Here is a 57,671-nt window from a genome sequence, read left to right on the forward strand (position 1 = left end):
GGATATTCTCTGGCGATGTCGAATCAGTCAGTGACAGCGGGAGTCGCTCTCGCCGGTGTGATGGCGCACTGCGGCGGAAGCCCGGTCGGCGCCGTGGAGTTCCTGGTGGGGGCGATAGCCTCCGCGCCGGCGGCCCCGGAGCCCTATGCGGCCCTCGCCGAGTTGTGGCGGGACCGTCGCTCGGAGCTTGAGGAGGGCCTCGAAGGGGACGGGTCCTTGAGCGCTGTGCTGGCACAGGCGTACTTCCTGTTCCTCGACGGGGACATGGACGACGCGGTGATGACCCTCGGTTCGGTCACGGGGGCGCGGCCCGACGTGGCGTGGGGCACCGCCCCCTGGTTCGGCGATGCGCGGTTCCTCAGCGTGGTGAGTGCCGAGGCGTTGGCGGAGGCGTGTCTGCGGACGTTGGACTACGGCCGCAACCTGGACACCGACGAGATGCGCGAGCGGTTCACGCCCTGGTTCCATGCCATCGACGTGGTGTCCGAACGGAGTCCCGTGCCGGAGTCGCTGGCCGCCATGGCCCGGTTGCCCCGGGCCTGCGGCCGCTACGAGCTGGCTTTCGCCCTGTGCGACCGTGGCGATGCCGTCGATCGGGTCATGTGGACTGCGGTCGCACGCGCGAGCACCTGGCGTGCGATGGGCGACCTGGACCAGGCTGCGGCGTCCTTCGAAGGCGCCCTGACCCTGGACCCTGCCAACTGGTCCCTCTATCTGGACCTTGCCGACGTGCGCGCCGAGCAGGGTGATTTCGCCGCCGCCGTGGGTCTCGTCGAACAGGGCCTGCAACACGAACCGCAGGAAGTCTCCCTGCGCGCGGCGGGTGCCGCCTATCGCACGCGCCTATCCGGCTCGTCTGACGACCTGCAGGCCCTGATCGTCCTGGCTCCGGAGCTCGCGAGCACCTCCTACCGGGACCTGCTGATCGACTACGCGTGCGCGGGGCGGGGGCTGCCCCACGGACTCGTGGCCGAGGCGCGCCGTATCTGCGAGAACTGAACACGCGCTCTCCGGCAGGACGCTCAGGGGTTGATCTCAGCACGGAGTACAGCGAAAAGGGCCGGAGTGAGGATGCCTCCTGTGCTCCGGGGGACAGGTGGGGGACACGGCCTGATCAGAGATGGCGGCCCCGCGAAGGCGGCCGTCGGGGCGAGGCGTGAAGTGCCCGATCGGAGAGGCGACTGCCGTGGTTCGCCCGATTGGGTCGCTGGGTTGCCATTTGACCAAGGCCGCTCACATTTAACTTGGCGGCTGACTTAGTTCCGAAAACCCCGCCGAATCGGCGAGTCACCTCTTGGACCTCACCGCATTTCTCCACGGGGGCTACGTTTCGCCGGCGATGCGAGAGGATTTGCCTGCTGTTCTGTCGGAAGAAATTAACCGGAGGGTCGACTGTACTGTCGTGAGAGCGAAGGTGCGCGTAAAGGGATTGGCTGATCGTTTTCATGGTATAGTCCTAATGAATTTACAGGACGCCACGAAAAAAGGGGAATGGCGTGAATACCGAGAAGGTTACGGCTCGACGTCTTACGGCCGACGAGGTTTCCGAATTGGGCCTCCAGGACGGCATCTTCGTCTCGGCGGAGATGGATGGCCTTCCTCTCGACTGCTACGCCCCGGCTTTTCTAACGAAGCCGGGTAAGAATTTCGAGGGAGGGTCCTTCACCGCGAGGACGATCTTCGGTGAGGAAATTCATGTTCTCCCGGACAATGCCGAAGAGCGCGGGATCTGGATTGCCGACGAGGCAGGGGAAGAAATCGAGGTTCTCCAGAGTGCCGGCGTCCTCCTGAACCTCGCCCTCTTCGTGCCCGACGGGAACAAGGAATCCCTGGAGTCGCTCTACTCCGCCGCACGGGAAGCGTTCGGCGCGGGGATCGTTCAGCGCTGGAGCGAGGAAACCGTCGCGGTGCCGGACGTCAAGGTCGACCTGTACGAGGAACCGGCCCGGGGGCGGAAGAACACGAACAGCCAAAACCGCGACCGCCGTGCCCTGGACATCTACCCGACCCGAGTGCGGTTCCTGGAGCCCAGCGACGGCTGGAGGTTCATCGTCGAACCGCACAAGGAGATCGTCGATGACACACCGACGATCTGACCTGATGCCAGGTTAGCCTCGATCTTTCGCGGGAGCCCGTCAGCTTGCTGACGGGCTCTCCTTCGCTAGTTGGGGCGTGTGGGCAGAGGGCTCCCGTTAGCCCCTCTCGCCTGCGGCTTCTCCGTTTCTGGACACCCCCGGGGCGCACCTGGGGAAGGGACCCGAGAACACCGCTTCAGGAGTTCGGCCGTCTGGACGGCTCGCCTGCTTGCCGAACTGACGGCAAGGCGCAGTACGTGCTCCGGGAAGCGGCTAAGTCCGCTTCAGTCTGCCGACGTCGCCGCCACAGACGGCCGTCACCGCAGCTTGTAGAGGGCTTGCATGCCGGCACGGCACCAGGCCCGAGTTGTGCCGTCTTACCTGAGGGTTGAGTGGTGTGTGCTCGTCAGGCGAGCGGACCGTCAGCGGTAATGCGGCTCAGTAGTGTGCGGGCCCTCTGGATACGGGGGTGGATCGGATGCAGGAACTGCTCGCAGGCGTCCAACGCTTGACGGGCGGTGGCTTCCGCCTCGCTGCGGCGGCCCAGGCCGAGCAGGGCCGTAGCCGTGCCGATATCCAGGGCCCCGCTCCCCGCGCGGACCCAAAGGGGCGTGAGGCGACGGGCCTCGGTCAAAGCCTCCTCGTGTCGGCACTGTCCGTTCAAGCTGCTTACCAGGACGGAGTGCAGGGTGGCAGCCGTGCCCGCCGGCGCGCGTGGGAGGTTCCCGCGGGCGATGGCCTCCGCCTCTTCGTAGCTGCCCTGCCCGCACAGGGCAGCTGCCAGGTTGGCCAAAGTGGTCAGCTCGATTTCCCACACCTTGGTGAGGTGCGCGAGACGGGTTGCGGCCCGCAGTATGCCGCCCGCTTCGGCCTCCGCCTCCGTATACCGCCCCTGGACGAGGAGGGCCGCCACGCGGTTCACCCGGACGTCCAAAAGCAACGCCCGCCCAGCTCCAGTCGTCCGCTCCAGATCCGCGATCAGGGCGTCCAGCTCAGCCAGCACCTCGGCTCCACGACCGTGAGCAATAGCTGCTGCCGTGGCCAAGGCCCCGGCCAGCCACTCCACAACGGGGCCCCGGTCCCAGAAGCGCCGGGACGCGGCCGCAAAGGCTCTCGCCCCGACCTCGGCCTCCTCGTACTCGCCCACTTCGAACAGATCCCGCAGGCGGTCGTAGACCACCGCCTGCGAAGGGGTCAGCTGGTCCCGTGCCCACCTGCCCCGCTCGCGGCCCCACACCGTTCCTATGAACCCCACAAGCCGCGAGGCTATGTGAACCCCGTGGTTGCCTTCGACACTCCAGCAACAGCTGTCACTCAGACGGCGATGAGACCTGCTCACGTAGCGCGCCGTAGAGGCGCCGTGCGCAGGCCTTGATGAAGCAGGGAAACGCGCCCCCCTTCTCCACGGCAGAGGTGACACCTTGGGCGGCACACACTTTCCAACTCTGCACGGCCCTGTTCACCCTGGTTCGCGGTCGTCCGGCGGCCAGGTCACAGATGGGGTCGCTGGGAAGCCGAACGGCCACGAACGGCGATGAACGAGACTGTGGATGAGACTGAGTAGATGGGGTCTGGCCGGCGGACAACGGTCTCTCGCGGCGTCTACCGCTTCTTGCGGATTTGGCGCTTCTTCGCCTTGGCCTCCTTCTCCTTGCGCTGCGCGACCCCGTAGGAAGACCAGGAACCTTGGTGCTTGGCGCAACGAGAAGTGCCGATCACTGCGAGGCTTCGGCACGATGTTCCAGCCTTGGTGCGAGCACCACACTTGGACTGAGATGCCATTGCATACCCCCTCCCGACCTTGATACCTCGAGACCTCACGCACACTCCCACCCGTCGCCCGGGGGCGGGAGGCGCATACGCGATGCACGGGCGCACACTCGCGCTGACTGTCTTTCCGCTGATTGGGATCTCTGGAATCGGCCAGTGCCGCTCGTCGCCTCATCCGCTCATACCCGGTGTCCTGGACCAGCCCGCCGCGCTGGGTGCCCAACGGAGTTCCTCGCTGGCCAAGCGCCCATACGACCTACGCCATGCGGCAGTCTCGACCTGGCTCAGTTCGGGCGTGGAACCTCAGGTGGTGGCGCAACGCGCCGGCCACAGCGTGGCCGTACTGTTCCGCGTCTACGCCAAGTGTCTGGATGGTGCCGCGGCGACGGCGAACGCCCGGATCGAAGCAACGCTGCGGGAGGGAAGGTAGCCCGGCTGAACGCTGCCCCACGCCTGCACCACACAAGCTGGTCACCACGCGAGATCTGACACGACAAGGTGAGACAAAGGCCCCATAACGAACTATCGGGCCCCACCCAAAGCGAAAGGGTCTGTGACCAACGTTTCCGCTGGTCACAGACCCTCTTGTTCGTGTGGCGGCGCCAGGGTTCGAACCTGGGTAGGCTGAGCCGGCAGATTTACAGTCTGCTCCCTTTGGCCACTCGGGCACACCGCCTCGAACGACGCGCTGGAACTCCGTTTGACCGGGGCTCCTTGGCGACGACGTAAACGATACCTGATGACCGGGGGTGCTCCGCCACCTGATTGATCAGTGCTCGCGGCGGTCGGCGGTGGCTAGGCTTTGCCCTGTACCCACCGCATACGACGCAAGGAGCCACACGTCATGGCCGACTCCAGTTTCGACATCGTCTCGAAGGTCGAGCGGCAGGAGGTCGACAACGCCCTCAACCAGGCCGCCAAGGAGATCTCGCAGCGCTACGACTTCAAGGGCACGGGTGCCTCGATCTCCTGGTCCGGCGAGAAGATCCTGATGGAGGCGAACGGCGAGGAGCGCGTGAAGGCGATCCTCGACATCTTCCAGTCCAAGCTGATCAAGCGGGGCATCTCGCTGAAGTCGCTGGACGCGGGCGAGCCGCAGCTGTCCGGCAAGGAGTACAAGATCTTCGCCACGATCGAGGAAGGCATCTCCCAGGAGAACGCCAAGAAGGTGGCGAAGATCATTCGCGATGAGGGTCCGAAGGGCGTCAAGGCGCAGGTCCAGGGCGATGAGCTGCGGGTCAGCTCGAAGAGCCGGGACGACCTGCAGGCCGTGCAGGCGCTGCTGAAGGGGCAGGACTTCGACTTCGCCGTGCAGTTCGTGAACTACCGCTAGGCCATTCGGCCGCCCGGCCGGGCGCGGCGCGGGGTCGGGGCGGGGTGGCATGTGCCGGCCGGCCTCGCACCTCCGGGTGCGATGTCCGAATACCGCCGGTCGTAGGGGGCGGGCGGACGCAGACTTGTCGGTACGGAACGATGAATCGGGCAATGCGCGCGATTCGGGTGGCTGGGTGATTCGTCGCCCTGTACGGAGTCGCCCTGTACGGATGAAGAGAGGGACCGGCCATGACCATGTACGCGACCGTCGACAGCCCGCTGGGCGAACTGCTGCTGGTCGGCGAGGAGGCAGCTGCCGAGGCGGGCGGTGTGGCGCTCGCGTCGCTCTCCGTGCCCGGCCAGAAGGGTGCCGCGGTCGTCCAGGACGGCTGGGTCCACGCACCGGAGGCCTTCGCCGGGATCGCCGGCCAGCTGCGGGCGTACTTCGAGGGCCGGCTGACTCACTTCGACATCGCGTACGTGCAGGGGCAGGGCACGGAGTTCCAGCGCCGGGTCTGGGGTGCACTGGACGCCGTCCCGTACGGGGAGACGGTGTCGTACGGACAGATTGCCGAGCGGATCGGCACGCCCGGGGCGGGCGTGCGGGCCGTGGGGACGGCGATCGGACGCAATCCTCTGCTGGTCGTACGCCCGTGCCATCGGGTGATCGGCGCGGACGGGGCGCTGCGGGGTTACGCGGGGGGTCTGGAGCGCAAGGAGCGACTTCTGGGGCTGGAAGGCGCCCTGGTGGTGCGCTGAGGGGCCGTGTGCTCCATGGGTGTGCGCTGAGCGGCTGAGTGCCGAATGGCGCTGAGTACCGAATGGCGGTGTGCTGAATGGCGGGTCTCTTCCCCAGGCCGCGGACCGTTGTGGCGCCGGGGGCGGTGCATGTGCCGGAGTGGCTGCCGGTGGAGCGGCAGCGCGAACTGGTCGAGGCGTGCCGGGAGTGGGCGCGGGGGCCGGTGCCGCTGCGGCACACGGTGTTGCCGGGTGGCGGGGTGATGTCCGTGCAGTCGGTCTGTGTGGGCTGGCACTGGCAGCCGTACCGCTATTCGCGCACTGCGGATGATGTGAACGGCGCCCGGGTGGCCGAATTCCCGGACTGGTTGGTGGATTTGGGGCGGGCGGCGCTGGCCGAGGCGTACGGGGAGGAGTACCCGGCCGAGGCGTATGCGCCCGACACTGCGCTGATCAACTTCTATGACGGTGCGGCCAGGATGGGCATGCACCAGGACAAGGAGGAGCGCTCGGACGCTCCGGTCGTCTCGCTCAGCATCGGCGATACGTGCGTCTTCCGATTCGGCAACACCGAGGACCGTGGACGTCCTTACACGGATCTGGAGTTGGCTTCCGGCGACCTGTTCGTCTTCGGCGGGCCGTCACGCTTCGCGTTTCACGGCGTGCCGAAGGTCTGTCCGGGGACGGCTGATCCTGCGACGGGTATGAGCGGTGGCCGGCTCAATGTGACGCTGCGCGAGACCGGCCTGGGCGGACCGGGCGCGGACGGGCGTCAGTGACGTTCTCGTGAGTTCCCGAAGAGCAGGCGGTAGATGATGAGCAGCACCAGTGAGCCGCCGATGGCGGAGATCCACGTCGTGGTGTCGTAGAAGTCGTTGGAGATCGGCCGGTCGAGGAAGTGCGACGATATCCAGCCGCCGATGAAGGCGCCGATGATTCCGATGAGGGTGGTGCCGACCAGCCCGCCCGGGTCTCGGCCGGGGAGCAGGACCTTGGCAATGGCTCCGGCCAGCAGTCCGAGAATGATCCAACCGATGATGCTCATGTTGCCGAACCTACCCTTCGCCTGGTTGTGAAACCCAAGACGTTGCACAGGGCTGGGTGGTTGCCGGTCGAGCGGAAAGAGTGGCAGGTCACAGCGGGCTCTGCGGGCTCACAGCGGGCTCAGATGCGGGCGTTGTAGTCCGGCCAGGGTTGCAGTTCCGGTGCGTCGTCGTCGAGGTCCTCTCCGTACCAGCCGGTTCCGTCCAGCAGGGCGACGAGTGACTGTTGGCCGGAGAGGGCGGGTCCACCGGTGAGCGGCAACAGCTCGCGTTCCGGATCGCGGCCGCCGTCGGTGGTGCGGTTACGGAGGGCGGTGGGCAGCGGCGGCGGGGGAAAGCCGGGGGTCGCCGCCGCCCGGGCCACGTCTTCGGTGGTGCGGGCTGCGGGGAGGAGACGCTTCTCCCGTCGCGGGGTGATGTGCGCTGTCCGCTCGACGACTGTCAGCAACTGCTCGGTGTCGTTCATGGGTTCATGGTGGACGACGGCACTGACAGCGGGCAGTTGGCGGGTCGACGAGGTGGTCTTCGGCGGCTGCGCCGCCTCGCGGTCCGGTTGTCCGGCCTGCGTCACCGTCCGGCGAACGGCTCGTCCGTTCGCACGATTTCCTTGCCGAAGGGCATGAGGGAGACCGGGATCAGCTTGAAGTTGGCGACGCCCAGTGGGATGCCGATGATCGTGAGGCAGAGGACGATCCCGGTGGTGATGTGGCCGAGGGCGAGCCACCAGCCGGCCAGGATCAGCCAGAGGACGTTGCCCACGCAGGAGGGCGCGCCGGCGTCGCGGCGGTCGACGACCGTGTAGCCGAACGGCCAGAGGGCGTAGAGGCCGATACGGAAGGCGGCCAGGCCGAACGGGATGCCGATGATGGTGATGCAGAGGAGGATGCCGGCGGCTATGTAGGCGAGGAACATCCAGAAGCCGCACAGGACCAGCCATATGACGTTCAGGATTGTCTTCACGGGCGATGACCTGCCATCTGCTCGAGTCGGGCGATGCGCTCCGCCATCGGCGGATGTGTCGAGAACATCTTGGACATGCCCTGGCCGGGGCGGAACGGGTTCGCGATCATCATGTGGCTCGCGGTCTCGATCTTCGGCTCAGGGGGCAGGGGGAGCTGTTTTGTTCCGGCGTCCAGTTTGCGCAGGGCGCCGGCGAGGGCCAGGGGGTCACCGGTCAGCCGGGCACCCGAAGCGTCTGCTTCGTACTCACGGGAGCGGCTGACGGCGAGCTGGATGACGGAGGCGGCGAGGGGGCCCAGGATCATGATCAGCAGCATCCCGAGGATGCCGGGGCCTTCGTCGTCGTTGGATCGGCCCACGGGGATCAGCCAGGCGAAGTTCACCAGGAACATGACGACGGAGGCGAGTGCTCCGGCGACGGATGAGATCAGGATGTCGCGGTTGTAGACGTGGCTGAGCTCGTGGCCGAGGACTCCGCGCAGTTCGCGTTCGTCCAGGATCTGGAGGATGCCTTCGGTGCAGCAGACTGCCGCGTTGCGCGGGTTGCGTCCGGTGGCGAATGCGTTGGGTGCCTGGGTCGGGGAGATGTAGAGCCGTGGCATGGGCTGCCTGGCTGCGGTGGAGAGTTCGCGGACGATGCGGTAGAGCTGTGGCGCTTCGAACTCGCTGACCGGGCGGGCCCGCATGGCTCTGAGTGCGAGCTTGTCGCTGTTCCAGTAGGCGTAGGCGTTGGTGCCTACTGCTACGACGAGCGCGACGACGAGGCCTGTACGTCCGAAGAAGCTGCCGATGACGATGATGAGTGCTGACAGGCCCCCGAGGAGTACGGCGGTTCTCAGCCCGTTGTGCCGGCGGTGCACGGTACGCCCTCCAAGTGGTGCAGCAGGGGAACCCTTTGCTGGTGGTGCTCCACTCCCCAGTGGAGCCTCCTGTACTGGTCAACGCCAGGCGAGGAGAGCTAGTTCCCTTGTGCGCACGGCCGGAGGGCGGGCCGTGTCCGGCGGCTTGCCCGGCTGTTGGGGCCGGAGCAGCCATTGGGCCGTACGGGTGTCGGGGGTCGGTGCGGGGCGGCGCCGGGTGGGTCAGCGCTGGGCGGGGAGTTCGGCGAGCGCGAGGGCCTCGGGGTCGGGTTTGACCTCGCTGGTGCAGTGGGCGCAGCGGGAGGCGATGGCGGGGATCTCGGTGTAGCAGCGGGGGCAGTCGCGCAGGGCGGCCTTGATGTCGACCTTCTGGTCCTTGCTGGGCGCGAAGCGGTTCTGGACCTTGGTCATCGGGACGACGACGCAGAAGTAGAGCACCGCGGCGGTGATCAGGAAGGCGATGGTGGCGGCGAGGAACTTTCCGTACGGAAATTCTGCGCCCTCGACCGTGAACCGGGCATTGCTGAAGTCGCCGACGGAGCCGGTGGCGAGGCCGATCAGGGGCGTGATGAAGGCGGTGCTGAAACCGGTGACGACTGCGGTGAACGCGGCTCCGACGGCGAGTCCGATCGCCATGGAGATGACGTTTCCGCGCAGGATGAAGTCCTTGAACCCGTTCAGCACTGCTCTCGCTCCTCTTCGCTGTGTGCGTGTGTGTGTCGTACGTCTGTGTCGTTGTGCGGGCATGACCCTGCCCTGTTCCGTCCGCTCGGGGCAAACCGATCTTGGGCGGGGACGCCGGGTCAGAAGAGGTTGACCGCGGCGAACCGGAGCACGAGCTGCGGGGCGCCGGAGAGCACGATGCCGACCGCGGCGGTGAGGGCGATCGCCGTGGTGAGCGAGACGGGTGCCGCTACGGGTGCGCGCAGGGTCTGGACCGCCACCGCCGGGCCGTCGGCCAGGGCGGCGGCCGGGGCCGGGGCGGCCGGCTCGGCCTCTTCCGGAGCGCGGAACAGCGCCGCCGTCCACTGCAGGTAGTAGTAGAGCGCGATCACGACGTTCACGGCCATGACGACGGCGAGCCAGCCGAGTCCTGCGTCCACGGCCGCGGAGAAGACCGTGACCTTGGCGAAGAGGCCGACGATGCCCGGCGGGAGACCGGCCAGGCAGAGCAGGAAGAAGCCCATCGCGAGGGCGGTGAGCGGGCGGGTGGCGTACAGGCCTCGGTAGTCGGAGAGGCGGTTGTCCGGCTTCGTGCGGGCGACAAGGGCGGCCACGGCGAAGGCGCCGAGGTTCACGACGGCGTACATGAGGGCGTACGCGACGGTGGAGCCGATCTGTTCGTCGCCGGAGTAGGCGGCGGAGGCGATCGGCACAAGGAGGTAGCCGGCCTGGGCGATGGACGACCAGGCGAGCAGGCGTACGGCGCTGCGGGCGCGGGTGGCGGTCTGGCGCAGGGCCGCGACGTTACCGACGGTCATGGTGAGGGCGGCGACGACGGCGAGGGCCGGTCCCCAGACGTCGGCGTACGACGGGAACGCGATCACGGTGACGAGGATCAGCCCGGAGAAGCCGACGGCTTTGCCGACGACCGACAGGTAGGCGGCGACCGGCAGCGGGGCGCCGACGTAGGTGTCGGGGACCCAGAAGTGGAACGGTGCCGCTGCCGTCTTGAAGGCGAAGCCGACGAGGGTGAGGGCGACGCCCGCCATGGCGAGGGTGGAGAGCTGGTCGGGGACGTCGTGGAGGCGGGTGGCGAGTTCCGTGAGGTGGAGGGTGCCGGTCGTGGCGTACACGAAGCTGACGCCGAGGAGCATCACGGCGGTCGCGACGACGGAGGAGAGGAAGAACTTGAGGGCCGCCTCGGAGGAGCGCCGGTCGTCGCGCTTGATGCCGACGAGGGCGAAGGCGGGCAGGGATGCGACTTCGAGGGCGACGACAAGGGTGGCGAGGTCGCGGGCGGCGGGCAGGAGTGCGGCGCCTGCCGCGGAGGACAGGAGCAGGAACCAGAATTCGCCGGCGGGGAGTCTGCGGGTGTCGCCGAAGGAGAGCAGCGCGGTGAGCAGGGCGCCGCCGAGGACGAGGACCTGGATGATCAGGGCGAAGTGGTCGGCGGTGTAGCTGCAGGCTTCGGTGCCGGTCCCCGTGGTGAGGCAGAAGGTGGAGTGGTTCCCGCCGCGCAGCGGGATGAGGAGGGCGAGGCCGGCCACGAGTGCGGCGATGCTCGCCAGGCCGAGGAGGGGTTTGCGTTCCTCGGGGAGGAAGAGGTCGGCGACGAGGATGATCAGGGCGACCGTCGCGACGACGACGGGGGGCGCGATGGCGAGCCAGTCGACGGACTGGACGAGGCTGGTGGTGCTGTCGGCCGCTGTGGTCACGACTTGCCTCCTGCGAGGAGCTTCTGCACGGCCGGGTCGGTGAGGCCGAGGAGGACGGCGGGCCACAGGCCGGCGAGGACGGTGAGGGCGGCGAGCGGGGTCCAGGCGGCGAACTCGTACGTCTGGATGTCTGCGATCCGGTGCGGTTCCTCGCGCTTCTCGCCCATGCAGACGCGGCGTACCACGATGAGCATGTATGCGGCGGTGAGCAGGGTGCCGAACGCGCCGATCGACATGAAGGTGAGGAAGGCCGGGCGGCTGAGGCCCCGGGCCGGGTCGAAGGCGCCGAACAGGGTGAGCATCTCGCCCCAGAATCCGGCGAGTCCGGGCAGGCCGAGCGAGGCTACGGCGGCGAAGGCGAGGAGGCCTCCGAGGCGGGGGGCGCGGCCGTAGAGGGCGGCTCCGGTGGCGCCGGCCAGGGTGTCGAGGTCGGCGGTGCCGTACCGGTCCTTGACAGCGCCGACCAGGAAGAACAGCAGGCCGGTGATGAGGCCGTGGGCGATGTTGGCGAAGAGCGCGCCGTTGACGCCGGTGGGGGTCATGGTCGCGATGCCGAGGAGTACGAAGCCCATGTGGCCGACGGAGGAGTACGCGATCAGGCGCTTCAGGTCGCCCTTGGAACCGGGGCGGGCGAGCGCCAGGCAGGCGAGCGATCCGTAGACGATGCCGACGACTGCGAACGCGGCGAGGTACGGCGCGAAGGTGTGCATTCCGTCGGGGGTGATGGGCAGCAGGATGCGGACGAACCCGTACGTGCCCATTTTCAGCAGGACGCCTGCGAGGAGCACCGAGCCGACGGTCGGGGCGGCGGTGTGGGCGTCCGGCAGCCAGCTGTGCAGCGGCCACATCGGGGTCTTCACGGCGAGCCCGATGCCGATCGCCAGTACGGCGATGACCTGCACGGACGAGGTGAGCCCACGGCCGTTGTCAGTGGCGAGTGCCACCATGTCGAAGGTGCCGCTCTTCAGTCCGATGAGGAGGAGGCCCAGCAGCATGATCACGGAGCCGAGCAGCGTGTAGAGGATGAATTTCCAGGCGGCTGCCTGCCTCTGTGCGCCGCCCCAGCGGGCGATGAGGAAGTACATCGGGATGAGGACCATCTCGAACGCCAGGAAGAACAGCAGCAGGTCGAGGACGGCGAAGGTCGCGAGGGTGCCGGACTCGAGGACGAGGACGAGTGCGACGAAGGCCTTCGGGGAGGGGCCGTCGGGCATTTTGAAGTAGCTGTAGAGCGCGCAGAGGAAGGTCAGCAGCGCGGTCAGCACGAGAAGGGGGAGCGAGATGCCGTCGATGCCGAGGTGGATGCGGACGTCGAGCGCCGGGATCCAGCTGATGTCGGTGGTGGCCTGCATCTTCGACGGGTGGTCGTGGTCGAAGCCGAGGGCCAGCACGATCGCGGCGACGAGGATCGCGCCGGTGACGGTCACGCCGTGGCGGAGCACGGCCTGGTCGGGGTTCTTTCCCCGCAGCCCGGGCGGGGCCGGCAGGAGGGCGGCGACGGCGCCGACGAGCGGGCCCACGACGATGAACGCGAGAAGGAACTGCATCACGGATTCGCTGATATCGATCACGGCTCACGACCCGGCGTTGACGGTGGCAAAAACGACGGCGGCGATCGCCAGGACAAGGGAACCGGCGAGCAGTGCGCTGAGGTAGGTCTGCACATTGCCGGTCTGAGCGCGGCGGACGGCGGTGCCGAGCAGGCGTGCGCCGGTGCCGGAGCCGCGTACGTACGTGTCGACGACCTCGCGGTCCAGGAAGCGGACGAGGCTCGCCGCGGCCTGGACGGGGCGGACGAACAGTTTCGTGTAGAGGGCGTCCAGGTGGAAGCCGGTGGCGGCGTGGCGGTGGAGCGGGCCGAGCAGCAGACGGCCCGGGTCGGCCGGGTCCGGGGTGCCGGGGGTGTCGCCGTAGCCGGCGGTGTGGTGGGTCATGGCCTCGGCCTCGACGAGTGCGGGTTCGGCGTCGGGGTGGGCGACGACGGCGCCGACGGCGGTGCGGGCGGCGAGGGCCGTGGTGTGGCGCCAGGCGGCGTAGGTGACGAGGCCGCCGACGAGGGCGACGCCTGTGGAGAGGACGGCGGTGGTCACGGTCGGGGTGAGGCTGTGGCCGTCGAACCAGTCGGTGATCACGCCGACGGTCAGTCCGAAGGCGATGGTGGGGATGGCGAGGACCCAGAGGACGGCGGTCATCGCGACGGGCTGCCTGCCGTGGTCGGGGACCTCGGCGCCGCGGCCGCGGAAGGCGAGGAGCCAGAGGCGGGTGGCGTATGCGGCGGTGAGAACGGCGGCGAGCAGTCCGGCGACGAGGACTGTCCAGCCGGCGGCGGCCGGGGCGACGTGCCGGTCGCCGAACGCGGTGTGTTCGGCGGCGACGAGGACGGCTTCCTTGGAGAAGAAGCCGGCGAACGGCGGGATGGCGGCGAGCGCGAGGAGGGCGACGGTCATCGTCCAGTAGGCGTCCGGGATGCGCTTGGCCAGTCCGCCCATGCGGGACATGGCTGCCAGCGAGTTGGTCCCGGCGGCGTGGATGACGACGCCCGCCGCAAGGAAGAGGACGGCCTTGAACGCGCCGTGCGAGAGGAGGTGGAAGACGGCGGCCCCGCGGTCGCCGACGGCCAGTGCGCCGGACATGTAGCCGAGCTGGCCGATCGTCGAGTACGCGAGGACGCGTTTGATGTCGTCCTGGGCGAGCGCTGCGAATCCTGATCCGATCATCGTGACCGCCGCCATGACGGCGAGGACGACGAGGGCGGCGCCGGATTCGGCGAAGACGGGGAGGAGCCGGGCCACGAAGTAGATGCCGGCGGCGACCATCGTCGCGGCGTGGATCAGCGCGGAGACGGGGGTCGGGCCGGCCATCGCGTCGGGCAGCCAGGTGTGCAGGGGGAACTGCGCGGACTTGCCGGCGACGCCTGCGAGGAGCAGCAGGGCGATGACGGTGGGGTGGTCCAGGCCGCCGTTGGCGACGGCGCCGAGGATGCCGGTGATCCGGAAGGTGCCGGTGTCGGCGGCGAGCGCGAACAGGCCGATCAGGAAGGGGACGTCGCCGAGCTTGGTGACCAGGAAGGCCTTGAGGGAGGCGGCGCGTGCTTCGGGTGTCTCCCAGTAGTGGCCGACGAGGAAGTACGAGCAGATGCCCATGATCTCCCAGCCGACCATCAGCACCATCAGGTCGCCGGAGTAGACGACGAGCAGCATCGCGGCGGTGAAGAGGGAGACGAGGGCCGCGTACGAGGGGTAGCGGGGGTCGTCGCGCAGGTAGCCGGTCGAGTAGATCTGCACGCAGGTCGCGACGAGCCCGACCAGGACGGCGACGAGGACCGCGAAGCCGTCGAGGTGGAGGGCGAGGTCGATCGGGACCGACCCGGTGGGGGTGAGCCGGGTCGCGGCGTCGATGGCCGGGCCGCCGCCCTGGCGTGCGGCGACGACGACGGCGAGTACGGCCGCGACGAGGGTGGGGAGGACTGCGAGGGGGCGTACGTAGCCGGGGGCGGTGCGGCCGAGGAGCAGGCCGGCTGCGGCACCGAGGAACGGGAGGAGGGGGACGAGGACGGCGAGGGTCGTGGTGGTCACGCGGTGGCCTCTGCCTTCTTTGCCTTCCCTGCCGGAGCAGTGGCCTGGTCTTCGGTGCTGTCGCCGGGGAGGGCTTCGGCGGCGTCGGTTTCGGCGGTGTCGCGGAGGCGGTCGACGTCCGAGCTGCCGCGGTTGCGGTAGACGGCGAGGACGATCGCCAGGCCGATGCCGATCTCCGCCGCCGCGATGGCGATGGTGAAGAGGGTGAGGGCCTGGCCGGAGTGCAGGGCGTCGCGGAGCCAGACGTCGAAGGCGACCAGGTTGAGGTTGACGGCGTTGAGCATCAGCTCGACGGACATCAGGACCAGGATCGCGTTGCGGCGTGCGAGGACTCCGTACAGCCCGGTGCAGAAGAGGAGGGCGGCGAGCACGGCGGGGTAGGCGAGGTGCATCAGCTCTGCTCCTTACTGCGCTTGCGGGACAGGACGATCGCGCCGACGAGGGCGGCGAGCAGCAGGACGGAGAGTGCTTCGAAGGGCAGGACCCAGTGCCGGAAGAGGAAGGCGCCGGTCGCCTCGGTGGACCCGTGGGCCGGTCCGTCCAGGTCGATCCAGGTGGTGCGGAAGGCGTCGACGACGACCCAGACGAGGGCCGCCGCGGCGGCGACCGCCACGCCGAGGGCCGCCCAGCGGTTGCCGGAGTCGGCGTCCGGGGAGGGGCCGATGGGGGCCTTGGTGAGCATCAGCCCGAAGAGAAGGAGGACGACGACGGAACCGACGTAGATCAGCACCTGCACCCAGGCGATGAACTCGGCGGTGAGCAGGAGGTACTCGACGGCGAGGCCGCCGAGCGCGACGACCAGCCAGAGGGCGGCATGGACCAGCTGCTTTGTCGTGACGGTGATGAGGGCCGCTCCGAGGGTGGCGATGCCGACCAGGACGAAGGCGATCTCGATGCCGGTCGGGGAGAGGAAGCCGGGGTGGGCCGTGGCCGCGGTGGCTGCGAGTGTCACTCCTCTCCCTCTTCCTCTTCGTGGGCCTGCTGTGGCGGCTGGGCTGCTTCCTTGGCCTGCTCGGCCTCCTGGGCGCGCTGGGCTTCGAGTTTCTCCGCCGTCTTGCGGGCGGCGACGATCTCCTTCGGGTCCTCCGCGCCCGGGTCGAGCGCGGGCGGTTCGGGCACCGTCCACATCCATTCGCGGAGCTTGTCCCGCTCATGGGTGAGGTCGTGGATGTCCGTCTCCGCGTACTCGAACTCCGGCGACCAGAACAGCGCGTCGAAGGGACAGACCTCGATGCAGATACCGCAGTACATGCAGAGCGAGAAGTCGATCGCGAAGCGGTCGAGGACGTTGCGGCTGCGCTCGCGGCCGCCCGGGACGGCAGCGGGCACCGTCTCCTTGTGGGAGTCGATGTAGATGCACCAGTCCGGGCACTCACGGGCGCACAGCATGCAGACCGTGCAGTTCTCCTCGAACAGCCCGATGACACCGCGGGAGCGGGGCGGGAGCTCGGGCTGGACGTCCGGGTACTGCGCGGTGACCGTCTTCTTCGTCATCGTCCGCAGGGTGACGGCCAGGCCCTTGGCCAGGCCTGAGCCGGGGATCGGAGACATCAGCTGATCGCCACCTTCACGATGCCGGTGAGCGCGATCTGCGCGAGAGCGAGCGGGATGAGTGTGGTCCAGGCGAGCTTCTGCAGCTGGTCCTCGCGGAGGCGGGGGTAGCTCACCCGCAGCCAGATGATGACGAAGGCGAGGACCGCGGTCTTGAGGAGCGTCCAGACCCAGCCGAGTCCGTCGGCGCCGAGCGGGCCGTGCCAGCCGCCGAGGAAGAGGACGGTGGTCAGTCCGCAGAGGACGACGATGCCCGCGTACTCGGCGAGCAGGAACAGTGCGAACCGCAGACCGGTGTACTCGGTGTACGCCCCGAAGATGATCTCCGAGTCGGCGACCGGCATATCGAACGGCGGGCGCTGCAGTTCAGCGAGTCCGGCCACGAAGAAGACCAGGGCACCGACGATCTGCCAGGGCAGCCACCACCACTCGAAGGCATTGACGATGCCGGGGAGGGAGACGGTGCCGGCCGCCATCGCGACGGATGCCGCGGCGAGCAGCATCGGCAGTTCGTACGCGAGGAGCTGGGCGGCGGTGCGGAGGCCGCCGAGGAGGGAGAACTTGTTCGCCGATGCCCAGCCGGCCATCAGCGAGCCGAGCACTCCCACACCCATGACGGCGAGCACGAAGAAGATGCCCGCGTCGACCACCTGGCCGACCGCGCCCTCGCTCGGGCCGATCGGGATGGCTACGAGCACCAGGAGGTACGGGAGGAGGGCGACGGCCGGCGCGAGCTGGAAGATGCGGCGGTCGGCGTCGGCCGGGACGATGTCTTCCTTCTGGGCGAACTTCACACCGTCGGCGACGAGCTGGGCCCAGCCGTGGAAGCCACCGGCGTACATGGGACCGAGGCGGCCCTGCATGTGGGCCATCACCTTGTGCTCGGTCTGGCCCACGACGAGTGGGACGACCATGAACACCCCGAAGACGATGACGAGCCGGAGGGCGACGTCGAGTACGTCGTTCACGCGGTATCGCCTCCGGCGGGGGGGTTGGGGGTCGGCTCGGATACAGGGTCCGGGTTCGGGGTGTCCGGCCGATCCGGGGTGTCGGGCTGGTCAGGGGCGTCGGGCTGCGCCGGAGGCGCGGGCTCGTCCGAGGCGTCCGTGGTGTCGTCGGCGGGGCCGCTGCCCGGGGCCTCTCCCCTGCCCGCACCTTCCCGGACCGGGGGCTCCGCCCCGGGGCCCCCGCTCCTCGGTTGCCGGAGGGGCTGAGAGGCACCCGGCTCCTCGGTCTTGCCCACAGTCTGAGAGGAGCCCTCTTCCGGGGTCTCGTCGAAGGCCGGGCGGGCGTTGTGCCAGGGCGCGTCCGTGCTGCGGGGCGCCGGTGCCGGTTCCGCCGGTGCCGATGCCGGTTCCGTCGCTGCCGGTTCCGTCGCTCCCGGCTCGGGCGCCGCCGCCTCCCCCTGCTGGCTCGCCGAGCCCTGGGACGCACTGCGGGTGCGGCGCGGCGTCGCGGCCGGGGGTGCGGTTTCCGTGCTCGCGGCCGGTGCTGCCGCCTCCGGCTGCTGGCTCGCCGAGCCCTCGCTCACGCTGCGGGCGCGGCGCACCGGGCGGTCGCCCGCGGCCCTGGCGGCGCGGGCCGGGCGGGTCGGGGCGGGTGGGAGCTGGCCCTTGAGAGGGCCCCATTCGTTCGGGTCGGGGACGCCCGGCGGCAGCATCGTGCGTCGCTTCGGACCACCGTGTTCGGATTCGCCCGGCTCCTTGGCGCCCGGCCAGGCCTTGGCGACCCGGGCCGCCAGCACGAAGTCCTTGCGCAGCGGGTGGCCCTCGAAACCGTCGGGCAGCAGCAGCGGCACCAGATGCGGGTGGCCCTCGAAGCCGATGCCGAACATCTCGTGCGTCTCGCGCTCGTGCCAGGCGGCGCCCGAGTAGACACCGACGGCCGTGGGAAGGACGGCGGCGTCGTGCGGAACGGTCGTACGGATCAGGAGCCGGCGGACCTTGCCGTGTGCCGGGGCGGCGACGTGGGCGCAGACGCGGAAGCCGGTGCCCGGTTCGTCGACGGCGCTCAGCCAGTCGAAGTAGGTGCAGCCCAGCCGGTCGCGGGCCGTTTCGAGGGCGGCGATCCAGGCGGTGGCCGGGACGTCGACGGTCAGCAGGTCGTACGCGTGCTCCGCCGTGGCGTCCTCGCCGAAGAGCTCGGTGACGGCGTCCGGCAGGCTGTCGTACGCCTCGGTGGCAGGAATGCTGGTCACGTCCGGCCCTCCCCCGGTGCGGGCGGGGCGGCGACCAGGCCGCTGCGCAGCGCGGCGGTGGAGGGCCGGCTGCCGCCGCCCGTCGCGTACCGCTCACCCAGCGACTCGCGGGCGATCTTCTCCTGCAGCTTGAGGATGCCCTGGAGCAGGGCCTCCGGCCGGGGCGGGCAGCCCGGTACGTAGACGTCGACGGGGATGATCTGGTCGACGCCCTTTGTCACGGAGTACGAGTCCCAGTACGGGCCGCCGCAGTTCGAGCAGGCGCCGAAGGAGATGACGTACTTGGGCTCGGGCATCTGCTCGTACAGCCGCTTGACGGCCGGAGCCATCTTGTCCGTCACCGTGCCGGAAACGATCATGAGGTCGGCCTGGCGGGGGCCGGGGGCGAACGGGATCACACCGAGCCGGATGAAGTCGTGCCGGGCCATGGACGCGGCGATGAATTCGATGGCACAGCAGGCGAGGCCGAAGTTGAAGACCCAGAGGCTGTAGCGGCGCCCCCAGTTGAGGACCACCTTCATCGGCTCCGGGGCGAGTCGGGACAGCACGCCGAGCCGCTTCGGCTCCGGCAGCAGGGTCGTTTCGGGCCGGGGCTGCGGCTCGGGGGTCTGCGGGCTCGTCACGTCCATTCGAGGACGCCCTTCTTCCATGCGTAGAGCAGTCCCACGGCCAGGAAACCGAGGAAGATGAACATTTCCACCAGCGTCGTCGCGCCGTATCCGGGCGCGGCGAATACGGTCGCCCATGGAAACAGGAAGATCGAGTCGACGGCGAAGATCACGTACAGGAAGGCATAGACGTAATAACGGACCTGGGTATGTGCCCATCCTTCACCCACGGGGTCCACGCCGCACTCGTACGTGAGGAGCTTTTCCGGTGTTGGGACCACGGGGCGCAGCAGCCGTCCGGCCCCGAAGGCCACGGCCACGAACAGCACACCGATCAGCGCGAGCAGTCCGACCACCGAGTAGCTGTCGAAGTAGTCCGACGCGAGAACGGTCGATTCCGGCAGGTCCGCCACGTAGGCCACGTCCGCCCCTCCGCTCCCTCATACCTGTTCGACGATCTGTACGCACGGGAGTCTAGGCCCTGCTAAAGAGACGGTAAGCAGCCGCGTCGGGCAAGAGGTGGGGTTATCCCTACTTCACCCCACCTATGAACCCCATGGCGTGCGCAGGTCCGGCCCGGCAGGCTGGGCGTATGACCATGAGCCCCCCGGTGCCCGACGGCGACCGGCTGCCGCCCGCCCGCTTCGCCCTCGATCCGTGGACGTGGAAGGAGATCTCTTATCTCCTGTCCAACCTGCCGATGGCTCTTGCCGGGTTTGTTTACACAGTGTTCATGATCGGTGTCGGCGTGGGGCTTTCGGTCACGGTGATCGGTCTGCCGCTGCTGGCCGCCGGGCTGCAGGGTGCGCGGCTGCTCGGCCGGGCCGAGCGGGGCCGGGCCCGGGGGCTGCTCGGGATACGGATCGACGAGCCGAGCTCGGTGGCGCTGGCCCGTCATGACCAGGGCTTCTTTCCGTGGCTGTGGTCGAGTCTCAAGGATCCGGTGGGCTGGCGCGCGGTGCTGTACTCGTTCATCCGGCTGCCCTGGGGCGTGCTCACGTTCACGGTGACGTTGGTGAGTCTGTTCGTTCTGTGGCCCGTGCTGCCCTTCACCGCGCGTCTGCTCACCAATGCGGACCGGGCGATGGCGCGCGGGCTGCTCTCGCCGTCGGACGAGCTGGAGCGCCGGATCGCCGAGCTGGAGTCGGACCGCGGGGTGGTCGTGGACACGGCCGCCGCCGACCTGCGGCGCATCGAGCGCGATCTGCACGACGGCGCCCAGGCCCGCCTCGTCGCCCTGGCCATGGGGCTCGGTCTGGCGAAGGAGAAGCTCACCGAGGACCCGGAGGCAGCCGCCCGCATGGTCGACGAGGCGCACGGCGAGGTGAAGGTCGCCCTCCAGGAGCTCCGCGATCTCGCCCGCGGCATCCACCCGGCCGTCCTCACCGACCGCGGCCTGGACGCCGCGCTCTCCGCCATCGCCTCCCGCTGCACCGTCCCGGTGCGGGTGGGGGTGGACCTGCCGGGGCGCCCGGCGGAGGCGATCGAGGGCATCGCCTACTTCACCGTCTCCGAGCTGCTGCAGAACGTGAGCAAACACAGCGGGGCGCGCTCGGCGTCCGTCGAGGTCTGGCGGTCGGCGGAGCGGCTGCTGATCCGGGTCAGCGACGACGGCCGGGGCGGGGCGCGGATGGACGGCGGTACGGGGATGTCGGGGCTGGCGGAGCGGCTGGGAGCGGTCGACGGGCTGTTCGTCCTCGACTCGCCGGCCGGCGGGCCGACGACGGTCACCGCGGAGCTGCCCTGGCGGGACCGGGACCCGAGGCGGGGCCCGGACCGGGACCGGGGTCGGGACGGCGCGGGCGCCGCTGAGCGCCGTTAGCCGCAGCCCGGAGGCCGGGGGTGGGGAAAACCCCCGGTCGAAGAGGGATACCGGCCTCATGGTGCATCGTCCCGCAGAACAGCACCCTTGATGTATCAGCCGCTGTACGGGCTGTACCGGACAAGACCACCGCCGAAAGAAGAAACGGACGGCACCCATGGCCACGGCATACGGACCGGACACTCGGGACCATCAGCGGTCCGGTGCCGGCCCCGGGAACAACCCCCCGGCGAAGCACTTCTTCCCGGCGGTGCTGCGCGCGCCGCTGGAGGCGAGGACCTGGCGCGAGTTCGGCTATCTGCTGCTGAGTCTGCCGATCAGCGTGGTGCTCTTCAGCTTCGCGATCACCATGACGTCGCTGGGCGCGGGCCTGCTGATCACCTTCCTCGGCATTCCGGTCCTAGCCCTCGGTCTGGCGATGTGCCGCGGCTTCGGCGTGATGGAGCGGGCCCGGGCGCGGGGGCTGCTGAAGCTGGAGGTGGCGGAGCCGGCGCCGGTGCGCGGCAGGACGGGCGGCCTGATGTCGTGGGTGGGGGCGGTCCTGAAGAGCGGGGTGTCCTGGCGGCATCTGCTCTACGCGCTGCTGCACTTCCCGTGGGCGGTCTTCGCCTTCACCGTGTCGTTGACGTTCTGGGTGTACGGGTGGGCGGCGTTCACCTATCCGCTGTGGCAGTGGGTGTTCCCTGCGTACGTGGGGGTCGACGGCGTACAGCTGTACGGCGACGCCACGCACAACGTCTATCTCGACTCGTCGTTCGAGCTGACCGCGACCAGCGCGTTCGGTCTGGTTCTCGTCCTCCTCACCCCGTGGATCATCCGCGGTCTGGCGGCCGTGGACCGGGTGATGGTGTACGGGCTGCTCGGGCCGTCGCGGCTGGCGTCGCGCGTCGTCGAGCTGGAGTCGGACCGCGGGGTGGTCGTGGACACGGCCGCCGCCGACCTGCGGCGTATCGAGCGCGATCTGCACGACGGCGCCCAGGCCCGCCTCGTCGCCCTGGCGATGGATCTGGGTCTGGCGAAGGAGAAGCTCGCCGAGGACCCGGAGGCGGCCGCCCGCATGGTCGACGAGGCGCACGGTGAGGTGAAGGTCGCCCTCCAGGAGCTCCGCGATCTCGCCCGCGGCATCCACCCGGCCGTCCTCACCGACCGCGGCCTGGACGCCGCGCTCTCCGCCATCGCCTCCCGCTGCACCGTCCCGGTGACGGTCGAGGTGGACCTGGCGTCCCGGCCCGCGCAGGCCATCGAGGGCATCGCCTACTTCACCGTCTCCGAACTGCTGCAGAACGTCAGCAAGCACGCGCAGGCGACGCGTGCGACGGTCGATGTGTGGCGTACGGCCGACCGGCTGCTGCTCCAGGTCACCGACAACGGGCGGGGCGGTGCGGATCTGTCGGCGGGCAGCGGTCTCGCCGGCCTGGCCGAGCGGCTGGGGGCGGTAGACGGCGTTCTTGTCGTCGATTCCCCGGTGGGCGGCCCGACGAGGCTCACGGCCGAGCTCCCCTGGCGTGGCTGAGGCGGAGCACCTTCCGGAAAGCGCGCCACACAGAACATTGTCGCGCAGGACATCTCGCGCAGCACATCTATACGCAGGTACGAATCGTCGTGCGGCGCCCGGATCTCGTCCGGGCGCCGCCGCCACGTCCCCCGCCCGCACACGAGCGTCCGTCACAGCCCCCGTCCGCGGACCGATGCTGGAATGCTGGGGGCACGAGGGACGGATCGGGTCGGCCGTGGGCCGACGGACAACAACAGGGGGACAGGGCGTCGTGGTGGAGGACAGGGTGCGAGTGGTCATTGCCGAGGATTCGGTACTGCTCCGGGAGGGGCTCACCCGATTGCTGACCGATCTCGGGCATGACGTCGTCGCGGGGGTGGGGGACGCCGAGGCTCTGATCAAGACCGTGGGCGATCTTGCCGAGCAGGGCGAGCTGCCCGATGTGGTCGTCGCTGATGTGCGGATGCCGCCGACCCACACCGACGAGGGCGTGCGGGCAGCGGTGCGGCTGCGCAAGGAATACCCCGGCATCGGGGTCCTGGTCCTTTCGCAGTACGTCGAGGAGCAGTACGCCACCGAGTTGCTGGCCGGCAGCAGCCGTGGTGTGGGCTATCTGCTGAAGGACCGGGTGGCGGAGGTCCGTGAGTTCGTGGACGCCGTGGTCCGGGTGGCGCAGGGCGGCACGGCACTGGACCCTGAAGTTGTGGCTCAGCTGCTGGGCCGGAGCCGTAAGCAGGACGTCCTGGCCGGGCTGACGCCGCGCGAGCGCGAGGTGCTCGGTCTGATGGCGGAGGGGCGGACCAACTCGGCGGTCGCGAAGCAGCTGGTCGTGAGCGACGGCGCGGTGGAGAAGCACGTCAGCAACATCTTCCTGAAGCTCGGCCTGTCGCCCAGTGAGGGGGATCACCGACGGGTGCTGGCCGTTCTGACCTACCTCAACTCCTGATCACCTGACACCCTGTCAGATAATGGCCGGTGGCCATACCGGGCCGCGGAATGAGCGCCTGCGAGCGCCCGGCCACGCCGACGGAGAGCCCAGGGGGTTCGCGAAATATGGCAAAGCGGCGCGAAAAGGCGTCTCATAGTGGCGTCCACCATGTGACCGGTCCGGGGAAGGCGACCCTTACCGACGTAGGGTGGGCCTTGGGACCGCCGGCGGGCCGGACGGTCCCGAGCCGCCGCCCCGAGGGAGGTCCAGTTCAGTGACCAGCCAGGTCAGTAGCCCAGCCGACCAGGCCGATGAGGCCAATGACGCCGATCAGGCCAGTGAGGCTGTTCTCGGGGAGCAGCGAGCCCCCCAGCCCACAGAACCGGGCGCCGGCGAGAAAGAGATCCGCCGCCTGGACCGGGTGATCATTCGCTTCGCGGGTGACTCCGGAGACGGTATGCAGCTCACCGGTGACCGGTTCACCTCGGAGACGGCGTCGTTCGGGAACGACCTGTCGACGCTGCCGAACTTCCCGGCCGAGATCCGGGCCCCCGCAGGCACCCTGCCGGGCGTCTCGTCGTTCCAGTTGCACTTCGCCGACCATGACATCCTCACGCCGGGCGACGCCCCGAACGTGCTGGTCGCGATGAACCCCGCCGCGCTGAAGGCGAACATCGGCGATGTGCCGCGCGGTGCCGAAATCATCGTCAACACGGATGAGTTCACCAAACGCCCGATGGCGAAGGTGGGCTACGAGACCAGTCCGCTGGAGGACGGCTCGCTGCAGGCGTACAGCGTCCATCCGGTGCCGCTGACGACGCTGACGATCGAGGCGCTGAAGGAGTTCGGGCTCTCCCGCAAGGAGGCCGAGCGCTCGAAGAACATGTTCGCGCTCGGGCTGCTCTCCTGGATGTACCACCGGCCGACCGACGGCACCGAGGCGTTCCTGCGGGCGAAGTTCGCCAAGAAGCCGCAGATCGCCGAGGCGAACGTGGCCGCGTTCCGGGCGGGCTGGAATTTCGGTGAGACGACCGAGGACTTCGCGGTCAGCTACGAGGTGGCACCCGCCTCGCACACCTTCCCCACCGGTACGTACCGGAACATCTCCGGGAACCTCGCCCTGTCGTACGGGCTGATCGCCGCGAGCCGGCAGGCGGATCTGCCGCTCTACCTGGGCTCGTACCCGATCACCCCGGCCTCCGACATCCTGCACGAGCTCAGCAAGCACAAGAACTTCGGCGTCCGCACCTTCCAGGCGGAGGACGAGATCGCGGGCATCGGTGCCGCGCTCGGCGCGGCGTTCGGTGGCTCGCTCGCCGTGACGACGACGTCCGGGCCCGGCGTGGCCCTGAAGTCGGAGACCATCGGTCTCGCCGTCTCGCTCGAACTGCCGCTGCTCGTCATCGACATCCAGCGCGGTGGCCCGTCCACCGGCCTGCCCACCAAGACCGAGCAGGCGGACCTGCTCCAGGCGATGTACGGTCGCAACGGCGAGGCGCCGGTGCCGATCGTGGCGCCGAGGACCCCGGCCGACTGCTTCGACGCCGCGATCGACGCGGCCCGGATCGCGCTGACGTACCGCACACCGGTCTTCCTGCTCTCGGACGGCTATCTCGCCAACGGCTCCGAGCCGTGGCGGATCCCGGACATCGACGAACTTCCGGATCTGCGCGTGCAGTTCGCCACCGGGCCCAACCATGAGCTGGCCGACGGCACCGAGGTGTTCTGGCCGTACAAGCGCGACCAGCACACCCTGGCCCGCCCGTGGGCCGTCCCCGGTACCCCCGGTCTCGAACACCGCATCGGCGGCATCGAGAAGCAGGACGGCACCGGAAACATCTCGTACGACCCGGCGAACCACGACTTCATGGTCCGCACCCGCCAGGCGAAGGTCGACGGCATCGAGGTCCCCGACCTGGAGGTCGACGACCCGGCCGGCGCCCGGACCCTGGTCCTGGGCTGGGGCTCCACGTACGGCCCGATCACCGCCGCCGTCCGCCGGCTGCGCGCCGGCGGGCATCCGATCGCCCAGGCTCATCTGCGCCATCTCAACCCCTTCCCGAGGAATCTCGGCGAGGTGTTGAAGCGTTACGACAAGGTGGTCGTCCCGGAGATGAACCTCGGCCAGCTGGCTGCGCTCGTCCGGGCGAAGTATCTGGTCGACGCCCACAGTTACAACCAGGTCAACGGTATGCCGTTCAAGGCCGAGCAGCTCGCCACAGCTCTCAAGGAGGCCATCGATGCCTAACACCGACGAGGCACTCCCCACCGGTCTCCCGGCACTCCAGCTGGTGCCCAAGGCCGATGCCAGGCAGTCCATGAAGGACTTCAAGTCCGATCAGGAAGTGCGCTGGTGCCCCGGTTGCGGTGACTACGCGGTTCTCGCCGCCGTGCAGGGCTTCATGCCCGAGCTCGGTCTGGCGAAGGAGAACATCGTCTTCGTCTCCGGCATCGGCTGCTCCTCCCGGTTCCCGTACTACATGAACACGTACGGGATGCACTCGATCCACGGCCGCGCCCCGGCCATCGCCACCGGCCTGGCCTCGTCCCGCCGCGACCTGTCCGTCTGGGTCGTCACGGGTGACGGCGACGCGCTTTCCATCGGCGGCAACCACCTGATCCACGCGCTGCGCCGCAATGTGAACCTGAAGATCCTGCTGTTCAACAACCGGATCTACGGGCTCACCAAGGGCCAGTACTCGCCGACGAGCGAGGTCGGCAAGATCACCAAGTCGACGCCGATGGGCTCGCTCGACGCCCCCTTCAACCCGGTGTCGCTGGCCCTCGGCGCGGAGGCGTCGTTCGTCGCCCGCACCGTGGACTCCGACCGCAAGCACCTCACGAGCGTGCTGCGCGAGGCGGCGGCCCACCCCGGTACGGCGCTGGTGGAGATCTACCAGAACTGCAACATCTTCAACGACGGCGCGTTCGAGGTCCTCAAGGACAAGGACCAGGCCGAGAACGCGGTGATCCGGCTGGAGCACGGGCAGCCGATCCGCTTCGGCACCGGGCAGTCCAAGGGTGTCGTACGCGACCCGGCCACCGGTGACCTCAAGGTCGTCGAGGTCACCGCGGAGAACGAGTCGCAGGTCCTGATCCACGACGCGCACGCCGCCAGCCCCACCACGGCGTTCGCGCTGTCCCGGCTGGCCGACCCCGACACCCTGCACCAGACCCCGATCGGGGTGCTGCGCAGCGTGGAGCGCCCGGTCTACGACACGCAGATGGCCGAGCAGCTCGACACCGCGGTCGAGCAGAACGGCAAGGGCGACCTGGCCGCGCTGCTTGCCGGCAACGACAACTGGACGGTCGTCGGGTAGGGCCTCGCTCTCGGATCGGCCCGCGAGCCGGCAGGATCCGGAAGAGAGGCCGTGGGACACGGACGGGCACACCGTACGGGTGCCGGACCGGGGAGTCTTCACCGCTCCCGGCCCGGCACCCGTTCTCATGTGCCCATGGCCCTGGACCGTCCCGCGTACCGCATCAAACGGCATCTGCTCGGCAAGCCCCTGACCACCGAGCGCATCAGCGACGAGAAACTGAGCAACCGGACGGCGCTCGGGGTACTCGCCTCCGACTGCATCAGCTCGTCCGCGTACGGCTCCGAGGAGATGCTGCGGGTCCTCGTGCCCGTCGTCGGCGCGGCGGCCTTCACCCTGCTCATGCCGGTGACCGGCGCGATCCTGCTGGTCCTGCTGCTCCTGACGCTCTGTTACAGCGATGTCGTCATGATCTACACCCGGGCGGGCGGTTCGTACGTCGTCGCCCGGGAGAACTTCGGGCCGAACATCGCTCAGATCGCCTCCGTGGCGCTGCTCGTCGACTACATCGTGACCGTCGCCGTCCAGGTGTCGGCCGGTACCAACGCCCTCATCTCGCTCGCCCATCTGATCGGGGGCGGCTGGACCGGCCTGGACCATCTGCAGCTGCCGGTCTCCGTAGCGGTGATCGTGCTGCTCGCGTACGGGAATCTGCGGGGCATCCGCGAGGCGGGCCGGACCTTCGCGCTGCCCGCCTATCTCTTCATGGCCGCGGTCGGTCTGGTGCTGGTCGTCGCCGGTGTGCGCGGGCTGACGGGCGGGCTGCCGCACGCCGATCTGCACGCGCCGGGGGTGGTGCCGCTGGGCACGCCGGGCAACGGCTGGCTCTACGGCGCCTCGCTCTTCATCGTGCTGCGGTCCTTCGCCAACGGCGGCTCGTCGCTCACCGGACTCGAAGCGATCTCCAACGGCATCTCCGCGTTCCGCGAGCCGCAGGGCCGCAACGCCCGCCGCACGCTCATCACCATGAGCTGTGTGCTCGGTGTCCTCGTCCTCGGCGTCTCCACCCTGGCGCACTTCACGCACGCCGTCCCGTACACCGACGGCACGCCGACCGTCATCGCGCAGGAGGCCCATCTCGCCTTCGGCAGCGGGCCATTGGGGATGGTCGGGCTGATTTTCGTACAGCTGGCGACCGCACTGGTCCTCTATACGGGCGCCAACACGCCGTTCACCGGCTTCCCGTTCCTCGCCAGCTTCGTGGCCGCGGACCGGTTCCTGCCACGGGTGCTGACCCGGCGCGGGCACCGGCTGGCGTTCTCCAACGGGATCATCGCGCTGACCGTCGTCTCGCTGGCGCTGCTGCTGGCCACCGGCGCCAGCGTGGACAGGCTGGTGGCGCTGTACGCGATCGGTGTGTTCACCGCGTTCACCATGGCCGGGTCCGGCCTCACCGCGTACCACCTGCGCCGCCGCGAGCCGTACCGCAGGGTGAAGATCGTGGTCAACGGGCTGGCCGCGGTCATCTCGGCCGCCGTGGTGCTGATCTTCGCGGTCACCAAATTCACCGAGGGTGCCTGGCTGGTCGTGGTGGTCTTCCCGCTCGGCGTCTGGGCGCTGATTAGGATCAACCGCGAGTACCGGCGTGAGGCCGCCGCGCTGCAGAGCATCCAGGCGCCGGGCGCCGACCGGCCGCGGGTCCGGCGCCATCTGGTCTTCGTCCTCGTCGACACGCTCGATCTGGCGACGCTGAAGGCGCTGCGGTACGCCCATGAGCTGCGCCCGGACGAGATCCGGGCGGTGCACTTCTCCATCGACGAGGCGCACGGCAGGCGGCTGGCCGCCCGGTGGGAGGCGACGGCCGCGACGTCCGTGTCGCTGGAGCTGGTGGCGTGCCCGGACCGGCGGCTGCGTCATGCGATGAAGGAGCTCGCGACCCGGACCACGGCGGACGGGGAGACCTCGCTGACGGTGCTCGTGCCGCGGCGGCTGTACTCCAACGCGCTCGGGAAGATCCTGCACCGGGGCACCGGTGAGGCGATGGCCATCGCGCTGGAGCAGCTGCCGCACGTGGCGGTGACGATCCTGCCGTTCGACGTCTCGCGCGCGCTGCGGACGCTGGCGGAGGGGCGGGCCCCTCAACCCGACTGAGCGCCACCTGCCCACCTGGGCCCGGCGCCTCCGGCTGCCCCCGAGCGCCTCAGCCCGGCTGGTCCTGCGTCGCCTTCCGCGCGTCGTACGTCTCGCGGGCCGCGTGTACGGCGTCGAGGCGCCGCTCGGTCCAGCGCGCCAGCCCCCACACCTGCTCGGCGGCCTCCTTGCCCAACCCGGTGAGCGAGTAGTCCACCCGTGGCGGGATCACCGGCTTGGCGTCCCGGTGCACAAATCCGTCGCGCTCCAGCGTCTGGAGGGTCTGGGCCAGCATCTTCTCGCTGACGCCGCCGACCTCGCGGCGCAGCTCGCTGAACCGGTACGAGCGCTCCAGCAGGGCGGCGAGGACGAGGACGCCCCAGCGGCTGGTGACGTGTTCGAGCACCAGCCGGGAGGGGCACATCTGCCGGTTCACATCCGGCACCTTGCTTACGCTCATATCAGTACCTTACTTCAGAGTGGGTACTTTCCTTTGGTTAGTGCCGCCTCTAGGGTGAGTGACAGAGAGCCCGAACGAGGACCAGAGCACCCAAAGAGGAGAAACCCCCCATGAGCATCGTCGTCACCGGAGCCACCGGAGAGCTCGGCCGTCTCGTCGTCGACGAGCTGCTGGCCACCGTGCCCGCGAGCGAGATCGCCGCTGTCGTCCGCGACAAGGAGAAGGCCGCCGGCCTGGCCGCCCGCGGTGTGGAGCTGCGGATCGCCGACTACGACCGGCCCGAGACCCTCGCCGACACCTTCGAGGCCGGCGACCGGGTCCTGCTCATCTCCGGCAACGAGGTCGGCAAGCGCGTACCGCAGCACACCGCCGTCATCGACGCGGCCAAGGCGGCGGGTGTCGCGCAGCTCGCGTACACCGGCGTGCTGGGCGGCCCCGACGCCGACTTCCGGCTGGCGGCCGAGCACAAGGTCACCGAGCAGCTGATCCTCGACTCGGGCCTGCCCCACACCTTCCTGCGCAACGGCTGGTACACCGAGAACTACACGGCGAACCTCGCCCCGGTCCTGGCGCACGGCGCCGTCGTCTCCAACGCGGGCGAGGGCCGGGTCGCCTCCGCCACGCGCGCCGACTACGCGGCCGCGGCAGCCGCCGTGCTGACCGGCGAGGGTCACCTCGGCAAGGCCTACGAGCTGAGCGGCGATGTCGCCTGGTCGTTCGCGGAGTACGCGGCCGAGGTGTCGAAGGCCACCGGCAAGGAGATCGCGTACAACAACGTCCCCGCCGCCGTGCACCAGGAGATCCTGGTCGGCGCCGGTCTGCCCGAGGGGTTCGCGGCGATCCTGGTCGACGTCGACGAGGCGATCGCGCGCGGACTGCTCGCCGGGACGAACGGCGATCTGGTCCGCCTGATCGGCCGCCCTACGACACCGCTCGCCGAGACGGTGGCCGCCGCGGTCGCCGCCGCGTAGGGCTTCCCTCCGGACCGGCCCGGGCCCGGCGTCATGACCGTATCGCAATACGGGTATGACACCGGGCCCTCGTGGCGCTACCGTCGTGCAGTTGACGGTGCAGCCGAATGGCTGACACGGAGGATGCCGGGAGGGCCTGTGGCCGGGACAAATGAACAGCGGGCGGGCTTGCTGTCCGGCTTCGGCGCGTATGGCCTGTGGGGCCTCGTGCCGCTCTTCTGGCCGCTGCTGAAGCCTTCCGGGGCGATCGAGATCCTCGCCCACCGCATGGTCTGGTCACTCGTCGTCGTCGGTATCGCGCTGCTCGCGCTGCGCCGCTGGGCATGGATCGGCGAGCTGGTACGGCAGCCGAAGAAGCTGGGCCTCATCGCGGTCGCCGCGGCCGTCATCACCGTCAACTGGGGCCTTTACATCTGGTCCGTGAACAACGGCCATGTCGTCGAGGCGTCACTCGGCTACTTCATCAACCCGCTGGTCACCATCGCCATGGGCGTCCTGCTCCTCGGCGAACGGCTGCGCCCGGTGCAGTGGGTGGCGGTCGGCACCGGCGTCGCGGCGGTGCTCGTGCTGGCGATCGGATACGGGCGTCCGCCGTGGATCTCGTTGACGCTGGCGTTCTCCTTCGCGACGTACGGCCTGGTGAAGAAGAAGGTCAACATGGGCGGCCTGGAGTCGCTCAGCGCAGAGACCGCGGTGCTGTTCGTGCCCGCGCTCGGATATCTGCTGTGGCTCGGGGCGCAGGGCGACGCGACGTTCGTGTCCGCGGGTGCGGGCCATGCGGCGCTGCTCGCCGCGACGGGTGTCGTGACGGCCGCACCGCTGGTCCTGTTCGGGGCCGCGGCGATCCGCGTACCGCTCTCGACACTGGGCCTCCTCCAGTACCTGGCGCCGGTCTTCCAGTTCGGCCTCGGCATCCTGTACTTCCACGAGGCGATGCCGCCGGAGCGGTGGGCCGGGTTCGCGCTGGTGTGGCTGGCGCTCACGCTGCTGACCTGGGACGCGTTCCGGACGGCGCGGCGGACGAGGACGCAGGCGGCGCAGCTCGCCGCTTCGGCGCAGCAGCCGCCGTCGCAGCGTCTCCCGCACCAGCTTCCGGCCGACGGGAGCTCTTCCCCGTACGCAGCCCGAGGGAAGTGACCGGCGCGCCCGGCGTCACCATCGCCACCGGAACGGCGAGAGCCGTCCGGAAGGGCGCCAGGACGGCTTCGGGCGAGCCGCCCCGCACTCGGGCGACCACGGTCGACAGTCAAATATGACTCAGTTGCTTTTTTAACTCTGTTGCGTTTTCCTGGATGTCCACGGAAACGCAACCGAGGAGTACCCATGCCCGCATCCCCGCCCGCGGCCGCCGTCCTGATCGTGGGAGCCGGACCGACGGGGCTCACCCTGGCCTGCGACCTCGCCCGCCGCTCGATCCCCGTACGGATCATCGACAGGTCCCCCGAGTTCCCGCGCAGCTCGCGGGCCAAGGGGCCCAACCCCCGCTCCCTGGAGGTCCTGGCGGATCTCGGCGTCGCCCAGGAGATCCTGGCCGCCGGCTCGGCGCCGCTGCCCATGCGCAAGTACCGGGACGGGGTGCCGGTCGCCGACGCCGACCCGTTCGCGACATCGCGCCCGACGCCCGACGTCCCGTACGACCGGCCATGGTTGATCGCCCAGTGGAAGCTGGAGGAGATCCTGCGGACCCGCCTGGCGGAGTACGGCGTGCAGGTCGAACTGTCGGCCGAGGTGACGGGGTTGAAGGAGGGACCGGACTCGGTGACCGCGTCGCTCGCCGACGGCAGGGACATCGAGGCGCGGTACGTGGTGGGCTGCGACGGCGGCCACAGCACGGTACGGAAACTCCTCGGCATCCCGTTCGAGGGGCAGACGAACGAGGAGCAGGCGATGGTCTGCGGCGACGTCGAGGTGGACGGCCTCGACCGCGGCTACTGGCACCAGTGGTTCGACGAGGACGGCGCCGTGATGCTGTGCCCGATCCCGGGTACGCGGTCGGGCTGGTGGTTCCAGGCGGGACCCGAGACCGACGCCTCGGGAGCACCCGTACCCCCGTCGCTGGAGAGCTTCCGCCGGCTCTTCGCCCGGCACACCGGACTGCCGGCCACCCACCTGTCGAACGCCACCCTGCTGTCCACGTACCGGGTCAATGTCCGAATGGTCGACCGCTACCGGGTGGGCCGCACGTTCCTGGCCGGCGACGCCGCGCATGTGCACTCGGTGGCTGGCGGTCTGGGCATGAACACCGGGATCCAGGACGCGTTCAACCTGGGCTGGAAGCTGGCGCTGGTCGTCGGCGGCCAGGCAGGACCGGCCCTGCTCGACACATACGAGGAGGAGCGGCTGCCGGTCGCCTCCTGGACGCTGGACATCACCTCCGAGCGGCTGCGGGCGACACTCGAAGCGATCAAGAAGCCGGGCGGCGGACTGGACGCGGCGGCCACCTCGGAGACCACCGGCCTGAGCCGCGGCTACCGCTGGAGCTCCCTCTCCCACGACGGCACGGGCGGGAGCTCCACCGGTCCACTGCGGGCGGGCGACCGCGCTCCTGACGCCCCCTGCCGCAAGACCGCGACCGGCGCACCGATCCGCCTGTTCGAGGCATTCGCCGGACCGCACTTCACCCTGCTGGGCTTCGGCGCGGGCACGGCTGAGGCACTGCGGGAGGCGACCGCGAAGTACGGCGACGCGTTGCGGGCGTACGCGCTGGACCCGGCGAGCACGGACGGCCTGGCCGACGACGGGGGTCATGCCCACTCGGCCTACGGGATCGTGCCGGGTGAGGACACCCTCGTCCTGGTCCGGCCCGACAACCACGTGGGTCTGATCACCCCGGCCACGGACGGCCGGGCCGTCGTCGACTACCTCGACCGGCCGGCGTGAGTCAGCAGCCCTTGCGCAGCGGGGTGAAGGACAGCCTGGCGCCCTCCTTGAGCTCGGTGGCCCTGCGGTAGACGTCCGACTCGACCTCGTACCAGACGTCGTCCTTGGCGGAGTTGCCACCGACGTTGTCGAGTTCGACGCACCAGCGTGCCCGGCGCACGACACGGGTGTAGCGCGTGGTGCCCTGCTGGACCTTCTCGCAGTCCTTGTAGGAGTCGTTTGTGTACCAGGTCCGGGTCCTCTTCCGGCGGCCCGTGCCGCTGGTGGAGGTGTGCTTGACCCGCCTGACACGGGACGTGCAGCGCTTGACCATGCGCGGCCGGGTGCCCGTGGTGGTCTTCCGCGTGATGTGGCGGGTGTCGTCGCGCAGTCCCGAGACGGTGCGGTCGGGCGGGCTCGGCTCGGTGCCGTCGACCACTCCCGAGCCGGCGGGACCGGTGGGTGCGGCGTGGCTACCGGGACTGCTGGGCCCGTCGGAGCTGCCGCAGGCGGTGAGCAGGGCGGCCAGGAGGACGGCGGCGAGGACCGGGCGAATACGGATCCGAGCCGTCGAGGTCCTGACGGACCGTATGGACTGGCTGCTGTCGGGCGGGTTGGTCACGGGACGCCTGTTCTGGACGGCGGGGACAGTGGGGGCTGTTGTCACCACTGGCTGACCTGCGCGAAGGTACCTCACGGCCGACGGCGTGGGCGCCGCGGGCAACGGTCCGGGCCGTCGGCCGAAGGCGCAGGAATCCAGGGTGAGTTCTGCCGGATCACCCGCGACGCGACGCCGAGGCGGCGCGGCTGGAGGGCCTGGGGGCGACACGGCTGCACAAGGTGGCAGAACCGGGGCACCTGGTGGGTACCGGCCGATCCGGAGGGCAACGAGTTCTGCGTGCAGTGATGCCGGGGCGGGTTCGGGCCTCCCCCTCTGCGCGGTTCCTCCGGCTATGCCCCTGACGGGTCGCCATCGCGCCCCGGAGCCGGACCGTCCGTGCAGGTCAGGGCCGTACGACAGAAAGCGGATCTCCCTAGGCTTGGCCCATGCCCATCCCACCCGCATATGCCCTTGTCGCGACGGACCTGGACGGCACTCTGCTGCGCCACGACGACACCGTCAGCCCCCGCTCCCGTGCCGCGCTCGCGCTGGCCGCCTCGGCGGGGGCGCTCCATCTCGTGGTCACCGGGCGGCCGGTGCCGGGAATACGGAACCTGCTCGCGGAACTGGACTACCGGGGTCTAGCGGTCTGTGGCCAGGGCACGCAGCTGTACGACGCCGGGACCGGGCGCATGGTGCACGCGGCCACGCTGGACCGGGACCTGGCCGACACCGCGCTCGGCAAGATCGAGGCCCAGGTGGGTCCGGTCTTCGCGGCCGTGGACCAGGACGGGCCCGAGGGCCGGACGCTGATCGAGCCGGGGTACCGGATGCCGCACCCGGCCCTGCCCGCCCAGCGGACCGGCCACCGGGACGAGTTGTGGGCCACCCCGATCGTCAAGGTCCTCGTCCGCCACCCCGAGCTCACGGACGACGCACTGGCCGCCGCGGCCCGCGCGGTCGTCGGCGATCTGGCCACCGTCACGCTGTCCGGCCCCGGCACGGTCGAACTCCAGCCGTACGGCGTCGACAAGGGCACCGGGCTCGCCCTGGCCGCCGAGGCCCTGGGTGTGGATCCGGCTGCCACGATCGCGTTCGGGGACATGCCCAACGATCTGCCGATGTTCCGCCGGTCCGGGTACGGGGTCGCGATGGCCAACGCCCATCCGGACCTGCGTGCGGCAGCGGACGAGGTGACGACGTCGAACGGGGACGACGGGGTCGCGGTGGTGCTGGAGCGCGTGTTCGGCTGAGCCACCCCCGGAGCGACATCCGTGCGGCGCCGGAACGGCGTCGGCCGGCGGAAGCGGCGCGTACCCGTTCCCAAAACTATATGCACATGCATATAGTGCAGGCACACGCAGTCGCAGCACGCAACCGTTCACGGGGGACCCCGCCATGACCACTCGTACGTTCCTGTTCCTGCTCGGCAGCAGCCGCACCGACGGCAACACCGGGGAACTCGCGCGGCTCGCCGCCGAACAGCTGCCGCCCGAGACCGAGCAGCGCTGGTTGAACCTCAACGAACTCACGCTCCCCGACTTCGAGGACCTGCGGCACGACGGTGAGGGCCGCTACCCCGCCCCCACCGGCAACGGCGCCACCCTGCTGGACGCGACGCTCGGCGCGACCGATCTGGTGCTCGCGTCACCGCTGTACTGGTACGCCATGTCCACCTCCACCAAGCGGTATCTGGACCACTGGTCGGGGTGGATGCGGGTGCCCGGCCTCGACTTCAAGGAGCGGATGGGCGGGCGGACCCTGTGGGGCGTCACAGCGCTGGCGACGGCCGATCCGAGCGTCGCGGAACCGGCGACGGGCACGCTGCGGACCATCGCCTCGTACATGCGGATGGAGTGGGGCGGGATGCTGCTGGGAGTCGGCAGCCGGCCCGGTGACGTACTGGGCGACACGGCCGCCCTCACCCGCGCCAAGACCTTCTTCGGCTGACGGCGCCTCACCTCACGCTTGCGGTGCGCCCAACGCCCTGAGCACATGCGTGACCAGTGCCGCGATCGTCGCCTCGTCCTGGCTCGGTTTGCGCAGCACATGGCGGTAGTAGACCGGTCCGTAGAGCATCTCCACGGCCAGCGGCAGATCCGCGCCCGGCGGGATCTGGCCCTGCTCCTGGGCTCGGCGCAGCCGGGCCACCGCCTCGCCGAAGCGGGGTTCGATCAGCTGGGTCCGGACCGTTTCGGCGAGTTCGTCGTCATGGTGGAGTTCGGAGAGGATCCCGGCGTAAGCGGGGCCGAACGGCGGCGTGGAGAGCAGTCTCACCGCGCCCGTCACATGGGTACGGATGTCGGCGGCGATGTCGCCGGTGTCGACGAACGGCGTGGCGTCGACCAGCGCCTCCGTGAACGCCTCCAGCAGCACCGCGCTCTTCGACGGCCACCAGCGGTAGATCGTCTTCTTGCTGACGCCCGCCCGGGCCGCGATCGCCTCGATGGTGACGCGGCCGTATCCCTTCTCCGTGCACAGTGCGAGGGCGGCGTCCAGGGTCGCCCGTCGTGATCGCTCGCTACGGCGCAGTGAACTCGGCGATGTGATCATTCGGTGAGCATAGGGGTGTTCGGTCCAATCCTTGTTGACAGGGCGTCGCCAAAAGTCGAACAATACAGACGCAGAAACGGAACGTACCGTGTCGGGTCGTTCCTGCTGTTCGCACCGTTCGTGCCGTTCGTGCCGCGACGAGCCGATCGGGGGACGGCTCGCCCGGCCGACGGCACGGGCGGAACCGCGAACTGCCCGCCGCTCAGGCCGTGATGTCCTTCGCGGTGAAGCGTGCCCAGGCTGCCGAACCGAACACCGCCGCGTACAGCCCCTGCAGCCCCAGGTTCTTGACCACGTCGTCCCAGTAGACGGGGTCGCGCAGCAGGTCCGCGAAGGACAGCCAGTAGTGCGGGAACAGATATGGGTGCATTCCGCTCAACTGCGGGATCGAGTCCAGGATCTGCACCGTGATCAGCACCCCGACCGTCGCGGCCATCGCCGCGATCCCGCTGCCGGTGAGCGTCGAGATGAACAGCCCGAGCGCCGCGAAGCCGATGAGCGACGCCGCCACCGCCACCGCGATCAGCCCTGCCCTCAGCAGCCCCTCGCCGAAGCCGATCTGCGTCCCGGAGATCGTCGTGACCTCACCGACCGGGAACAGCAATGCCCCGACGGCTAGCGCCGACGCCGCCACGACCACCGTCGCGACCAGGCAGAACGCCAGCGTGGAGGCGTACTTGGCGAGCAGCAGCCGGGTCCGGCCCGCGGGCGCGACCAGCAGATAGCGCAGGGTGCCCGCACCGGCCTCGCCCGCGATCGAATCACCCGCGATGACGCCGACGGCCATCGGGAGGAAGACCGGCAGGGTCACGGAGAGGGCGGCGAAGACCAGGAACAGGCCGTTGTTGGTCACCTGGGAGAGAAACGCCGGGCCGCCTCCCCCGCCCGGGCCGGCCGGCGAGCCGTCGCTCGTCTCGATCCTCACCGCGATCCCGATCAGTACGGGGACGGCGGCCAGCACCCCGAGGAGTGCGAGCGTGCGCCAGCGGCGCAGCGTCGTGGTCAGTTCGGAGCGGAGGATCCCGAAGGTCCACAGCGGGTTGCGGGACCGGCCCGCCCCCGCCGGTCCGACTGCTTCAGCCTGCGACATCGAAACCCTCTCCGGTGAGTGCGACAAAGGCGTCCTCCAGCGAGGCCCGCTCGACGCCGAACGACCGAACGCGCACCCCGCCGCGGACCAGCGCGCCGTTCAGGTCCGCGAGTTCGACGTCGGCCGGTGGCGCCTCGGCGCTCACCCGGTCGCCGTCGGCGGTGATGCCGGTGACGCCGAGCTCCTTGAGGATGCGGGCGGTGTCGCCCGGGTCGGGGGTGGTGACGGCGAGCCGGCCACGGGTGCCCGCCGCGAGGTCGGCGACCGGGCCCTGGGTGATCAGCCGGCCCCGGGCCATCACCGCGGCATGCGTACAGACCTGCTCGATCTCGTCGAGGAGGTGGGAGGAGAGGAAGACGGTGGTGCCGTCCGCCGCCAGTTCCCGGACCAGGGCGCGGATCTCACGCATCCCCTGCGGGTCCAGTCCGTTGGTCGGCTCGTCCAGGACGAGGAGGCGGCGCGGCTGGAGCAGGGCGGCGGCCAGTCCGAGGCGCTGCTTCATGCCCAGCGAGTACGCCTTCGCCTTCTTGCCTGCCGCCGCGCCGAGCCCGACCCGGTCCAGCGCGGTCGCGACCCGGGCCCGGCGAGTGCGCGGATCGGCGGTCGGGTCGGCGGAGTCGTACCGTACGAGATTGTCCCGGCCGGTCAGGAACCCGTACAGCGCGGGCCCTTCGATCAGCGCTCCGACCTGTGGGAGTACGGTGCGGGCGGCGCGCGGCATGGGGTGGCCGAGGACCCGGGCGGTACCGGACGTCGGGTCGATGAGGCCCATCAGCATCCGGATCGTGGTGGTCTTCCCGGAGCCGTTGGGCCCTAGGAAGCCGAAGACGCTGCCGCCGGGGACGCTGAGGTCGAGGCCGTCGACGGCGAGCTGGCCGCCGCGGTACCGCTTGGTGAGACCGCGGGTCTCGATCACGGCCGTTCCGGTCCGGGGCACCGCCTCGGACTCGATCACGGCGCCGGTCTCTGTCATGCGTGACTCCCCATGGGTCGGTCAACCGACTGCCCCGCCGTACGGAGCGTACGGCGGGGCGGTCGCGCGGTGCGGGAGGTGCGGGTCGTCCGGGCAGCAGGGGTGGTGCCGGGGCGTCAGTTGGCGCTGTCGGCCGCCCTGACGAGCGCGTCCTTGGTGACCAGCCCGACGTAGACCTTGCCGTCGTCCGTCATCAGTGCGTTGACCAGGCGGGTCTTGAAGACCGTGCCCGAGCCGAACTTTCCGGTGACCTTGTCGCCGAACGAGTCCAGGAACTGCTGTGCCGCAGGCGGCACATCGCCGGACTTCGGCGACGTCGGGATTGCCCGGCCGCCCGGCGCCTCGATCTCGGCGACCGCGCTCCAGCCCTCGCCGATCACCTTCACCCCCTTGCCGTCGGCCAGCCCGTCCAGCCCGGCCGGTCCACCCGGCACCTTGAACTCCGGTGCCTGCTTCTCGGCTTGCTGCTGCGCCTTCGCGTCGTCGGCCTCGGTCACCTTGGCGCCCTTCGGCGGGGTGAACGTGAACGAGGAGCCGGCGGGCTTCGCGAAGTCGACGCTGGTGAACCCGGCGTCGATCACGGCCTTGCCGCCGCTGCTCGGGGAGAGCGTGAACTTCAGCGGTACGCCGTTCTTCGCATCGACCGCGACCGTGATCGCGCCGATCGTCGAGCCGCCCTGCTTGGGCTTGATGACCAGCTTGTACGCGTCACGTCCGGCGACCTGCGCCGTGCCGTCGACCGTCACCGACGTGGTGGGGCCGGCCGTCTTCAGCGCCTCTTCGGCGAACGCCTTCGGCGTGGTCGGCACGCCGTCCGGGGTCGTGGCCCCGCCACGCTTCTCCGGGTGGCCCGAAGCCTTGTCGCCGGTCGCGTGGTACGCCTCGTTGGACTTGCTGTCGTACGCCCAGACCTGGTCCCCGTTGCGGATCACGCTGTACTCGGCGGCGCTGTCCAGTATCGAGACGCGCTGCTTGTCGGGGCCGTCGGCGGCCACCCGCAGCGTGTGCGTACCGGAGGCGAGCTCCGTCAGCTTCTCCTGCGGGTCGGCGCTCGAACCGCCGTGCGGTCCGTCGCCGCCCTGCGCCAGCGAGCCGGCGAGGCCGTCCAGCGACGGGATGCCGAGGTCGGTGCTGATCTTCACCGTGCCGGAGAGCTGCTCGGTGTCCGATGCGGCGATCTTCTCGATGAGCTGCTGTGCGGTGATCTTCGGCAGATCGGGGTCACCGGAGTTCGCGAGCGCCGGGACCAGCCCGATCGTCGCGGCCGCGACCCCCGCCACCGCGACCGGGACCACATAGCGCGCCGCCCTGCGGCGGCCGGCCATGGTGCCGGTGGCCTCGTCCGCGGCGATGCCGGTGGTCTCTGCGCTGTCGTTCGGTGCCATGTGTGCCCTACCTCCGTGGTCGGCGGCTTCCGTCCGGATGCACTCGTCCACTCCGTGCCGCCATTCTCACCCGTTTTGGTCAGGAGTGGTTGTTCTCCATCTGACCAAATTCGAGGTGGCGAAGCGTCAGCCCGCGGGAGCAACTCCGCATACCTCTGCGGTATGACACCACCCCGCCGGGCCTCCCCCGACCCGTAGGGGTCGGGGTGCACAGCACGCCTGCCGTGGTCAGCCCGCGCGGTGCACCACGGCGTCGCACAGCTCTTCCAGCGCGGCCTTCGCGTAGCACTCGGGCAGCGGCGCCAGCGTCGCCCGCGCCTCCTCCGTCCACCGGATGGTGTCCCGCCGGGCCTGCTCCAGCGCCGGGTGCGCGCGCAGCCGGCAGAGCGCCTCGGCGAGCCGGGCGTCGTCGCTGAGGTCGCCGTCCAGCAGCTCCAGCAGCTCCAGGTCGTCCGGCTTGCCGTCGGCCGCCGCCTGAGCCCGCAGGTGCAGCACCGGGAGCGTCGGGATGCCTTCGCGCAGGTCCGTACCGGGGGTCTTGCCGGACTCGTGGGAGTCGGAGGCGATGTCGAGTACGTCGTCGGCGAGCTGGAAGGCGACGCCGAGCCGCTCCCCGTACTGGGTGAGGATGTCGACGGCCGACTCGTCGGCGCCGGCCATCATCGCGCCGAACCGGCAGGCCACGGCGATCAGCGAGCCGGTCTTGCCGCGCATCACGTCGAGGTAGTGCTCGACCGGGTCGCGGCCGTCGCGCGGGCCCGCGGTCTCCAGGATCTGGCCGGTGACCAGGCGCTCGAACGCCTCCGCCTGGATGCGTACGGCCTCCGGACCGAGGTCGGCCAGTATGTGCGAGGCGCGGGCGAAGAGGAAGTCGCCGGTCAGCACGGCCACCGAGTTGCCCCAGCGGGTGTTGGCGCTGTCGACTCCGCGGCGTACTTCCGCCTCGTCCATGACGTCGTCGTGGTAGAGCGTGGCGAGGTGCGTCAGCTCGACGACCACGGCGGACGGCACGACACCCGGCGCGTCCGCGTCACCGAACTGGGCGGACAGCATCGCCAGCAGAGGCCGGAAACGCTTGCCTCCGGCCCGTACGAGATGCTGCGCAGCCTCTGTGATGAAGGGGACGTCGCTCTTGGTGGCATCGAGCAGCCCCGCCTCGACAGCTGCCAAACCGGTCTGGACATCGGCCTCAAGAGCCTGGTCCCGCACGCTCAGTCCGAACGGCCCGACGACGGTCACGAGGGGATCTCCTGTCTGCTGACGATCACACGGAATGTCGATGTGTCGCTGTCATCACTCAAGTCAGCGTATCCGGTCCCCTTTGGATCACCGTGGGCGCCTTCCCGCCACCGCCGGTATGTTCGGCTTGTCCAGGAGCACCACCACAGCCGGACGGACCCGGCTGCCTCCCGGCGACGCCCGGGCCCTTTCCGGTCAGCCGGGGGCTCACGCCCCCGTCCCGCTCCGAGGTCCGGGTGGCGGCCGCCGTCGGGATGACGTTCGGTCCGATCGAGTACCTGCCGGTCCGGCGTCACCTGGCCGGACGCAGCCACGACGCCGAGTTCCCCGTCGCCCCGCAGCCGCGCCGTACGGCCGATCGTCGGCGGTGCGGTCCAGGCCACCGTCGGCGCCGCCGGACGCCCGCTCGAGCGCCCCATGCCCCCCGTCCACCGAGGTACGCCATGCGCATCCGCACCCGGTTCCCCTACGACACGGCCCACGAGGACGTCCGGATCCCGCTGCCGGACGGCACACGGCTGTACGCCCGGATCTGGCGGCCGATCACCGACGAACCCGTACCGGCGCTCCTGGAGTACCTGCCGTACCGGCTGAGTGACTGGACGGCGCCGCGCGACCGACAGCGCCACCCCTGGTACGCGGGCCACGGCTACGCCTCCGTACGCGTCGATGCCCGTGGGCACGGCAACAGTGAGGGGCTGCCGGGCGACGCGTACGACGAGACCGGGCCGGCCGACGGGGTTGCCGTCGTCCACTGGCTGGCCGGGCAGGAGTGGTGCTCCGGCCGGGTCGGCATGTTCGGCATCTCCTGGGGCGGCTCCATCTCGCTCCGGATCGCCGCGCTCGCCCCCGAGCCGCTGAAGGCGATCGTCACGGTCTGCTCGACCGACGACCGCTACGACAACGACGTGCACTACATGGGCGGCTCGGTCCTCGCCGTCGGCATGCACGCCCGGGCGGCCACCACGCTGGCCTTCGCCGCCCGGCCGCCGGACCCGGCGCACGTCGGCGACGGCTGGAAGGCCATGTGGCTGAACCGGCTCGAAGCGGTCCACCCGCCCATCCACACCTGGCTGGCGCACCGGACCCGCGACGCCTACTGGAGCCACGGCAGCGTCTGCGAGGACTACTCCGCCATTGAGGCGAACGTGCTCGCGGTGGGCGGCTGGCACGACCCGTACCGCGACACCGTGCTGCGACTGGTCGCACACCTCGACCCGGCGAAGGTGCGCGGACTGATCGGGCCGTGGTCGCACCAGTACCCGGACCGCGGCCTGCCGCCGGGCCCGTCGATCGGCTTCCTCCAGGAGACGCTGCGCTGGTGGGACCAGCATCTGAAGGACGAGGACACCGGTGTCATGTCCGAGCCACTGCTGCGATCCTGGATCAGCGAGTCGCACCGGCCCGCGACGGTGTACGAGACGCTTCCCGGCCGGTGGGTCGGCGACACCGGCTGGCCGTCGAAGAACGTCGTGACGATCGCGTACGCCCTCCAGGGCGGCCCGCAGACCGTACGCTCGCCGCAGCAGACCGGGCTGGACGCCGGGCGCCTCGTCCCGTTCGGCAACGACGCCGATCTGCCGCCCGACCAACGGGACGAGGACGCCAAGTCGGTCTCGTTCGAGTTCCCGGTCGAGGATGCCCCCATCGAGATCCTGGGCCGCCCACGGGTGAAGCTCCGGATCCGGATGGACGTACCGCACGGCCAGGCGATCGTCCGGCTCTGCGAGGTCACACCCGACGGTGCCTCCACGCTCGTCACCCGCGGCGTCCTCAACCTGTCCGCGCGGCACGGCCGCGACCGGTCCGACGACTGGACGCCCGGCACGACCGAGGACGTCACCTTCGAGCTGAACGGCATCGGGCACACCTTCTCGCCCGGCCACCGGATCAGGCTCGCCGTCTCCTCCTCGTACTGGCCGTGGATCTGGCCGCAGGCCGGTTCGGCGGGGTTCACCCTGCACGCGGACGGCAGCCTCGTCGAACTGCCGGTGCGCCACCGCACCGAGGAACCGTCGATCACGTTCGAGGAGGCGGAGCATGCGGAGCCGCTGGTCGTCGTCCTCCCGGTGACGCTCGACGAGCCGCGCCCCGAGCGCCTGGTGGTCCGCGATGTCGCCAGGGGCGAATGGCGGCTGGAGGTCGACCCGCGCTACGGCGGCACACGCGTTCACCCGGACGGCCTCGAATTCACCGAGGACGGGGTGGACGCGTACACGATCCAGGAGAACGACCCGCTGTCCGCGCGCACCCGCTCCGACTGGACGATCAGGCTCCACCGGCCGGAGATGGCCTGGGACGTGAAGATCGAGACGCGGTCCGAGATCAGTGGGGACGAGCACGACTTCCTCACCTCCGACGAGATGGTGTGCAAGGACGGCGACGAGATCGTCTTCCACCGCACCTGGGTGAAGCGGATCCCCCGCACGGCGGGCTGAACCACCACCGCACCCCGTCCGACGTGGGGGTACGGCGGAACTTTCCGGGAATGCGGCGAAGTTGGGGCACTGCCGCGCGGTGGCCACACCGACGTAACGTGTCCCCCAAGCGACCTGGAAAGCGAGGCAGCACCACATGCCCGAGCAGAGCAGCCCGCTCGATCTGGCCGAGGGCGATCCCTTCGGTCCGCACAACCTTCCCTACGGCGTGTTCTCCACGACCGGCCACCCCGCGGAGCGCCGGGTGGGTGTCCGCATCGGCAACCATGTGCTGGACGCCGGAGCCGCGGCACACGCGCTCGGCTCGCCCTACGCGCAGCTCCTCGCCCAGCCGGACCTGACCGCGCTGCTGTCGGCCGGCCGCACCGCCTGGCGGGACGTCCGGCGGGCGCTGACCGCATGGGTGACGGTCCCGGCACACCGTGCGGACATCGAGCCATTGCTGCATCCCGTCGAGTCGGTGACGCTCCATCTGCCGTACCAGGTCGCGGACTACGTCGACTTCTACGCGAGCGAGAACCACGCCACCAACGTCGGAAGGATCTTCCGCCCGGACGGCGACCCGCTCACCCCCAACTGGAAGCACCTCCCGATCGGCTACCACGGCCGGTCCGGCACCGTCGTCGTCTCCGGAACGGATGTGGTGCGCCCCGCCGGCCAGCGCAAGGCGCCCTCCGACGCCGCCCCGGTCTTCGGCCCCTCGGCCAAGCTGGACATCGAGGCCGAGGTCGGCTTCCTCGTCGGCGTGGGGTCCGAGCAGGGCCGGCCGGTCGCGCTCGGCGACTTCCGCGACCATGTGTTCGGGCTCTCGCTGCTCAACGACTGGTCGGCGCGGGACATCCAGGCGTGGGAGTACGTCCCGCTGGGCCCGTTCCTCGGCAAGTCCTTCGCCACGTCCGTCTCGGCGTGGGTGACCCCGCTCGAAGCCCTGGAATCGGCCCGGATCGCACCGCCTGCCCGGGACTTCCCGCTCCTCCCCTATCTGGAGGACGGGGCCGAGGAGGAGCCCGGCGGCCTGGACCTGCGGATCGCCGTCGCGATCAACGGACAGCTGGTCGCCGAGCCGCCGTTCGCCACCATGTACTGGACGGCGGCCCAGATGCTGGCGCAGATGACGGTGAACGGCGCGTCGCTGCGTACCGGCGACCTGTACGGCTCCGGCACGGTCAGCGGCCCCGAGGCGGGCCAGCGCGGCTCCCTGCTCGAGCTCACCTGGAACGGACGCGACCCGCTGGACCTCCCGGACGGCAAGCGGACGTTCCTGGAGGACGGCGACACGGTGACGATGACGGCCTGGGCGCCGGGCCCGCACGGCACGCGGGTGGGTCTCGGCGAAGTGACGGGCCGAATCGTGCCGACACCATGACTCCGGCCCACCCGGGTCTCACGCTCCCCGAGGAACTGCTGCTGCTCGCACTGGACCCGCAGCGGGGCAAGCCGTACTGCCGCAATCGCTTCCTGGAGTACGGGATGGCGGGCGCGGTCCTCGCGGAGCTGGAGCTCTAGGGCCGGATCACCGAGCAGCTCGGCCGGATACGGGTGATCAACCCGCTGACTCCCCAGGACCCGCTCCTCGCGCAGGTCCTGGGGAGTCTGCCGGCCCCGGACAAGGGCAGGTTCACGGGCGGCGTCAGCGCGAAGCGGTGGATCCGGCGGACCGGCCGGCAGGTCGAGGAGCTGTGCCTGGACCACCTGGTCGACCGCGCGGTCCTGCGCAGGGAGACCCGCCGCTTCCTCGGCCTGCTGCCGTACCACCGCCACCCGGCGGCGGCCCCGGACCTGCCGGCCGCGGTCCGGGAGCGCTTCACGGCCGCCCGGACGGCCGGCTTCCCGGACCCGCGCAGCCGCACGCTGGCCGCGCTGGTCTCGGCGATCGGCCTGTCGAGCGCGGTGGCGCAGGGCGGCTGGCGGGCCCGTTCGGCGATGCGCGACCTCGTACGCCAGGAGTGGACCGCGCACGCGGTGCACCAAAACGTCCGTCAGGACAAGGCGAACCGGAGCGGCGGGAGCGCGGGCGGCAGCGGAGGAAGCAGCGGCGACGGAGACTGAGCGGGGGCTGTCCGCCCCCGCCCGCGCGCGGGCTCACTCGTACTCGGGCGGCTCCTCGTCCCAGCCGAACTCAGGGTCCGCATCAGGGACCGCGGGTGCGACCGGGCGTGGAGCCGCCGGCTGACGCGTTGCCTCCACCGGATGCGCGGCCGGCTCCCCGTCGCCCGGCTCGGGCGCCCCGGCCTCCCCGAACGACGCGAGTACCTCCAGCACCCCCTCGCCGTACGTCGCCAGCTTCTTCTCGCCGAGGCCGCTGATCGTGCCCAGCTCGGTCAGGGAGCCGGGGCGCAGGGAAGCGATCTCCCGCAGCGTCGCGTCGTGGAAGATGACGTACGCCGGGACGCCCTGCTCCTTCGCCTGGGCGCCGCGCCAGGCACGCAGCGCCTCGAAGACCGGTACGGCCTCCGGGGCCAGCTCGACGACAGCCGCCGCCGCCTTCGGGCTCCGTTCGCCCTTCGAGGAGCGCGACGCGGGCTTCGGCGCCTCCTTGCGCAGCCGTACCTCCCGCTCCCGGCCGAGCACCGAAGCGCTCTGCTCGGTGAGCACCAGCGTGCCGTACTCGCCCTCGACCTCCAGCAGGCCCTGGGCCAGCAACTGCCGCACCACGCCTCGCCATTCCGCCTCGGACAGCTCCTCGCCGATCCCGAACACCGACAGCTGGTCGTGATCGAACTGGATGACCTTCGCGGTCTTGCGACCCAGCAGGATGTCGATGATCTGGCCGGCGCCGAACTTCTGACCGCGCTCCCGCTTCAGCCGCACCACGGTGGACAGCAGCTTCTGCGCGGCCACCGTGCCGTCCCAGGTCTCGGGCGGGGTGAGGCACGTGTCGCAGTTGCCGCAGGCCGCCTTCTGCGGCTCCTGGCCGAAGTACGTCAGCAGCCGGGCGCGGCGGCAGTCGGCGGTCTCGCACAGGGCGAGCATCGCGTCGAGGTGGGCGCCCGCGCGGCGGCGGAACGCCTCGTCGCCCTCGCCGCCCTGGATCAGCTTGCGCTGCTGCACGACGTCCTGGAGGCCGTAGGCCATCCAGGCCGTGGACGGCAGCCCGTCGCGGCCCGCGCGGCCGGTCTCCTGGTAGTAGCCCTCGACGGACTTCGGCAGGTCGAGGTGGGCGACGAACCGTACGTCCGGCTTGTCGATGCCCATGCCGAACGCGATCGTCGCCACGACGACCAGGCCGTCCTCGCGCAGGAACCGCGCCTGGTGGTGCGCCCGCGTCCCGGCGTCCAGACCCGCGTGGTACGGGACGGCCTCGATGCCGTTGCGACAGAGGAACTCGGCTGTCTTCTCCGTCGAGTTGCGCGACAGGCAGTAGACGATGCCGACATCCCCGGCGTGCTCCTCCTTCAGGAAGGACAGCAGCTGCTTCTTCGGGTCGGACTTCGACACGATCCGGTACTGGATGTTGGGCCGGTCGAAGCTGGCGACGAAATGCTTCGCGTCGGGCATGCCGAGGCGCTGGGTGATCTCCTGGTGCGTGGCGTTCGTCGCCGTCGCCGTCAGAGCGATCCGCGGTACGTCGGGCCAGCGCTCGCCGAGCACGGACAGGGCCAGATAGTCCGGCCGGAAGTCGTGGCCCCACTGGGCGACGCAGTGCGCCTCGTCGATGGCGAAGACGGAGATCTTGCCCCGCCCCAGCAGATTGAGGGTGGAGTCCAAACGCAGCCGCTCCGGTGCCAGATAGAGCACGTCGAGCTCACCGGCGAGAAATGCGGCCTCCATCACACGGCGCTCGTCGAAGTCCTGCGTGGAGTTGACGAAACCGGCGCGCACGCCGAGCGCCCGCAGCGCGTCCACCTGGTCCTGCATGAGGGCGATCAGCGGGGAGATCACAATGCCCGTACCGGGTCTCACCAGGGCCGGGATCTGGTAGCAGAGGGACTTTCCGGCACCGGTCGGCATCAGGACGACGGCGTCACCGCCCGCCACCACATGGTCGACGATTGCTTCCTGCTCGCCGCGGAACGCCTCGTAGCCGAACACTCGATGCAGCGTCCGCAATGCGTCGCTCTCGGTCACACCCATGGTCACGCCCGTCCCGCTCATCGCTCTGTCCCCCGGGGTCTGCCCTGTTCTGTCCGGCACCGTCCCTGCCACGATAAGCGCCGCCTACGACAACGCCGGACGGGCTTGACTTCTGGGGCCCGTCCGGCGTTTGCGTGGTCTCTGCGCGTTACCGCACGAACACTCCCGCCTGGCTCGCCAGGTCGAGGAAGTACTGCGGGGCCAGGCCCAGCACCAGCGTGACCGCGACGCCGACCGCGATCGTCGTCATCGTCAGCGGCGACGGGACGGCGACCGTCGGGCCGTCCGCCTTCGGCTCGCTGAAGAACATCAGCACGATGACCCGGATGTAGAAGAACGCGGCGATCGCGGACGAGATCACACCGACCACGACCAGACCGCCGGCCCCGCCCTCCGCCGCCGCCTTGAAGACCGCGAACTTTCCGGCGAAGCCCGAGGTCAGCGGGATACCGGCGAAGGCCAGCAGATACACCGCGAAGACCGCGGCGACCAGCGGCGAGCGCCGGCCGAGCCCGGCCCACTTCGACAGGTGCGTCGCCTCGCCTCCCGCGTCGCGCACCAGGGTGACGACGGCGAACGCGCCGACCGTCACGAAGGAGTACGCGCCCAGGTAGAAGAGCACCGAGGAGATGCCGCTGGGGGTCGTCGCGATGACACCGGCGAGGATGAAGCCGGCGTGCGCGATGGACGAGTAGGCCAGCAGTCGCTTGATGTCGGTCTGGGTGATGGCGACGATCGCACCGCCCAGCATCGTGACGATCGCGACGGCCCACATGACCGGCCGCCAGTCCCAGCTGAGGCCCGGCAGCACCACGTACAGCAGGCGCAGCAGCGCACCGAACGCGGCGACCTTCGTGGCCGCGGCCATGAAGCCGGTGACCGGGGTCGGGGCGCCCTGGTAGACGTCCGGGGTCCACATGTGGAACGGGACGGCACCGACCTTGAAGAGCAGCCCGGTCAGGATCATCGCGCCGCCGATCAGCAGCAGCGCGTCGTTGCCCATGGTGTCGGCGAGCGCCGGGTCGATCTGGGTGACGGATCCGTCGACCACATCGGCGACGGCCGCGTACGAGACGGAGCCCGCGTACCCGTACAGCAGGGCGATCCCGAAGAGCAGGAACGCCGACGAGAAGGCGCCGAGCAGGAAGTACTTCACCGCGGCCTCCTGCGACATCAGCCGCTTGCGGCGGGCGACGGCACACAGGAGGTAGAGCGGGAGGGAGAAGACCTCCAGGGCCACGAAGAGCGTCAGCAGATCGTTGGCCGCCGGGAAGACCAGCATGCCGGCCACCGAGAAGAGGAGCAGCGGGAAGACCTCGGTGGTGGTGAAGCCCGCCTTGACCGCGGCCTGCTCGCTCTCGCTGCCGGGGACGGACGCGGCCTGTGCGGCGAACGAGTCGACGCGGTTGCCGTGCGCCACGGGGTCGAGCCGGCGCTCGGCGAACGTGAAGACGGCGACCAGCGACGTCAGCAGGATGGTGCCCTGCAGGAACAGGGCGGGTCCGTCGACGGCGATGGCACCCATCGCGGCGATGTGTGCCTTCGTCGTGCCGTACCCCCCGGCCGCGAGGCCGACGACCGCGGCGAACGCGGCGGCGAGGGCGACTACGGTCAGGAAGACCTGCGTGTAGTAGCGGGCCCGGCGCGGCACGAAGGCCTCGACGAGTACGCCGACGACGGCGACACCGATCACAATGAGGACCGGGGTCAGCTGGGCGTACTCGATGACCGGTGCGTTGAACTTCTCTTTCGGGGCGGCCGATGTCACCCCGCCCGCCATTGTCCACAGGCTGTGGACAGCTGTTGCGCTCACTTGGCGGCCTCCACCTCAGGCTGGGGGTCCTTCTTCTGGACGTCCGACATGGTGTGCTGCACCGCCGGGTTGACGATCTCCGTCAGCGGCTTCGGATAGACACCCAGGAAGATCAGCAGCGCGATCAGCGGGAGGACCACCACCAGCTCCCGGGCCTTGAGGTCGGCCATGCCCTGGACCCCGGCCTTCACCGGGCCCGTCATCGTCCGCTGGTAGAGGACGAGGACGTAGAGCGCGGCGAGCACGATGCCGGTGGTGGCGACGATGCCGGCCGCCGGGTAGGCGCTGAACGTGCCGACCAGGACCAGGAATTCGCTGACGAACGGGGAGAGCCCGGGCAGCGACAGGGTGGCGAGTCCGCCGATCAGGAAGGTGCCGGCCAGGACCGGCGCCACCTTCTGCACTCCGCCGTAGTCGGCGATGAGCCGCGAACCGCGCCGGGTGATCAGGAAGCCGGCCACCAGCATCAGCGCGGCCGTCGAGATGCCGTGGTTGACCATGTAGAGCGTGGCGCCCGACTGGCCCTGGCTGGTCATCGCGAAGATACCCAGGATGATGAAGCCGAAGTGCGAGATCGACGCGTAGGCGATCAGCCGCTTGATGTCGCGCTGGCCGACGGCGAGCAGCGCCCCGTACACGATGCTGATCAGCGCCAGGACCAGGATCACCGGCGTCGCCCACTTGCTGGCCTCCGGGAACAGCTGGAGGCAGAAGCGGAGCATCGCGAACGTGCCGACCTTGTCGACGACCGCGGTGATCAGGACGGCGACCGGTGAGGTCGCCTCCCCCATGGCGTTGGGCAGCCAGGTGTGCAGCGGCCAGAGCGGGGCCTTCACCGCGAAGGCGAAGAAGAACCCGAGGAACAGCCAGCGTTCGGTGCTGGTCGCCATGGACAGCGACCCGTTGGCGCGGGCCTCGGCGATCTCGGAGAGCGAGAAGGTGCCCGCGACGACATACAGGCCGATGACGGCGGCCAGCATGATGAGCCCGCCGACCAGGTTGTAGAGCAGGAACTTCACGGCTGCGTAGGAGCGTTGCGCCGCGGCGTTCTCGTCGCTGCCGGCGTGGGCCCGGTCCCCGAAGCCGCCGATGAGGAAGTACATCGGGATGAGCATGGCTTCGAAGAGGATGTAGAAGAGGAAGACGTCGGTGGCCTCGAAGGAGAGGATCACCATCGCCTCGACCATCAGGATCAGGGCGAAGAAGCCCTGGGTGGGGCGCCAGCGCGAGGACTTCGTCTCCAGGGGGTCGGCATCGTGCCAGCCGGCCAGGATGACGAACGGGATCAGCAGGGCGGTGAGCGCCATGAGCGCCACCCCGATGCCGTCCACCCCGAGTTCGTACCGGACGCCGAAGTCCTTGATCCAGGCGTGTGATTCGGTGAGCTGATAGCGGGCGCCGCCGGGCTCGAAGCGGGCGAGCGCGACGCCCGCCAGCACGAGCGTGGCCAGCGAGAAGAGCAGCGCCAGCCATTTGGCGGCGGTGCGCCGGGCGGCCGGGACGGCTGCGGTGGCGATCGCGCCGATCGCCGGGAGCGCCGCCGTCGCTGTCAGGAGGGGAAAGGACATGTGATCAGACCGCCCTCATCAGCAGGGTCGCGGCGATGACGACCGCCGTACCGCCGAACATCGAGACCGCGTAGGAGCGGGCGTAGCCGTTCTGCAGCTTGCGCAGCCGGCCGGAGAGCCCGCCCATCGACGCGGCCGTACCGTTGACGACGCCGTCGACCAGGGTGTGGTCGACGTACACCAGGGAGCGGGTCAGGTGCTCGCCGCCGCGGACCAGGACCACGTGGTTGAAGTCGTCCTGCAGGAGGTCGCGGCGGGCGGCCCGGGTGAGCAGCGAGCCGCGCGGGGCGACGACCGGTACCGGCCGGCGGCCGTACATCGTCCAGGCGATGGCGACGCCGATGACGAGCACCACCATGGTGGCGCCGGTGACGGTCGCGGCACCGACCGGCGATTCTCCGTGGCTGTGGCCGGTGACCGGCTCCAGCCAGTTCAGGAAGCGGTCGCCGATGGAGAAGAAGCCTCCGGCGAAGACCGAACCGAACGCCAGGACGATCATCGGGATCGTCATCGACTTCGGGGACTCGTGCGGATGCGGCTCATGGCCTTCCGCATCGGGCTGCCACCGCTTCTCGCCGAAGAACGTCAGCAGCATCACGCGCGTCATGTAGAACGCGGTGATCGCGGCGCCCAGCAGCGCGACACCGCCGAGGATCCAGCCCTCGGCGCCACCCTTGGCGAACGCCGCCTCGATGATCTTGTCCTTGGAGAAGAAGCCGGACAGGCCGGGGAAACCGATGATCGCCAGATAGCCGAGGCCGAAGGTGATGAAGGTGACCGGCATGTACGTGCGCAGGCCGCCGAACTTCCGCATGTCGACCTCGTCGTTCATGCCGTGCATGACCGAACCGGCGCCGAGGAAGAGCCCGGCCTTGAAGAAGCCGTGCGTCACCAGGTGCATGATCGCGAAGACGTAGCCGATCGGGCCGAGCCCGGCGGCCAGGATCATGTAACCGATCTGCGACATCGTCGACCCGGCGAGGGCCTTCTTGATGTCGTCCTTCGCGCAACCGACGATCGCACCGAAGAGCAGCGTGACCGCACCGACGACCACGACGACCAGCTGTGCGTCCGGCGCGGCGTTGAAGATCGCGCCGGAGCGGACGATCAGGTAGACGCCCGCGGTCACCATGGTGGCGGCGTGGATGAGGGCGGAGACCGGGGTCGGACCCTCCATCGCGTCACCGAGCCAGGACTGCAGCGGCACCTGGGCCGACTTGCCGCAGGCGGCGAGCAGCAGCATCAGGCCGATCGCCGTCAGCTTGCCCTCGCTCGTCTCCCCGGTCGATGCCAGGACGGGTCCGAAGGCGAACGTGCCGAACGTGGTGAACATCAGCATGATCGCGATCGACAGGCCCATGTCGCCGACCCGGTTGACCAGGAACGCCTTCTTGGCGGCGGTGGCCGCACTGGGCTTGTGCTGCCAGAAGCCGATCAGCAGGTACGACGCCAGACCGACGCCCTCCCACCCGACGTACAGCAGCAGGTAGTTGTCGGCGAGGACCAGCAGGAGCATCGCCGCGAGGAACAGGTTCAGATAGCCGAAGAACCGGCGCCGGCGCTCGTCGTGCTCCATGTAGCCGATCGAGTAGATGTGGATCAGGGTGCCCACACCGGTGATCAGCAGCACGAACGTCATCGACAACTGGTCGAGCTGGAAGGCCACATCGGCCTGGAAGCCCTCGACCGGGATCCAGCTGAACAGGTACTGGTGCAGCGCCCGGTGCTCGGCGCCCTTCCCCAGCATGTCGACGAAGAGAACCGCACCGATGACGAATGAAACGGCGGCGAGCAGCGTGCCGATCCAGTGTCCGGAGCGGTCCAGCCGACGGCCTCCGCAGAGCAGGACGGCCGCTCCGAGCAGGGGCGCCGCGACGAGCAGCGCAATGAGGTTGTCCACGATTCAGCGTCCCCTTACAACTTCATCAGGCTGGCGTCGTCGACCGAGGCCGAGTGGCGGGAACGGAACAGCGACACGATGATCGCGAGCCCGACCACGACCTCGGCGGCGGCGACGACCATCGTGAAGAAGGCGATGATCTGGCCGTCGAGGTTGCCGTGCATCCGGGAGAAGGTGACGAACGCGAGGTTGCAGGCGTTGAGCATCAGCTCGACGCACATGAACACCACGATCGCGTTCCGCCTGATCAGCACCCCGGACGCGCCGATGGTGAACAACAGAGCGGCGAGATAGAGGTAGTTGACCGGGTTCACTTGGCGACCCCCTCTTCTTCGTTGTCACGGCCGAGCCGCTCCTCGGAGCGCTGCTCCAGGGCCTTGAGCTGGGCGAGCGACTCGTTCGACACGTCACGGATCTGGCCGCGCTTGCGCAGCGTCTGCATGACGGTGAGCTCGGACGGGGTGCCGTCCGGGAGCAGACCGGCGATGTCCACCGCGTTGTGCCGGGCGTAGACGCCGGGGGCGGGCAGCGGCGGCAGGTGCTTGCCGCGTACGCGCTCCTCGGACATCTCCCGCTGGGTCTTGGCCCGTTCGGTGCGCTCGCGGTGGGTGAGCACCATCGCGCCGACTGTCGCCGTGATCAGCAGGGCGCCGGTGATCTCGAAGGCGAAGACGTACTTGGTGAAGATGAGGCTGGCCAGCCCCTCGACGTTCCCGCCGTGCGCGGCATTGGCGGTGCCGAGTCCGTTGAAACTGTTCAGGGATGCGTGGGCGATGCCCGCGATCAGCAGCACACCGAAGCCGAGTCCGCACCCCGCGGCCAGCCAGCGCTGACCCTTGAGGGTCTCCTTCAGTGAGTCCGCCGCCGTGACACCGACGAGCATGACCACGAAGAGGAACAGCATCATGATCGCGCCCGTGTAGACGACGATCTGGACGACGCCGAGGAAGTACGCGCCGTTGGCGAGGTAGAAGACCGCCAGGACGATCATGGTCCCGGCGAGGCTCAGCGCACTGTGCACGGCCTTCTTCATCAGTACGGTCGACAGCGCGCCGACCACGGCGACCGTGCCGAGCAGCCAGAACTGGACGGCCTCCCCGGTCGATGTGAGGGAGGCTGCGGCGAGGCCGGTCATGCGTCCACCTCCTGGGCCGCGCCGTTGTTCTCGTTGTCGTCGTCGGACGGCTTCTCGCCCTTGGAGACCGCGACCTGACGCTCCGTACCGGGCGCGGCCTCCGTCACCAGGCCCCGGTAGTAGTCCTGCTCGTCCATCCCCGGGTAGATCGCGTGCGGGGAGTCGACCATGCCTTCCTCCAGGCCCGCGAGCAGCTCGGCCTTGGTGTAGATGAGGCTCTCGCGGGTGGTGTTGGCGAGCTCGAACTCATTGGTCATCGTCAGCGCCCGGGTCGGGCAGGCCTCGATGCACAGTCCGCAGAGAATGCAGCGCGCGTAGTTGATCTGGTAGACGCGGCCGTAGCGCTCACCCGGGGAGTAGCGCTCCTCGTCGGTGTTGTCCGCGCCCTCCACATAGATGGCGTCGGCCGGACAGGCCCAGGCGCACAGCTCGCAGCCGACGCACTTCTCCAGGCCGTCGGGGTGACGGTTGAGCTGATGCCGGCCGTGGAAGCGCGGCGCCGTCACCTTCTGCTGTTCCGGGTACTGCTCGGTCAGCCGCTTCTTGAACATGGCCTTGAAGGTCACGCCGAAGCCGGCCACAGGGTTCTGGAACTTCTCCCCCGAGGGTTCCGATGACTCAGGCACCGTCAGCCTCCTTTCCGTCACTCGGACTTGCGCCCATCTGACTGCCGTCACTCTGAGTATCCGACCCGCCACTGACAACGAGCTCCCGCTCATGCCGTGACCTGCGGCGCGGTACCGGCGGCAGGGTCTGTCCGGGCAGCGGTGGCACCGGGAATCCGCCCGCCATCGGGTCGAACGCGGGTCCTGGTTCCGGTGCCGGTTCCGCCCCGGCCCCCTTGGCCGAGCGGTCCCTGAAGATGTCGGCGACGAAGGAGACCAGCAGGATCGCGATCACGGCGCCCGCCACGGACAGCAACAGCGTGTTGAAGTCGTAACCGTCGTTGCGCAGAGCCCGCACAGTCGCGACCAGCATCAGCCAGACCACGGAGACCGGGATCAGGATCTTCCAGCCGAGCTTCATCAGCTGGTCGTAGCGGACGCGGGGCAGGGTGCCGCGCAGCCAGATGAAGAAGAACAACAGCAGCTGGACCTTGATGACGAACCAGAGCATCGGCCACCAGCCGTGGTTCGCCCCCTCCCAGAAGGTGCTGATCGGCCACGGGGCCCGCCAGCCGCCCAGGAACAGGGTCGTGGAGACCGCGGAGACGGTGACCATGTTGACGTACTCGGCGAGCATGAACATCGCGAACTTGATCGACGAGTACTCGGTGTTGAAGCCGCCGACCAGGTCGCCCTCGGACTCCGGCATGTCGAACGGGGCACGGTTGGTCTCGCCGACCATCGTGACGATGTAGATGATGAATGAGACCGGCAGCAGGATGATGAACCAGCGGTCGTGCTGCGCCTCCACGATCTTCGAGGTCGACATCGACCCGGAGTAGAGGAAGACGGAGGCGAACGCCGCGCCCATCGCGATCTCGTACGAGATCATCTGCGCGCAGGAGCGCAGGCCGCCGAGGAGCGGGTACGTCGATCCGGAGGACCAGCCGGCCAGCACGATGCCGTAGATCCCGACCGAGGCGACCGCGAGGATGTAGAGCATCGCGATCGGCAGGTCGGTGAGCTGCATCGCCGTACGGTGGCCGAAGATCGAGACCTCGTTGCCGGACGGGCCGAACGGGATCACCGCGATCGCCATGAACGCCGGTACGGCGGCGACGATCGGCGCGAGGACATAGACGACCTTGTCCGCCCGCTTGACGATGACGTCTTCCTTCAGCATCAGTTTGATGCCGTCGGCGAGTGACTGGAGCATGCCCCAGGGGCCGTGCCGGTTGGGGCCGATGCGCAGCTGCATCCAGGCGACGACCTTGCGCTCCCACACGATGGAGAAGAGCACGGTCACCATCAGGAACGCGAAGCAGAACACCGCCTTGATGACGACGAGCCACCAGGGGTCGGTGCCGAACATCGACAGATCCTCGGCGGCGAGTACGACACGGTCGGGTGCCGCGGCCAGTTGAGCGAGGGCAGTCACGCTCGCACCTCCGGTGTGACGTCGGGAGTACCCGGTGCGGCGGGGCCGATCCGGACCAGGCCGCCGGGGTGGGCGCCGGTGTCGGCCGGGACACCCCGCCCGACGGAGTTCAGCGGCACCCAGACCACCCGGTCCGGCATGTCGGTGACCTGCAGCGGGAGTTCGACGCTGCCGGACGGTCCGGTGACGGCCAGCAGATCGCCGTCCTTCACCCCCGTCTCGGCGGCGGTGACGGCGGAGAGCCGGGCGACCGCGGCGTGCCGGGTGCCGGCCAGCGCGGCGTCGCCCTCCTGGAGCCTGCCCTGGTCGAGCAGGAGCCGGTGGCCCGCGAGGACCGCCTCGCCGTCGCCTGCCCGGGGCAGCGGCTGCGCCGACTCGTGCGGGTCGGAGGCGTGCGTGCCGGTCCAGCCGCCGAGCCGGTCCAGCTCACGGCGTACGGACTTCACATCCGGCAGCGCGAAGTGGACGTCCAGCGCGTCGGCCAGCATGTGCAGGACCCGGGCGTCCGTCGGGGCGGGCGCCCGCGTCAGCTGCTCGGGCTTGAGCGCGGCCTCGAACATCCGTGCCCTGCCCTCCCAGTTGAGGAAGGTGCCGGCCTTCTCGGCCACCGCGGCGACCGGGAACACCACGTCGGCCCGCTCGGTGACCTCGCTGGGCCTCAGCTCCAGCGAGACGAGGAAGCCGACCTGGTCCAGTGCCTCCAGGGCGCGTGCCGGGTCCGGCAGGTCGACGGCCTCGACGCCGGCGACGAGCAGTGCGCCCAGTTCGCCGGTGGCCGCGGCCTCGACGATCTGGCCGGTGTCGCGGCCGAACCGGGCGGGGAGTTCGGCGACGCCCCAGACGGCCGCCACCTCGTCCCTGGCCCGCGGGTCGGTGGCCGGGCGGCCGCCGGGCAGCAGCGACGGGATCGCGCCCGCCTCCACCGCACCGCGCTCGCCGGCCCGGCGCGGGATCCACACCAGCCGGGCCCCGGTCGCGGTCGCGGCCCGTACCGCGGCGGTCAGCCCGCCCGGCACCGCGGCCAGTCGCTCGCCGACCACGATCACGGCGCCCTCGCCACGCAGCGCCTCGGCGGCCGCGGCCCCGTCGCCGTCGAGCCCGACGCTGCCCGCGATCGCGTCCAGCCACTCGGTCTCGGTGCCGGGTGCGGCGGGAAGCAGCGTGCCGCCCGCCTTCGTCAGTCCGCGGGTGGCGTGCGAGGCGACGGCGAAGGTGCGCTGGCCGTGCTTGCGGTTGGCCTTGCGCAGCCGCAGGAAGACGCCGGGCGCCTCCTCCTCCGACTCGAAGCCGACCAGCAGCACGGTCGACGCCTTCTCCAGCGTGGTGTACGTGAGGCCGCTGCCGTCCAGGTCACGTCCGCGTCCGGCGACGCGGGCGGCCAGGAAGTCGGCCTCCTCGCTGCTGTGCACCCGGGCCCTGAAGTCGATGTCGTTCGTATCGAGGGCGATCCGGGCGAACTTGCTGTACGCGTACGCGTCCTCGACGGTCAGCCGGCCGCCCGTGAGGACACCGGTCCTGCCGCGTGCGGCGGCGAGCCCTGCGGCCGCGGCCTCCAGCGCCTCGGGCCAGCTCGCCGGTGCGAGGACGCCGTCCTCGTTGCGTACCAGCGGAGTGGTGAGCCGGTCCCGCTGCTGCGCGTAACGGAACCCGAAGCGGCCCTTGTCGCAGACCCACTCCTCGTTGACCTCGGGGTCGTTGGCGGCGAGCCGCCGCATGACCTTGCCGCGCCGGTGGTCGGTGCGGGTCGCGCAGCCGCCCGCACAGTGCTCGCAGACCGACGGCGACGACACCAGGTCGAAGGGCCGGGAGCGGAATCGGTAGGCCGCCGAGGTCAGCGCGCCGACCGGGCAGATCTGGATGGTGTT

Annotated in this window: 50 protein-coding genes, 1 tRNA gene and 2 pseudogenes (1 of these 53 running past the window's edge); 20 read left to right on the top strand and 33 right to left on the bottom strand. The window is 69.9% G+C overall.

Annotation, left to right across the window (positions count from 1 at the left end; genetic code table 11):
* The first annotated feature begins 15 nt into the window (after positions 1-15).
* Both OHA88_RS21170 and OHA88_RS21175 read left to right on the top strand, forming a co-directional pair.
* Positions 16-999 carry a tetratricopeptide repeat protein gene (locus tag OHA88_RS21170; protein WP_328626653.1) on the top strand — a complete coding sequence of 328 codons (984 nt, stop codon included), beginning with the start codon at positions 16-18 and terminating at the stop codon, positions 997-999.
* Positions 1,000-1,496: 497 nt separating this feature from the next.
* On the top strand, positions 1,497-2,096 hold the full coding sequence (locus OHA88_RS21175; protein ID WP_328626654.1) for a hypothetical protein: 600 nt from the start codon (positions 1,497-1,499) through the stop codon (positions 2,094-2,096).
* Positions 2,097-2,481: 385 nt separating this feature from the next.
* Here OHA88_RS21175 and OHA88_RS21180 read toward each other — a convergent pair whose 3' ends face one another.
* Positions 2,482-3,330, bottom strand: a complete 849-nt coding sequence (locus OHA88_RS21180; RefSeq protein WP_328626655.1) for a tetratricopeptide repeat protein — start codon at positions 3,328-3,330, stop codon at positions 2,482-2,484.
* Positions 3,331-4,062: 732 nt separating this feature from the next.
* Between OHA88_RS21180 and OHA88_RS21185 the strand changes: the two are divergent.
* Positions 4,063-4,275, top strand: a pseudogene (locus tag OHA88_RS21185) (site-specific integrase); the annotation flags it as partial.
* A 164-nt stretch (positions 4,276-4,439) separates the two neighbouring features.
* Here OHA88_RS21185 and OHA88_RS21190 read toward each other — a convergent pair.
* Positions 4,440-4,521: transfer RNA gene (locus OHA88_RS21190), tRNA-Tyr, on the bottom strand.
* Between the two features lie 168 nt (positions 4,522-4,689).
* Here OHA88_RS21190 and OHA88_RS21195 point away from each other — a divergent pair.
* From OHA88_RS21195 to OHA88_RS21205, 3 genes are all read left to right on the top strand, one after another.
* Complete coding sequence (locus tag OHA88_RS21195) at positions 4,690-5,178, top strand: YajQ family cyclic di-GMP-binding protein (protein ID WP_030926258.1); 489 nt, start codon at positions 4,690-4,692, stop codon at positions 5,176-5,178.
* Between the two features lie 230 nt (positions 5,179-5,408).
* Positions 5,409-5,918 (top strand): methylated-DNA--[protein]-cysteine S-methyltransferase, encoded by a 510-nt coding sequence (locus tag OHA88_RS21200; RefSeq protein ID WP_328626656.1) that lies wholly within the window; start codon positions 5,409-5,411, stop codon positions 5,916-5,918.
* A gap of 77 nt (positions 5,919-5,995) precedes the next feature.
* Positions 5,996-6,676 (top strand): alpha-ketoglutarate-dependent dioxygenase AlkB family protein, encoded by a 681-nt coding sequence (locus OHA88_RS21205; protein ID WP_328626657.1) that lies wholly within the window; start codon positions 5,996-5,998, stop codon positions 6,674-6,676.
* Here OHA88_RS21205 and OHA88_RS21210 read toward each other — a convergent pair.
* The 15 genes from OHA88_RS21210 to OHA88_RS21280 form a co-directional block, all read right to left on the bottom strand.
* Positions 6,670-6,942, bottom strand: coding sequence for a GlsB/YeaQ/YmgE family stress response membrane protein (locus OHA88_RS21210; protein WP_030926262.1), 273 nt, complete (start codon positions 6,940-6,942; stop codon positions 6,670-6,672). The two genes, OHA88_RS21205 and OHA88_RS21210, sit on opposite strands and share 7 nt — an antisense overlap.
* 119 nt (positions 6,943-7,061) lie before the next feature.
* Positions 7,062-7,406 (bottom strand): hypothetical protein, encoded by a 345-nt coding sequence (locus OHA88_RS21215; protein ID WP_328626658.1) that lies wholly within the window; start codon positions 7,404-7,406, stop codon positions 7,062-7,064.
* Positions 7,407-7,507: 101 nt separating this feature from the next.
* A complete protein-coding gene (locus tag OHA88_RS21220) occupies positions 7,508-7,900 on the bottom strand; it encodes a YccF domain-containing protein (protein WP_328626659.1) in 393 nt (130 codons plus the stop codon).
* Positions 7,897-8,760 (bottom strand): zinc metalloprotease HtpX, encoded by an 864-nt coding sequence (gene htpX / locus OHA88_RS21225; RefSeq protein WP_328626660.1) that lies wholly within the window; start codon positions 8,758-8,760, stop codon positions 7,897-7,899. Before htpX ends, OHA88_RS21220 begins: the two co-directional genes overlap by 4 nt.
* Before the next feature lie 222 nt (positions 8,761-8,982).
* Complete coding sequence (mscL, locus tag OHA88_RS21230) at positions 8,983-9,444, bottom strand: large conductance mechanosensitive channel protein MscL (RefSeq protein ID WP_328626661.1); 462 nt, start codon at positions 9,442-9,444, stop codon at positions 8,983-8,985.
* A 119-nt stretch (positions 9,445-9,563) separates the two neighbouring features.
* Positions 9,564-11,138 carry an NADH-quinone oxidoreductase subunit N gene (locus tag OHA88_RS21235; protein WP_328626662.1) on the bottom strand — a complete coding sequence of 525 codons (1,575 nt, stop codon included), beginning with the start codon at positions 11,136-11,138 and terminating at the stop codon, positions 9,564-9,566.
* Positions 11,135-12,685 (bottom strand): complex I subunit 4 family protein, encoded by a 1,551-nt coding sequence (locus OHA88_RS21240; protein ID WP_328626663.1) that lies wholly within the window; start codon positions 12,683-12,685, stop codon positions 11,135-11,137. The genes OHA88_RS21235 and OHA88_RS21240 overlap by 4 nt, the downstream gene beginning before the upstream one ends.
* Positions 12,686-12,712: 27 nt before the next feature.
* Complete coding sequence (locus OHA88_RS21245) at positions 12,713-14,713, bottom strand: NADH-quinone oxidoreductase subunit 5 family protein (protein WP_328626664.1); 2,001 nt, start codon at positions 14,711-14,713, stop codon at positions 12,713-12,715.
* Positions 14,710-15,105: an NADH-quinone oxidoreductase subunit NuoK gene (gene nuoK / locus OHA88_RS21250; protein WP_030926276.1), complete on the bottom strand. Its 396-nt coding sequence runs from the start codon at positions 15,103-15,105 to the stop codon at positions 14,710-14,712. Before nuoK (OHA88_RS21250) ends, OHA88_RS21245 begins: the two co-directional genes overlap by 4 nt.
* On the bottom strand, positions 15,105-15,665 hold the full coding sequence (locus OHA88_RS21255) for an NADH-quinone oxidoreductase subunit J family protein (protein WP_326628121.1): 561 nt from the start codon (positions 15,663-15,665) through the stop codon (positions 15,105-15,107). The genes nuoK (OHA88_RS21250) and OHA88_RS21255 overlap by 1 nt, the downstream gene beginning before the upstream one ends.
* Positions 15,662-16,264: a NuoI/complex I 23 kDa subunit family protein gene (locus OHA88_RS21260; RefSeq protein ID WP_328626665.1), complete on the bottom strand. Its 603-nt coding sequence runs from the start codon at positions 16,262-16,264 to the stop codon at positions 15,662-15,664. Before OHA88_RS21260 ends, OHA88_RS21255 begins: the two co-directional genes overlap by 4 nt.
* A complete protein-coding gene (locus OHA88_RS21265) occupies positions 16,264-17,232 on the bottom strand; it encodes a complex I subunit 1/NuoH family protein (RefSeq protein ID WP_328626666.1) in 969 nt (322 codons plus the stop codon). Before OHA88_RS21265 ends, OHA88_RS21260 begins: the two co-directional genes overlap by 1 nt.
* Positions 17,229-18,452, bottom strand: coding sequence for an NADH-quinone oxidoreductase subunit C (locus OHA88_RS21270; protein ID WP_328629750.1), 1,224 nt, complete (start codon positions 18,450-18,452; stop codon positions 17,229-17,231). The genes OHA88_RS21265 and OHA88_RS21270 overlap by 4 nt, the downstream gene beginning before the upstream one ends.
* Positions 18,453-18,457: 5 nt before the next feature.
* Entirely contained in the window at positions 18,458-19,090 is a 633-nt protein-coding gene (locus OHA88_RS21275) for an NADH-quinone oxidoreductase subunit B (protein WP_328626667.1), read from the bottom strand.
* Positions 19,081-19,482, bottom strand: a complete 402-nt coding sequence (locus OHA88_RS21280) for an NADH-quinone oxidoreductase subunit A (RefSeq protein WP_267008001.1) — start codon at positions 19,480-19,482, stop codon at positions 19,081-19,083. The genes OHA88_RS21275 and OHA88_RS21280 overlap by 10 nt, the downstream gene beginning before the upstream one ends.
* A 179-nt stretch (positions 19,483-19,661) precedes the next feature.
* On the opposite strand from OHA88_RS21280, the gene OHA88_RS21285 reads away from it, so the two are divergent.
* The 6 genes from OHA88_RS21285 to OHA88_RS21310 all read left to right on the top strand — a co-directional run bounded on the left by OHA88_RS21285 (position 19,662) and on the right by OHA88_RS21310 (position 28,725).
* Positions 19,662-20,891: a sensor histidine kinase gene (locus OHA88_RS21285; RefSeq protein WP_328626668.1), complete on the top strand. Its 1,230-nt coding sequence runs from the start codon at positions 19,662-19,664 to the stop codon at positions 20,889-20,891.
* A 157-nt stretch (positions 20,892-21,048) separates the two neighbouring features.
* The gene (locus OHA88_RS21290; protein ID WP_328626669.1) at positions 21,049-22,404 is read left to right on the top strand and encodes a sensor histidine kinase; all 1,356 of its coding nucleotides are present in this window, start codon (positions 21,049-21,051) and stop codon (positions 22,402-22,404) included.
* A 268-nt stretch (positions 22,405-22,672) separates the two neighbouring features.
* The gene (locus OHA88_RS21295; RefSeq protein WP_267008002.1) at positions 22,673-23,332 is read left to right on the top strand and encodes a response regulator transcription factor; all 660 of its coding nucleotides are present in this window, start codon (positions 22,673-22,675) and stop codon (positions 23,330-23,332) included.
* Between the two features lie 256 nt (positions 23,333-23,588).
* Positions 23,589-25,562 (top strand): 2-oxoacid:acceptor oxidoreductase subunit alpha, encoded by a 1,974-nt coding sequence (locus OHA88_RS21300; protein WP_328626670.1) that lies wholly within the window; start codon positions 23,589-23,591, stop codon positions 25,560-25,562.
* On the top strand, positions 25,555-26,634 hold the full coding sequence (locus OHA88_RS21305) for a 2-oxoacid:ferredoxin oxidoreductase subunit beta (protein ID WP_326605235.1): 1,080 nt from the start codon (positions 25,555-25,557) through the stop codon (positions 26,632-26,634). Before OHA88_RS21300 ends, OHA88_RS21305 begins: the two co-directional genes overlap by 8 nt.
* Before the next feature lie 135 nt (positions 26,635-26,769).
* Positions 26,770-28,725 (top strand): APC family permease, encoded by a 1,956-nt coding sequence (locus OHA88_RS21310; protein ID WP_328626671.1) that lies wholly within the window; start codon positions 26,770-26,772, stop codon positions 28,723-28,725.
* 49 nt (positions 28,726-28,774) lie between these two features.
* Here OHA88_RS21310 and OHA88_RS21315 read toward each other — a convergent pair whose 3' ends face one another.
* Positions 28,775-29,164: a winged helix-turn-helix transcriptional regulator gene (locus tag OHA88_RS21315; RefSeq protein ID WP_267003139.1), complete on the bottom strand. Its 390-nt coding sequence runs from the start codon at positions 29,162-29,164 to the stop codon at positions 28,775-28,777.
* Between the two features lie 110 nt (positions 29,165-29,274).
* On the opposite strand from OHA88_RS21315, the gene OHA88_RS21320 reads away from it, so the two are divergent.
* The 3 genes from OHA88_RS21320 (at position 29,275) to OHA88_RS21330 (ending at position 33,015) form a co-directional block, all read left to right on the top strand.
* The gene (locus OHA88_RS21320) at positions 29,275-30,135 is read left to right on the top strand and encodes an SDR family oxidoreductase (RefSeq protein ID WP_328626672.1); all 861 of its coding nucleotides are present in this window, start codon (positions 29,275-29,277) and stop codon (positions 30,133-30,135) included.
* A gap of 138 nt (positions 30,136-30,273) precedes the next feature.
* Positions 30,274-31,272, top strand: a complete 999-nt coding sequence (gene rarD, locus OHA88_RS21325; protein ID WP_328626673.1) for an EamA family transporter RarD — start codon at positions 30,274-30,276, stop codon at positions 31,270-31,272.
* Positions 31,273-31,458: 186 nt separating this feature from the next.
* The gene (locus OHA88_RS21330) at positions 31,459-33,015 is read left to right on the top strand and encodes an FAD-dependent oxidoreductase (RefSeq protein WP_328626674.1); all 1,557 of its coding nucleotides are present in this window, start codon (positions 31,459-31,461) and stop codon (positions 33,013-33,015) included.
* A gap of 1 nt (position 33,016) precedes the next feature.
* On the opposite strand, the gene OHA88_RS21335 is transcribed toward OHA88_RS21330, so the two are convergent.
* The gene (locus OHA88_RS21335) at positions 33,017-33,616 is read right to left on the bottom strand and encodes a hypothetical protein (protein WP_328626675.1); all 600 of its coding nucleotides are present in this window, start codon (positions 33,614-33,616) and stop codon (positions 33,017-33,019) included.
* Positions 33,617-34,041: 425 nt separating this feature from the next.
* Here OHA88_RS21335 and OHA88_RS21340 point away from each other — a divergent pair, with 425 nt between their 5' ends.
* Together OHA88_RS21340 and OHA88_RS21345 are read left to right on the top strand one after the other, a co-directional pair.
* Positions 34,042-34,848, top strand: coding sequence for an HAD family hydrolase (locus tag OHA88_RS21340; protein WP_328626676.1), 807 nt, complete (start codon positions 34,042-34,044; stop codon positions 34,846-34,848).
* Positions 34,849-34,993: 145 nt separating this feature from the next.
* A complete protein-coding gene (locus OHA88_RS21345) occupies positions 34,994-35,545 on the top strand; it encodes a flavodoxin family protein (RefSeq protein ID WP_328626677.1) in 552 nt (183 codons plus the stop codon).
* A gap of 12 nt (positions 35,546-35,557) precedes the next feature.
* Here the strand turns inward: OHA88_RS21345 and OHA88_RS21350 are convergent, their stop codons facing one another.
* From OHA88_RS21350 to OHA88_RS21370, 5 genes are all read right to left on the bottom strand, one after another.
* Positions 35,558-36,148: a TetR/AcrR family transcriptional regulator gene (locus OHA88_RS21350; RefSeq protein ID WP_328626678.1), complete on the bottom strand. Its 591-nt coding sequence runs from the start codon at positions 36,146-36,148 to the stop codon at positions 35,558-35,560.
* A gap of 202 nt (positions 36,149-36,350) precedes the next feature.
* On the bottom strand, positions 36,351-37,238 hold the full coding sequence (locus tag OHA88_RS21355; protein ID WP_328626679.1) for an ABC transporter permease: 888 nt from the start codon (positions 37,236-37,238) through the stop codon (positions 36,351-36,353).
* Positions 37,225-38,211: an ABC transporter ATP-binding protein gene (locus OHA88_RS21360; RefSeq protein WP_328626680.1), complete on the bottom strand. Its 987-nt coding sequence runs from the start codon at positions 38,209-38,211 to the stop codon at positions 37,225-37,227. Before OHA88_RS21360 ends, OHA88_RS21355 begins: the two co-directional genes overlap by 14 nt.
* A gap of 116 nt (positions 38,212-38,327) precedes the next feature.
* Complete coding sequence (locus tag OHA88_RS21365) at positions 38,328-39,596, bottom strand: LolA family protein (RefSeq protein ID WP_328626681.1); 1,269 nt, start codon at positions 39,594-39,596, stop codon at positions 38,328-38,330.
* Between the two features lie 228 nt (positions 39,597-39,824).
* The gene (locus tag OHA88_RS21370) at positions 39,825-40,835 is read right to left on the bottom strand and encodes a polyprenyl synthetase family protein (protein ID WP_326605224.1); all 1,011 of its coding nucleotides are present in this window, start codon (positions 40,833-40,835) and stop codon (positions 39,825-39,827) included.
* Between the two features lie 443 nt (positions 40,836-41,278).
* Between OHA88_RS21370 and OHA88_RS21375 the strand changes: the two genes are divergently transcribed.
* The 3 genes and pseudogenes from OHA88_RS21375 (at position 41,279) to OHA88_RS21385 (ending at position 45,322) form a co-directional block, all read left to right on the top strand.
* Positions 41,279-43,273 (top strand): CocE/NonD family hydrolase, encoded by a 1,995-nt coding sequence (locus OHA88_RS21375; RefSeq protein ID WP_328626682.1) that lies wholly within the window; start codon positions 41,279-41,281, stop codon positions 43,271-43,273.
* A 136-nt stretch (positions 43,274-43,409) separates the two neighbouring features.
* Entirely contained in the window at positions 43,410-44,639 is a 1,230-nt protein-coding gene (gene fahA / locus OHA88_RS21380; protein WP_267003163.1) for a fumarylacetoacetase, read from the top strand.
* Positions 44,636-45,322, top strand: a pseudogene (locus OHA88_RS21385) (GOLPH3/VPS74 family protein). Before fahA ends, OHA88_RS21385 begins: the two are co-directional and overlap by 4 nt.
* A 33-nt stretch (positions 45,323-45,355) precedes the next feature.
* Here the strand turns inward: OHA88_RS21385 and recQ are convergent.
* From recQ to OHA88_RS21430, 9 genes are all read right to left on the bottom strand, one after another.
* Positions 45,356-47,368, bottom strand: a complete 2,013-nt coding sequence (recQ, locus tag OHA88_RS21390) for a DNA helicase RecQ (protein WP_328626683.1) — start codon at positions 47,366-47,368, stop codon at positions 45,356-45,358.
* Between the two features lie 127 nt (positions 47,369-47,495).
* The gene (gene nuoN, locus OHA88_RS21395) at positions 47,496-49,160 is read right to left on the bottom strand and encodes an NADH-quinone oxidoreductase subunit NuoN (RefSeq protein ID WP_328626684.1); all 1,665 of its coding nucleotides are present in this window, start codon (positions 49,158-49,160) and stop codon (positions 47,496-47,498) included.
* Positions 49,157-50,728, bottom strand: a complete 1,572-nt coding sequence (locus tag OHA88_RS21400; protein ID WP_267003171.1) for an NADH-quinone oxidoreductase subunit M — start codon at positions 50,726-50,728, stop codon at positions 49,157-49,159. The genes nuoN and OHA88_RS21400 overlap by 4 nt, the downstream gene beginning before the upstream one ends.
* A gap of 4 nt (positions 50,729-50,732) precedes the next feature.
* Complete coding sequence (nuoL, locus tag OHA88_RS21405; protein WP_328626685.1) at positions 50,733-52,628, bottom strand: NADH-quinone oxidoreductase subunit L; 1,896 nt, start codon at positions 52,626-52,628, stop codon at positions 50,733-50,735.
* Positions 52,629-52,642: 14 nt separating this feature from the next.
* Complete coding sequence (gene nuoK / locus OHA88_RS21410; RefSeq protein WP_024493678.1) at positions 52,643-52,942, bottom strand: NADH-quinone oxidoreductase subunit NuoK; 300 nt, start codon at positions 52,940-52,942, stop codon at positions 52,643-52,645.
* On the bottom strand, positions 52,939-53,763 hold the full coding sequence (locus tag OHA88_RS21415; RefSeq protein WP_326628168.1) for an NADH-quinone oxidoreductase subunit J: 825 nt from the start codon (positions 53,761-53,763) through the stop codon (positions 52,939-52,941). Before OHA88_RS21415 ends, nuoK (OHA88_RS21410) begins: the two co-directional genes overlap by 4 nt.
* Positions 53,760-54,389: an NADH-quinone oxidoreductase subunit NuoI gene (gene nuoI, locus OHA88_RS21420; RefSeq protein WP_326605217.1), complete on the bottom strand. Its 630-nt coding sequence runs from the start codon at positions 54,387-54,389 to the stop codon at positions 53,760-53,762. The genes OHA88_RS21415 and nuoI overlap by 4 nt, the downstream gene beginning before the upstream one ends.
* Positions 54,382-55,806, bottom strand: a complete 1,425-nt coding sequence (gene nuoH, locus OHA88_RS21425) for an NADH-quinone oxidoreductase subunit NuoH (protein WP_328626686.1) — start codon at positions 55,804-55,806, stop codon at positions 54,382-54,384. Before nuoH ends, nuoI begins: the two co-directional genes overlap by 8 nt.
* Positions 55,803-57,671: the 3' portion of an NADH-quinone oxidoreductase subunit G gene (locus tag OHA88_RS21430; RefSeq protein WP_328626687.1), read on the bottom strand. 639 nt of this gene lie beyond the right edge of the window; 1,869 of the gene's 2,508 nt are visible here — the last part of the coding sequence; its start codon lies off the right edge, out of view; the stop codon is at positions 55,803-55,805. Before OHA88_RS21430 ends, nuoH begins: the two co-directional genes overlap by 4 nt.

The sequence above is a fragment of the Streptomyces sp. NBC_00353 genome (assembly GCF_036108815.1).
Taxonomy (GTDB): domain Bacteria; phylum Actinomycetota; class Actinomycetes; order Streptomycetales; family Streptomycetaceae; genus Streptomyces.

Coding starts and splice junctions, on each gene's coding strand:
- OHA88_RS21170 (WP_328626653.1), top strand. CDS start 16: ATGTCGAATCAGTCAGTGACAGCGGGAGTCGCTCTCGCCGGTGTGATG.
- OHA88_RS21195 (WP_030926258.1), top strand. CDS start 4,690: ATGGCCGACTCCAGTTTCGACATCGTCTCGAAGGTCGAGCGGCAGGAG.
- OHA88_RS21200 (WP_328626656.1), top strand. CDS start 5,409: ATGACCATGTACGCGACCGTCGACAGCCCGCTGGGCGAACTGCTGCTG.
- OHA88_RS21205 (WP_328626657.1), top strand. CDS start 5,996: ATGGCGGGTCTCTTCCCCAGGCCGCGGACCGTTGTGGCGCCGGGGGCG.
- OHA88_RS21210 (WP_030926262.1), bottom strand. CDS start 6,942: ATGAGCATCATCGGTTGGATCATTCTCGGACTGCTGGCCGGAGCCATT.
- OHA88_RS21215 (WP_328626658.1), bottom strand. CDS start 7,406: ATGAACGACACCGAGCAGTTGCTGACAGTCGTCGAGCGGACAGCGCAC.
- OHA88_RS21240 (WP_328626663.1), bottom strand. CDS start 12,685: ATGCAGTTCCTTCTCGCGTTCATCGTCGTGGGCCCGCTCGTCGGCGCC.
- nuoK (WP_030926276.1), bottom strand. CDS start 15,105: ATGCACCTCGCCTACCCCGCCGTGCTCGCCGCCCTCCTCTTCTGCACC.
- OHA88_RS21260 (WP_328626665.1), bottom strand. CDS start 16,264: ATGTCTCCGATCCCCGGCTCAGGCCTGGCCAAGGGCCTGGCCGTCACC.
- OHA88_RS21275 (WP_328626667.1), bottom strand. CDS start 19,090: ATGGACGTGACGAGCCCGCAGACCCCCGAGCCGCAGCCCCGGCCCGAA.
- OHA88_RS21285 (WP_328626668.1), top strand. CDS start 19,662: ATGACCATGAGCCCCCCGGTGCCCGACGGCGACCGGCTGCCGCCCGCC.
- OHA88_RS21290 (WP_328626669.1), top strand. CDS start 21,049: ATGGCCACGGCATACGGACCGGACACTCGGGACCATCAGCGGTCCGGT.
- OHA88_RS21305 (WP_326605235.1), top strand. CDS start 25,555: ATGCCTAACACCGACGAGGCACTCCCCACCGGTCTCCCGGCACTCCAG.
- OHA88_RS21310 (WP_328626671.1), top strand. CDS start 26,770: ATGGCCCTGGACCGTCCCGCGTACCGCATCAAACGGCATCTGCTCGGC.
- OHA88_RS21315 (WP_267003139.1), bottom strand. CDS start 29,164: ATGAGCGTAAGCAAGGTGCCGGATGTGAACCGGCAGATGTGCCCCTCC.
- OHA88_RS21320 (WP_328626672.1), top strand. CDS start 29,275: ATGAGCATCGTCGTCACCGGAGCCACCGGAGAGCTCGGCCGTCTCGTC.
- OHA88_RS21330 (WP_328626674.1), top strand. CDS start 31,459: ATGCCCGCATCCCCGCCCGCGGCCGCCGTCCTGATCGTGGGAGCCGGA.
- OHA88_RS21340 (WP_328626676.1), top strand. CDS start 34,042: ATGCCCATCCCACCCGCATATGCCCTTGTCGCGACGGACCTGGACGGC.
- OHA88_RS21345 (WP_328626677.1), top strand. CDS start 34,994: ATGACCACTCGTACGTTCCTGTTCCTGCTCGGCAGCAGCCGCACCGAC.
- OHA88_RS21350 (WP_328626678.1), bottom strand. CDS start 36,148: ATGATCACATCGCCGAGTTCACTGCGCCGTAGCGAGCGATCACGACGG.
- OHA88_RS21355 (WP_328626679.1), bottom strand. CDS start 37,238: ATGTCGCAGGCTGAAGCAGTCGGACCGGCGGGGGCGGGCCGGTCCCGC.
- OHA88_RS21360 (WP_328626680.1), bottom strand. CDS start 38,211: ATGACAGAGACCGGCGCCGTGATCGAGTCCGAGGCGGTGCCCCGGACC.
- OHA88_RS21365 (WP_328626681.1), bottom strand. CDS start 39,596: ATGGCACCGAACGACAGCGCAGAGACCACCGGCATCGCCGCGGACGAG.
- OHA88_RS21375 (WP_328626682.1), top strand. CDS start 41,279: ATGCGCATCCGCACCCGGTTCCCCTACGACACGGCCCACGAGGACGTC.
- fahA (WP_267003163.1), top strand. CDS start 43,410: ATGCCCGAGCAGAGCAGCCCGCTCGATCTGGCCGAGGGCGATCCCTTC.
- recQ (WP_328626683.1), bottom strand. CDS start 47,368: ATGAGCGGGACGGGCGTGACCATGGGTGTGACCGAGAGCGACGCATTG.
- OHA88_RS21400 (WP_267003171.1), bottom strand. CDS start 50,728: ATGTCCTTTCCCCTCCTGACAGCGACGGCGGCGCTCCCGGCGATCGGC.
- OHA88_RS21415 (WP_326628168.1), bottom strand. CDS start 53,763: ATGACCGGCCTCGCCGCAGCCTCCCTCACATCGACCGGGGAGGCCGTC.